We start from the raw sequence: 57671 nt of genomic DNA, 5'->3' as shown, positions 1-57671 counted from the left end.
AAGGGCTACCCCAAATCGACCGGACGTTGAGGCTGCAATAAGCAGATCTCTGGTATCCAATGCATAGACTTTACGCTCAGATACAGGTTCCACTTCCTGCGTTTCGTCAGAGTTTTCAGATTTCTTTCGGAGTAGTGTTTTTAACTTTTCCGCCTTTACCCGGGTGATGGCGTTAATTTTCGCCTCTTTAGAACTGCTCCCCGCTGTTTTTACTTCAACAGCAACTAATCCAAATAATCGCTGGACTACTCCCGCCGAAATGTCAATCACTTGAATACGATCGGAAGTAAGATAAAGTTTTTTGCGTACCAGCACTCCCTGCTCAATTCGGAGCTCACCATCACTGACGCTAAATTCAAATCTATACCATGAAATAACACCCCAAATTAACAAAAATAAAAAGGTGCCGATGATCCAATACAGTGTAAAATTAGCTTCCCTTCCACCACTTCCCACAAAAATTAAGATCAGAATGGTAACAAAGTTTGCCCTAACAATATCAAAAGCATTAGCAAGAGCAGCAGCAGGATGTTGTCGTTGTAGTTCAGACATCTTCTTCGGCCAATCGGGCAAATTTAGAAATTTGATCACGCACCTGGTCGGCAACCTCTTCATTGAGCGCCGGAATACGGTGTGTTGTTGCTGCCGTAGAAATAGTCACATCAGCTAAACTATAAGATCTTAGAATGGGTCCCTGCCGGGTATCTACATGTTGCACTCTTTTAATAGGGACTAATGTACGCGTAATGATAAAAATACCGCTTTGGAGATCAATTTCATGCTCATCAACCTCATAAGACCAACGACGCCAGCGAATCTCAGGAATAAAAAATATGGCAAGCCCTGTAATAACTACCAGTATTACAGTAATCGCCAAAAGAGTCCAAGTGGATAAAAAGCCAGATCCCGGTGATAGCAGTTTATATCCCCAAAGAAAAAAGAGAGCAAGAACTAAAAATAAAATGAATATTGATAACGAAACGCGCCATGCCTTGATGGCATCGTGTGATAATTTATCTTTCGGTGATGAGCGCATGAGGTTTAAGCCTTCAAAATATTATAGCGAAAACAGCGTATATAAAAAAAGCCACTATACGTGGCTTTTCAAAGTATGATAAGTAAAAAAAATTATCCGTTGTTTTTGATATCCTGAATTTCAAGACGGACTTCTTGCGCAAGCTTCTTCAACCCTTGCAACCCTTTACGGGCACGGGTGCCGGCAGCTTTATTTCCTTTTTCGTAAAATTTTACCATATCATCTTCAATTCCTGTGATGATGCCTTTAATTTCGTCTAATCGACTCATTTTTCCTCTGTTAATTAATTTGTTATGGAATGGAGCTTCTCTCCATCCAGGATCTATTGCATCCTAAAAATATGAGCCTAAGTTAGCATTTTCCCGATTAAAAACATGGTTAAATTTCAAAATTAAAATGACCTACTCCTCGGGACGTGCTTCTTCGGCATCGGGCACGAAGTACAGAGTTACAAAACCGATCACAAATAAAACCACAATTACGCTCATTCCTATACGCTGACTATCAGCGATGTAAGTAAGCCATCCCACTAATAGTGGACCCGCAAACGAGGTTACCTTACCTGAAAGAGCCATTAGTCCAAACATTTGGTTTTCTAAATCCGGAGGAGATACACGGGCCATATACGTCCGGCTGGCGGCCTGAACAGGTCCTACAAATATCCCCAGCACCAACCCAAACACCCAGAACCATAAAAGCTCTGTAACAATTAAAACCCCTGTAGTTGTAACAATAAGTCCAATCAATGAGAGTAGCATTGTTGTGCGGCTACCCAGTTTATCATCCAACCAGGCAAACAGGGCCGCTCCCAGTCCGGCTGTCACGTTCAATCCAATGCCAAATATCAATACATCTCGTTCACTGAAATCAAAAGTACCCGCAGCGTAAATGCCACCAAATGCAAAAACAGTTGCCAATGCATCAATAAAAATCATTCGGGCTATGAGGAATCGAACGATATATTTGTACTTGCGTACGTTTGCTATGGATGTTTTAAGCTGTTGCCACCCCGACTTTGCCGCCTTTTTCAATGCTACCCCCGTCCGAGGTCGATCTTTGGAAAACCCAAATAATGGCAGCGAAAATAAGGCATACCACACTGCAACCATTAAGAAGGTTGCACGCACATGTTCTGCCGCAGCTTTATCCAATCCAAAAGGTGGATGTTCCACATCAACAAATACAAAAAGCGCAACTACCAGACAGGCAAGTCCACCGGCATATCCAAGTCCCCAAGCCCAACCCGACCAGCGCCCCATCCGCTCTTTCGAAGCCAAGTCGGGTAGCATGGCATTATAAAAAATTATTGCAAACTCAGACCCAACCGTCCCAATAAAAACCAACACTAATGCCAATACTATAAAATTTTGCGACGGTTCTACGAACCAGAGGCCGGCAGTAGCCAAAATGCAAAGCAGCGAAAACCAGGCTATCCACGGTTTTCGGCGCCCCATCTGGTCAGCAATAGCTCCAACAAAAGGAGCAGAGACAGCAATTAAAATGCCCGCTGCCCCAATGGTATTTCCCCATAACGTACTACCAAGCGTTTCATCCTGAACCACCGACTGCATAAAATATGTGGCAAATACAAAAGTTTGGATAACTGTAAAAAAAGCGCTGTTAGCCCAATCAAAAAGTGCCCATGAAAACAGGGAACGTGTCTGATCTTTTTTTAATAGAGACATGTGAATGACTATGTTTCAAATTCTGTCATATTATGGATGGAATAGTTGGGAAATGCAATTTGTTATTGTAAACTCAAAGACAAACGAAGAAACCATATATTTATGAAGCATAAAAGGCAAGATCTGATTTATATATACGACACCGAACATCATAAAATCATTGTCATTGATGGTGAGACTGGAAACAGAGTCAAAGAAGAGGATGATCAAGTTACATTGCTGCTAAAACATCTCAATGAAAAGGAAAACCCTATCCTGCTCCGAAAATTTGCCGTATGGTGTGCCCGGCAAATTAATGATGACCTGAAGCCAATACAGAAAAAGATACTCGATCTTGCTGAAAAAGCCATACAGGAAGAAGCTGACGACAAAGAGCTAAAAGAGCTATACGAAGAAACTGAAGGCACTGCTATCGCTACTGATACTACGGGAATGATGCAGGGCAATAAAAATGCCCCCGCCTATCTTGCTGCTCGCGAATGCATAAATCCCGATCCTCTGGACGGGGCTATACAAGCCGCCCGTTTTCATCGACTTTGGGCCGAAATGAAGGACAATGAGGATGATCTTAATGATGTAGCTCTAAAAGAAGTGAAAGCAGAAGCAACGAAATCCAGTATTCAAAAAGTAGAACAGCAACAAACCGATTACTTGCTTGATCTCATGAACGAATAGTCATCTATTTATCCCTAACTCGCTTCAAATCCTTTAATAAGTATTAAATTCAAAGAATTGGGAAAATAAACCCCTTTACCTATATTAGCTGATACGTGTACATTTATTTTACGTAAACTATATGTATCAAAATAACGGTAACATATTATTTATTTCTCATAACCAGCAGGTGTTAAACCGGTTTCGGCAGGCCTATGTTGAAGATTATAATGTGTTTACAGCATCCTCAATTACGGAAGCCCATCACACCCTAACCGATTATGATATCCACGTAGTTATAGTGGAACAGATGATGCCGGAAATGAGTGGTTTACAATTCTGCGAAAGTATCTCTCAAAAGTTCTCAGAATTAACCAATATAATCCTAAGCAGATCTCCGGATACAAACTCCCTGGAACGTGCCTACAAAACAGGGCTTATCTTCAGGTTTATTTCTGAACCCTTTACAAACGTAGATCTCCAAATGGCCATTGATAATGCCTTGCAAATACATAAGGCTCATTTTGAGAATAAAAAACTTTCAGAAAAACTATCTTCCTACGAAGAAAAACAGGAAGATATCTTGGATTTATTTAAGAAGTATGTGCCCGGCGAAGTTGTTTCTCAGGCTTTAAACACTAAAAAAGAGGACATGATAAAACCCGGAGAATCCCGGGTGGTTTCAGTCTTATTTGCAGATATGAGGGACTTTACCAAAATGACCAGCAAGCTCCCTCCTTCCGAGGTCGTTCAATTTTTGAATGACTATTGGGACGTGCTTTCTATTGCCATTAAAGAGAACAAGGGATCGATCAATAAATATATTGGTGATGGATTGTTAGCTGTTTTTGGTGCCCCGGTATCCCACTTGAATAATCATAAAAATGCTGTTTCTGCTGCCTTGGACATGGTTGGTCTGCTGGACCGAATCAACATCAAGTACAGTGAAAAAATGGGTACTGAAATAAGTATCGGGATCGGTATTAATAGTGGAGAGGTGATTGTAGGAAATGTTGGCACCGACGAGTTTATGGAATACACTGTGATCGGGAATACTGTTAATACGGCATCCAGACTGGAAAAGATCAGCAAGGATAAACCAAACTCCATCATTATAAGTGAGCGTACTTATGAACTCATAAAAGACTCTTTCCGAACATCAGAGTTTAAAAATGTTACCCTTCCTAAAAAGAATGAGGTTATTAAATATTGCGAAGTACTGGGTCCCAACCCGGGCAATGTTTTTCCCATGAACACGAAAAGCAATATTCAGTAAAGCCTTTGCCTCTTTCTTTTCCTATTAATTGTTGGGAAATGTAAACTTAAACCTGGATCCCTCTTCTGTATTTTTGATATCTATTTCTGCGTTTAGTTGTTTCGCAAATGTATCAATAAGCAATGAGCCCAAATTATTCTCGCTCCCAAGATCAAAGCCTTCGGGTAGGCCCGGGCCATTATCAACGATACTTAGTTTAATATTCCCATTCTCTTTGAGAAGCCCGACTTCTAATATTCCTTTCTTATCTTTTTGAAATGCATGCTTAAACGCATTTACGACCAGCTCATTAATTAAAAGTCCACAAGGTATGACCCGGTCGACATCCATTTCAACCTCATCCAGGTCAAACTTCAAATCAACCGCTTTGTTATATTCTGTAAAGGTACTGTGAATTGCTTCAACCAACTCTTTTACATACGTGTTCAAGGTAATATCCGAAAGCGATTTGTTCTGATATAATTTTTCATGAATCAAAGCCATAGACCGAATTCGGCTTTGACTATCCTGAAGCACCCTTTTTGCCTCATTACTATCCGTGCTATCCAACTGCAACTCAATGAGACCTGAAACAATAGCCAGACTATTTTTTACACGGTGATGTATCTCTTGCAGTAATATCTCTTTTTCTTTAAGCGACTGCTGAATTTTGCTGGTCTTACTATCCACCTGATTACGCAACACCACAACCCAACCTATGACTAGTGCTGTTACCAGAACCAATCCGCCTATAATCAGCAACATATAATACTTGGGAAAGTCCGCATACTCCAGATCCTCGGGAGTTCGCAGAAAAAGTTTATAGGTTCGATCTTCCGGAAATTCGGGATTATACTCAGAAATAATACCTTTTACTGATATCTTATCTCCGCTACTCAGTACATCAAAACTGAATTGATCATACAATTTATGAAAGTTGGACACATAGACCATAATAGTACCACTTGCCAACTCTCCAGATGATATCCTTAAATATTTTCCATTGTAGGTACTCCCTTTTTCTATAATATTGCCATCCCCTTCAACCAACATGCCCAAATATTCAGATGGATTAGCTACGGCCTTTTTCAAGGGTTTGGTAGCCGATACCCGCGAAGCCTTGCTAAATACTTGATAAGAATCGGCACTAACTTCTGCCAAGCCGTTGTAACGTTGAATTTTGCCGTGTACTACTAAACTATCACCGGACTGAAAAGGGGGATCAATCTGCTTTGCAAAAATGGACATTCCGGCAGAATCATTTTGAACAAAAGCTTGCAAATAATGTTCATGGAGCAACCCGGTACCAATATTAGCAATGCCTGTTATTGTTACTTCTTCCCCGAGATAATCGAGTTCATTATCAGAATTCGCGTCTGTTCGTATCTTTGAAAATGACCAAAGAGAATCGTCTCTTACTTGTCCAAAACTGTATTCAACTGGTATCAAGAACTGAAATAAAAACACTAACGCACATAGTACTATACCAGGCAAATTGTTTTTGCAAACCTGTTTTTTCATAGCCGAATGTTGATAAAAAATTCCTAAAGCTGATAATAAATTGCATTCTACAAAAGTTGATCATCTAATAAAAATTGAACTATAATAATATTTTTGTTCCTTTGGACTTTTTTCATCCTTCCTGCTGTTACATTCTTCAACATTAACTAAATAATAGATTCCCTTGGAAAAACCTTTACGCTGCCTCGTTACTGGTGTCACCGGTTATATCGGTGGACGTCTTGTTCCGGAACTCCTCAAAAGAGGATATCGCGTTCGCGTACTCTCTCGAGACACCGATCGCCTGCAAGGGCGTCCTTGGATCAATGATGTAGAGGTTGTTGAAGCAGATGTATTACAACCCGAAACATTACCAGCTGCCTTAAAAGATATTGATGTAGCTTATTACCTCATTCACAGTATGAGCGGAAAAGGCAGCTCTGAATTTCATAATCGAGATATAGAAGCGGCAAATAATTTCGGAACAATTGCCAACCAGCAAAATGTAAATCGAATAATATACTTGGGAGGGCTTGGTGATCCTGAGGACCAATTATCTGAACATCTGGCTTCTCGACAAAAAACGGGCTCTATTTTAAGGGAATCGGGAGTTTCGGTCACTGAATTTCGAGCAGCAATTGTAGTCGGATCGGGTAGTAAATCATTTGAAATGATCCGTTATCTTACAGAACGGGTTCCAATAATGATTTGTCCATCTTGGGTTTACAGCAACGTCCAACCCATAGCTATCCGTAATGTATTGCAGTATTTGGTTTCTGCAATCAAAAATCCTGCAACACGAGATGAAATCATTGAAATCGGGGGCAGTAGTGTTATCACCTATGCCGATATGATGAAAATTTATGCCGAAGTTAATGGATTAAAACGCATTTTAATTCCAGTTCCGGTACTATCACCTACCCTTTCATCACACTGGGTGCACTGGATGACACCCGTTCCGGCCTCTTTGGCACGGCCTCTCATCGAAGGGCTCAAAAACGACGTAATTGTAAAAGATAATAAAGCCGAAAAACTGTTTCCTGAAATATCAACTCTCTCCTATAAGCGGGCCGTCGAACTTGCCATGGCGCGTATTGATACTGATGATGTTGAGACAACCTGGAATGATGCGTTAATTAGCAGTAAAGGTGATGAAGAACCCGTAATACTTAAAACTAAGGAAGGGCTTAACATCGAACGAAGAATACGAACAGTAAACGCTTCACCACAACAAGTTTTCGAAACCTTTTCGAGCCTGGGGGGAGAAAAAGGATGGCCGGTATTTCAATGGGCTTGGAAATCACGCGGGATTATGGATCGATTAGTCGGAGGAGTTGGATTTCGACGAGGCCGGCGCCATCCAAAAGAATTGCGTGTCGGTGATGCACTCGACTTTTGGCGCGTAGAGGCTATAAAACCGGATGAATTGCTACGACTTCGTGCCGAAATGAAGCTACCAGGAAAAGCATGGCTTGAGTTTCAGGCTATCAAGCAGGAGGCACAAATGACGAAGTTGGTACAAACAGCTTATTTCGCACCCAAAGGGTTATTTGGTCTACTCTACTGGTATGGTCTATATCCATTCCATTCGCTTATATTTTCTCGCATGATAGAAAAACTGGTTCGACAAGCAGAAAACAACAAATCCTTATAACGTCGTTAACTAACCTCTATACTTACCCATTTGAAACCTGATCAGCTCTTTGTAGCTTTAAGTTCATTCAAGTAGCAACTATGCTTTATTACAAGACATTTTTTAAAAACGAAGACACAGACTGGGTCGTGTTTGTCCATGGGGCAGGTGGAAGCTCTTCGATCTGGTTCAAACAGCTGCGTGCCTACAAAAAAGAGTTTAACGTGTTGATGGTGGATCTCCGTGGTCATGGAAAGTCAAAAGGGATGCTCCAGAAATATTACGAAGAAGAATATTCTTTTAAGATGGCCAGCCAAGATATTATCAATGTGTTGGACGAAATCGGTATCCAAAAAGCACACTTCGTAGGGGTTTCGCTCGGCACCATTATTATCCGAACAATTGGTGAAATGCAGCCCGAACGCGTACAGTCGCTCGTAATGTGTGGAGCTATCATGCGGCTTAATATCAGATCACGGTTTTTAGTAGGGCTGGGGCATATGTTTAAGAAAGTAATCCCTTTTATGTGGCTGTATAAACTTTTTGCCTGGATTATTTTGCCCAAAAAACGACATTCCGAATCTCGAAATCTATTTATAAGAGAGGCAAAAAAACTTTACAAAAAAGAGTTCATCAAGTGGTTTAACATGACTCACGAAGTAAACCCATTACTTAAATATTTTCGGGAGAAAGAACTAAAAATTCGCACTTTGTACATTATGGGAAGTGAGGATTACCTGTTCCTTCCTCCCGTCAAAAATGTTGTTAAAGAACATGCAAAGTCCATTCTCGAGGTAGTTGAAAAATGCGGTCACGTGGTTAATGTGGAAAAGCCCGAGGTGTTTAACAGAATCACGCTCGACTTTCTCAAGTCCAAAAATATTAGGGCAAACACCTCCTAACTGCTACGAAATCTATTCGTAGCAGAAACAGATTATTTGAGCAGATAACCTAATACAGCATCCCAATCCGAAAAAGGTTTTTCACCAAAATGGATGTGTTTACCCGGAAAATCTCCGGCCCCATTAGCCGTACGATCATCAATAAGATAATCCCCTCGGTTGAGATGCTTATTGTGACTTAAAATAAGGCGCTTATGTGCAACTTCAGGCAGATGTTTTTTAACCCAGAGTAATTTGTCAATCCACGCAGAGGGATTGTTCCAGGGAGCTGTTGACAATATATAGACGTCGTACTGTTCAGTCAGTTTGTGAAATGCATCAATAGCTCCCTCAATAGGCGGAAGATCCCGGAAGAATCCGGGCACTTCATCAAGATCATCTTCGTATTCCTGATACATTTCCTCAGAAAGCTGGTCAATCCCACTTTCAAAATCGACCAGCACACTATCCATATCTACATACACTATTTGCATATCCGATAATTTTATTGTTAAGGCGTTAAAACAACTTTCCCGATATTTTTTCGCTCTTCGATATAACGATGTGCTTCAGCCACTTCTTTGAAGCCAAATGTTGCATCCACACGAGGATTAACCCATCCCTCATCTATTCCTTGTAGTATCTTATGCATCCAAATTCTTGCCTTTTCCGGCTCATGCCATAAGTGTCCCAAATTAACACCAAATACCCCTCGATTCTTGCCAAGCAGCGGCAACGGATGATAGATAGGCATCTGTAAAACCGTTTTGACCATGCTCCACAGGGCACCAATTCCTCCGCTCGTCCCTTCACTTGCAGAAGAAATACCGAACATACCCAGCCGTCCTGTTGCCCGCAACGCTTTATAACTTCGCTTCCACTCTTTTCCTCCCAAGGGATCGGTAATGAGCTCAACACCTTTTCCATCAGTCAAATCCATTAGTTCTTCGAACCAATCCTTATTACGATAATCGATGGCGTAATCTAATCCGCGTTCGGTTAAAAATTCGTGCTTTCGTTTGCTGGCCGTGCCGTAGGTCGTTGCTCCAATGTGCTGGGCAATGTCTAAAGCAGCAATTCCGACGCCACCGCCTACATTATGAATCAAAATTGATTCATAGGGCTGCAAAGATCCCATTACGGTAATCAAAATATAAGCTGTTAAATAATTGACCGGCAGTGCAGCGGCCTCCTCAAATGATAATCGATTTGGTTTTTCAAATAATTGCGATTCCCTGACGGCTACTTGCTCGGCCTGCCCCTTAAAACGAGTAAAAGTAATGACCTCTTTTCCCAGCCATTTCTCACCAACAGCATTACCAGCAGAATCTACCACACCCGAAACTTCATATCCCATCACGCAGGGTTTCGACGGACCATCAGGATACTGGCCTTTCCGTGCTAAAATATCTGCAAAGTTTAAACCTGCGGCTTTAACGTTGATAATGACTTCATTTTGTTCTGGCTCGAGATCAGGAACCTCCTGAACTTGGAGCACTTCATATCCGCCATTTGATGTGTTTACTATTTGTCTCATAGAGATCCAATATTTTTAAAGCTATTCACTTTGGGTTAGACAGTACAACTTTTATAACCATTTAACTGCAGCTATCAGAAATGATATTGCTCATGAATACTGATTGCAGTTTTGTATCTTTGGCTCGCCTTATTATAACGATATAAATTTTAGAATTCTGAACTTTACAGATGGCTGCATCTTCCCCATTTGAACAAAATTCACGTCTTAAAAATATTTTACTTGTCTCGGGTATCGTCCTAATTGCCCTAAACTTGCGTCCTGCATTGGCAGGTGTTGGTCCTTTAGTGAGTACCATTCGAGAAGCTACCGGTCTTTCCAACGCTATGCTCGGATTACTCACTACTCTGCCCTTGCTAGCCTTTGGTATACTCTCAACATTGACACCACTGTTCACAAAACGCATGGGAATAGAAGGTACCCTTGCTTTGGCAATGGCCTTGCTTTCCGGGGGCATTCTACTGCGAGTTGTTCCTGCAAACTGGGCGCTTTTTGCAGGAACCTTATTGCTGGGTATTGCAATCGCTTTTGGCAATGTACTTTTGCCCAGCTTAGTTAAACGAGACTTTCCCAACCATACCGGAATTATGACGAGCGTATATTCCAGCATGCTGGGCCTTGGTGCAACATTAGCAGCCGGAGTTAGCGTACCATTAGCCCACGATTTAGGCTGGGGCTGGCGATGGTCACTGGGGTCATGGGCAGCACTTTCTATTCTTGCTTTTATTGTTTGGCTTCCCCAGTTAGTGGATCTAACAGTTCCAAAGCAGGAACGTAACTTTTTGACATCCATGAAAGAACTGGGAGGTTCCCTTGTAGCCTGGCAGGTAGCATTATTTATGGGACTTCAATCTCTTGCATTTTATGTGATATTGGCCTGGCTTCCGGAAATTCTTCAGGACCGGGGGCTTTCTCCCGGTAACGCCGGATGGATGCTTTCTTTATCCCAAGCAATGGGGGTGGTCGGTACCATTTTTATCCCGGTCTGGGCAGAAAAAATTAACGATCAGAGAAAATTGGTTTGGGCACTCATGATTGCTGAAGCCATAAGTCTAATCGGATTGATGTTTCCCGATCCGTTTTTGGTTGCCCTTTGGGCATCAGTAATTGGGCTTACCTTGGGCGGCAGCTTTGGACTGGCACTCTTGTTTATTGTACTTCGATCAACAAACAGTGAAACAGCTACCGAACTCTCCGGAATGGCACAATCGATTGGATATCTCCTGGCCGCCATAGGACCTACGTTGTTCGGAGCTATGCACGATTTTACCGGAGCATGGTTTATCCCACTCCTATTCCTGTTGATTATTGTAGGAGCTAAACTTTTTTTTGGTTTGGGAGCTGCTCGTCCGAAGGAAGTAAAATAGCATCCATAAAAAAAGTGGATACCCATCGCCGGATATCCACTTTAATAACTTTGCAAAATATATGGTTGCTAGGCTACTTTAACGTGCACCTTCTTGCCTTTCACCCGGTTTTTATTCATCCCGTTTAGTACCTGGTTTACGTATTGACCGGGTACATCAACAAAAGAATGCTTGGGGAAAATATCGATATTTCCGATCACTTTTCCGGGGATTCCAGATTCACCTGCAATCGCTCCTACTAAATCACCGGGATACACATTGCTCTTTTTACCCACGTTGAAATGAATTTTAATCATTGCCGAATCATCATACTGACCGACCTGAGATCCATCCTCAGAAGATTCCTCAACTGAAGTATTCATTTTAAGCAAAGCAGCTGCAATTTCGATCGTCGTAAACCGATCATCAGTAAAACCTTCAAGCTGTTCTATGTAGGGTCGTAAATCTCCTTTTTCAAGCACTTCTACGACTTCTTCCATACGTCCGGCCATTTGTGATATTCGAACATCAGCCGTGGATGGCATCTCAAGGGGATTCAACTGATTTTTGATCTGCTTCTCAATGGTATGCAGTTCTTTTCTTTTGCGACGTGTTGTAAACGTAATCGCCATTCCTGATCGCCCGGCACGACCTGTCCGGCCAATACGGTGCACATAATACTCCGGATCTTGGGGGATATCATAATTGAAAACCACTTCAATATCCTCGACATCCAATCCGCGAGCGGCAACATCTGTTCCGACCAAAATATCAATTGCACCGGATCTGAATTTTGCCATTACGCGATCACGCTGATTCTGATTCAAATCACCGTTAATAAAATCCGAAGAATACCCCCTTGACTTGAGCTCTCGCGTTACCTGCTCGGTTTTGCGTTTGGTATTACAGAAAACAAGCGCCAGCTTAAAATCATTAATATCCATAAATCGGCAAATTGCTTCGGTACGAACAGAATCACGAACCTCAACCACATACTGCTCAATATTAGGCGCTGTTACTTTCTTGCGTTCAATCGTAATCGTCTGCGGATTGTTCATATAACGATTCATAATCTTGCGAATCCCTTTCGACATCGTCGCAGAAAACATAATCGTCTGTACCGGTTGATCGGCATAAGATAAAATCTGCTCCATATCATCACGGAAGCCCATATTTAACATCTCATCCGCCTCGTCAAAAACAACACGCTGCAGATTGTCCAGCTTCATCGTACCCCGACGAAGGTGGTCAATAGTTCTGCCAGGCGTTCCGACAACAATATGTGCACCACGCTTCAACGCTTTTATCTGTCGTGATATGGATTGTCCTCCATAAATGGGAATAACATTCAACCCATTAAGGTGTTTCCCTATCTTAATAAGTTCTCCCGTCACCTGTATTGCCAGTTCACGAGTGGGACACATAATGATAGTCTGTACATTTGCGATATCAAGATCGGTTTTTTGTACCACCGGAATTCCGAATGCGGCCGTCTTTCCTGTCCCTGTTTGAGCTTGACCAACAACATCTTTCTCATCCAAAAGTGGTGGAATACATTGTACCTGTACAGGCGTTGGTTTTTCGAACCCCATCTGTTCAATGCCCTTGAGAATAGGATCGGAAATATTAAGTTCGTTAAAATCTAAATCTGTCATAAATAAAATATAATTGAGTATTAGTGAATACCTGACGCCACAAAAACATACTTATAGTACCGGTTTGCTAAACCGCTATCCAAAAACCGTATATATTAGAGGCGCCGACAGACCAAAGAAAGGATTGTAAGAACCTGTTTAAACGAGTAGGTGGGATATTAAGTAACACCAGCTGTGGCGAATATACGCAATTTTCTGCAGAACAACACGCAATTTATTCAAGAGAACTCATCTTATTGCGCAATAAGTGATTTCTGAATCTTTAAAGTTCTTTAATTTTTTAAAAAGGCAGTGCTAATATGTGCTCAAAATGCCAAAAAGGCACTTTTGGAATGTATTAAGATATACTAACCAAGTTTATCAAAAGAGAAATTCTTCCTTATTTGAAAGAAATATTTCAAACAGATGAGTTATGGGACAACAACAACTGCTTTTAGTCATATTAGTATCTATTCTCGTGGGCGTGGCAGCCGTCGTTGCTATTGATACGATGCAGGAAGCCAGAGACAACTCGAATGAATCGGCAGTTCGTCAAGATATACTGATGGTAATTAATGATGCCCAGATCTATTATAAGAAGCCGGACATGTTGGGCGGGGGCGGCAGTTCATTTGATGGTATTTCTGAGGAAAATATTCTGTCCATCGATCCTGAAAACGAAAACGGCAGTTACGAAGTTTCCGGATCGGGAAATACCCTAACCGTTACGGGAACAGGCACCAACGAAGATGTTGAAGTTACCGCAACAGCTATTATGACTTCTGATGGGATGGAAGTCTCATGGTCTACCCCATAGATCGTGATTGGATTACAAATCTATACTCTCAGGAATACGCTCGTAACATAAAGAAGATCACCACTCCTGTTACCGAAACATACAGCCACACCGGTAACGTAACTTTAGACACTTTCCGATGTAATTTCAGCTTCCCGGAAAATGCCAGATAAAAGCTGGTAAGTATCATAGGCATAACAAGTGCAGATAAAATGATATGTGATACAAGAATAAAAAAGTAAATGGGTCGAATTATCCCTTCCCCTGTAAATGGCGTGCTGCCATGAAAGTTATGATAGATTACATAACTGATTAGAAAAAAAGTAGAGGTAACAAAAGCAGTGAGATTAAATTTCATATGCCGACTAAAATCTCGCTTTCGTATAGCCTGATACCCAAACATCAACAATACAGCACTCGCACTATTTAATAATGCATTCAATGCAGGTAGGCTCGTAATCAAATTCGAGCTGTAATCACTTCCCCCTTTGTAATATATCAACCAGATTAAGAAGCCAAATGCCACACTACTTATTAATAGTATTACACCAATGGCTTTGGAGAGGCTAATGTTTTTTAAAAGATCAATCGTAATCGGTTTCTCAGAATCCATAGACTGCTTTTAACGCACAAATTTTTCAGTAGGCTGAAGATACATAATATTCAATTTTCTACAGAATCGTTTTTTGGTTCAATGTCTGTCAAGTTTACAGATATAATTCTCGGGATTTCCTAAATTCAATTAGGCATTTTTGATAAATAGATTATATTTTAGCCCACTTAATTCTTGGGCATGAATAGGTAACTCCATTCTATTTAGATTCGATTTAAATATGAGGGAGCTCATTTTTATAGGTTCTAAAAGAGTTGGATTTTCCATACTTTCATGCCGAAACTTTTAGAGTACAATTACTTAAAAGTAACGACAAATTTTACTTAACCCATGGCTCAGATTTTTCCCCGATGGGCAAATGAAGTACCTCAACGTATTTTGCTCGGGCTCATTATTTTCGCGACAGCAACAGTAGCAGGAGTTTGGTATTACTTTTCTCCGGAATATACCGATGTAGGCTATGCTCCCGAGCAGCCCATCGAATACAGCCATCAGCTACATGCCGGCCAACTTGATATTGATTGTCAATATTGTCACACCAATGTCTTTGATTCTAAGTTCGCGAATGTACCGGCGACCCAAACATGCATGAATTGTCACAATCAGATTGATGGACGAAACAAGCCTGAAGAAGTACAAAAAATTCGTGACAGTTGGGAATCCGGAGAGTCTATTGAATGGACGCGCGTGCATAACCTCCCTGACTATGCTTACTTTAATCACGCAGCACACGTAAACGTAGGAGTGGGATGCGAAACATGCCACGGACGTATTGATCGAATGGAGGTTGTCTTTCAAAAAGAGCCTTTAAGTATGAGTTGGTGCCTTGACTGTCACCGAAATCCGGAACAAAATGTTCGTCCGGTTGAAGAAGTCACTACAATGGGATATGAACCGGAAAAAGATCAGATTGAGATGGGTCGTGAGCTTGTGGCAAAACACAATATTGCTCCCCCTACCTATTGTCAAAGTTGCCACTATTAATAAGAAGGAATATTTAACCGAACGAATCTGAATTAACGCAATCGTAACGGAATGAGCGAAGAAGTAAAAAATCCCAATTATTGGAAAAGCCTTGGCGAACTTGCTCGTAATGAAGAGTATGAAAAGTTTGTCGAGCGCGAATTCCCTGAAAATGCCACAGAACTTAATGATAAAGTATCACGACGCAGCTTTTTGCGTGTGATGGGAGCTTCCATTGCGCTTGCGGGATTTGCTGCCTGCCGGCGACCGGTGCAAAAAATTGTACCCTTTAGCAAGCAACCAGAAGATTTGGTAGAAGGCGTACCTCAATATTACGCTTCAGCATCTCCATTTCAGGATGCTCTGAGTGGCATCGTCGTTGAAAATAATTCAGGGCGACCAACAAAAATAGAAGGAAATAAGATGCATCCTGCCAGCCAGGGGAATACCAGTATTTTTGGTCAGGCTGAGATCTTGAACATGTTTGATCCTGACCGTTCACGTTATGTTCGGAAAGATGGGGAACGCTCTTCGGTTAGTGCTTTTGCAGAATTTTGCAGCAATCATTTTTCCAACACTGATCAGAATATTGCCTTTGTTTCTGAAGCCAACTCCTCTCCTACTTATAACAGGCTGAAGGATCAAGCTCTGAATAAATTTTTAAATGCAGAGTGGATCACCTATGAACCATTTGGAGAAGATAATGCGCTTGAAGGTACAAATATTGCGTTAGGTGAGCGATTACGTACATATAATAAGTATGATGAAGCCGATACGATTGTAAGTTTTGATGATGATTTCCTGAATCCGGCCGCTGACAAAAACAGCGTTGAAAACACGAAGCGTTTTACTGATCGGCGTCGTGTAATGTCTGAAAATGACGACATGTCCAGGTTTTATGCTGTTGAAAGCACATTTAGCATTACCGGTTCTAACGCCGACAATCGCCTGCGCATAAAATCAGGCGAAATTGAACTCTTTATATATGCATTGGCTGCTGAGCTTTCTAACTCTGTTAGCGGATTGTCCGCATTCAGTGGTTATACTAATGAGTTTTCTGATCACGAATGGATCTCTGTTTTGGCTAAAGAACTGCTCGACAACAGAGGTAATTCTATACTTACAGTCGGACGTGATCATAAGCCGAAACTACATGCTACCGTTGCAGCGATCAATGTTGCGCTTGGCAATGATGGCGAAACTGTTGAGTATCTTGAAGTACCGCATGTTGATGAGCAAAACAATCGTGAAGCTTTTTCCGGATTAGTTGAAGAATTAAATAACGGAAATATAGATACCGTTGTACTTGTAGGAACGAATCCTACATTCACGGCACCGGCTGATCTGAATTTTGATGATGCCCTTGCCAACGCAGGACAGGTTATTCATCTCTCTAACTATTATGATGAAACTTCAAAGCTGGCCAACTGGCATATAAACCGAGCTCATTTTCTCGAGGCTTGGGGCGACGGATATTCTTATTCCGGAACACGTTCTATCATTCAACCGCAAATTGAGCCGCTATATTCCGGGATCAGCGAAATTGAATTTCTGAATATTATTCTGTCCGGAGATCAACAGAAAGGTTATGATCTCGTTCAGAACACCTGGAAAGATTATTACTCGAACAACTTTAAGAGTCAGTGGAATAAAGCACTTCACGATGGAATAGCGGGTGATGACACATTTTCTGCTGCTTCTGTAAGTATTTCAAGTGCATTTAATTCACAAGCCAGCGACTTCGTTAGTAATGCTGAGCCTTCTGAGGGTATGGAGCTGGTCATTCGTCCAGACTCTACGGTTTTTGATGGACGCTTCGCCAACAATGGCTGGCTGCAAGAACTTCCCAAGCCCATGACGAAGATTACTTGGGACAACGTTGCGCTGATGAGCAAGAAAACAGCCGACGAGCTGGGTGTAAAAGAAGCGGGTCTCGGAAAATCAGAAGTGGAAGTTGTTTCTATTACTGTTGACGGTACTACTATAAGGATGCCGGCTTGGGTTCAACCCGGTCATGCCGACGACAGCATCACGATAACTGTAGGATACGGTCGTGAAGGTGTCGGACGCGTTGCGAATAAAACAGGTGTCAATACCTATCCGCTTCGCACGACAGCTAACATGCATTTTGCCAGTAATATATCAGTAGAAAAAACTGGTGAAACGTACGAAATTGCTTGTACGCAAGACCATAACACGATGGAAGGGCGATCGCTATTGCGACACGCCACCCTTCAAGAATATAAAGAGAACCCCAACTTCTCGACCTATGAATCTTCTTATGATGCCGAGATGCCGGGTCTTGCTTATGCTGATGAGCATGGAGAGGATGAACCTCTATCCATTTTTAACTCGATTGATGAACAGGAATATCCCGAGGACGAACCGCAATGGGGTATGTCTATCGACTTGAATACCTGCACCGGCTGTGGAGTCTGTACGATAGCATGTACGGCTGAAAATAACATTCCGGTTGTGGGTAAGCGCGAGGTAAGTCGGGGCCGTGAAATGCACTGGATCAGAAACGACCGTTATTTTGATGGCGACGTCAACGATCCGAATGCTCTACACCAGCCCGTGCCCTGTATGCACTGTGAGCTGGCTCCTTGTGAGCAAGTTTGTCCGGTAGCGGCTACCACCCACAGCGATGACGGCATGAATCAGATGACCTATAACCGCTGTATTGGAACCCGTTATTGCGCAAATAACTGTCCTTATAAGGTTCGTCGCTTTAATTTCTTCAATTACTCAGAAGAATTTTTAACAGGTGGAGATGATCCGGAAATCATTCAAATGGCAATGAATCCGGAAGTAACCGTTCGTTTCCGCGGTGTGATGGAGAAATGCACCTATTGTGTACAACGTGTTAATCGCGCCAAGATTAACCGCAGCATTGAAACAAATGGCGAAACCAAGAAACCTGAAGATGGAGCTGTAGAGACAGCTTGTCAGCAAGCTTGTCCCGCAGATGCCATCTATTTTGGTGATCTCACCGATCCCGAAAGCGAAGTAGTAAAAACGAAGAAGAACAACCGCAACTACTTACTTCTCGAAGAGCTTAATACGCGACCAAGAACGTCGTATCTTGCTAAAGTTCGTAATCCCAATCCCAAATTGGCTTAATTTTCAACATATTTTACGATGAGCACAGATTATCAATACGTACCAGAGCCAGCACTCGTAAAAGGAGACCATTCCTTTGGGAGCATAACTGATCTTATTGCCAAAACTCCGCTATCTCCCACTCCTAAATTATGGTATTTAGCGTTTGGCCTTGCCAATATTCTTCTTATTACCCTTTTAGGAGCTATCGGTTATCTCGTCTGGGATGGTACCGGAATTTGGGGACTTAACAACCCAGCCGGATGGGGTTGGGCTATTATCAACTTTGTATGGTGGGTTGGTATCGGTCACGCCGGAACGCTTATCTCTGCTATTCTTTTTCTCTTTAGACAGGGTTGGAGAACGGCTATTAACCGTTTTGCTGAGGCGATGACTATTTTTGCCGTGATGTGTGCTGGTATTTTTCCAGCAATACACGTGGGACGTATTTGGGTTATTTACTGGGTATTCCCAATTCCCAACCAGATGGCGGCTTGGCCGAACTTCTCGAGTCCGTTGTTGTGGGATGTTTTTGCCGTAAGTACGTACTTTACTGTTTCACTGCTGTTCTGGTATGTTGGATTGATTCCCGACTTTGCCACACTGCGTGATAAGGCAAAGAGCAAGATTGCCAAAATCTCGTATGGAATTGCCTCTCTCGGCTGGACCGGCAGTTTTCGCAACTGGTGGAACTACGAAAAAGCCTATATGATACTGGCCGGCCTTGCCACTCCGCTGGTACTTTCGGTCCACACTATTGTATCTTTTGACTTTGCTGTTTCGGTTATTCCCGGCTGGCACAGTACCATTTTCCCGCCCTACTTTGTTGCCGGTGCTATTTATTCCGGTTTTGCCATGGTATTAACATTGATGTTGATCGCTCGAAAAATCTACGGTCTTGAAGACATTATGAATATTGATATCATGGAAAAGATGAACCTTGTAATGATGATTACAGGTAACCTGGTTGCTTTTGCGTACCTGATGGAAGGATTTATCGCTTGGTATAGTGGTTATATTTATGAACAAGGAATTTTTTGGCTCTATGTCGTGGGTCCTTATGCCTGGGGCTTCTGGATACTGATGTTCTGCAACGTGGTAACTCCGCAGTTCCTCTGGTTCAAGAAAATACGACGTAATGTAGCTGTTACATTTGTTATATCGATTATTGTGAACATCGGAATGTGGTTTGAACGCTTTATGATTTCCGTCGCTTCACTTTCAACAGACTTCATGCCCTCTGCGTGGGATTATTATTCACCCACCTTCTGGGATATCATAACTTATGTTGGAACATTTGGACTTTTCTTTACTTTCTTCTTGCTGTTTTTGCGCTTCTTGCCAATGGTTGCCATTGCAGAAGTAAAAGGCGTTATGCCACAGGCAGATCCGCATAATTATGATGAAGAAACCAACGAATTTGATATAGAGAAAACCAAACCTGTTGTTGTTCAACAAGAGCAAACTGTTTAGTAACTGATATTTATGGACGCAGAAAACAAACAAATTTACGGGGTATTGGCCGAGTTCAGGAATCCAAAAGAACTCGTCGATGCCGCTTCTTCGGTTAAAAAATCCGGATACCAGGATTTCGACACCTATGCTCCCTTTCCTATTCACGGGATGGAAAAAGCCATGGGATTAAAAAAATCCCCTCTTGGCTGGATTGTATTAGGTGGAGCCTTAACCGGTATGATCGGGGCACTGGCATTAATGATATGGGTTATGGGTTACGAATACCCGATGAATATTAGCGGTAAGCCATATATTAACTTCCCGATTTATATACCCATAACATTTGAGTTAACTGTTCTGCTTGCAGCTTTTGCCACTACCTTTGGTATGCTGGCACTTAACAAGTTACCGCGTCTCCATAACCCGTTGTTTAACGTAGAACGCTTCTCAAAAGCGTCGGACGATGGCTTTTTTGTTCATATTGAAGCTTCTGATGATCTCTTTTCGGAAGAGAAAGTAAAAAAGCTGTTTCAGGATAACGGAGCAACACACATTGAAACCGTATACGATTCGGAATAATTGACCACAAAAATCTTTAGTTCGCATAACGATCCGATGAAAGTTACCAAGTACTTATTACTAGCTGTTATTGTTCTTCCATTGGCTTTAGCTGGATGCAGGGGTGAGAAGTTTCAATCTCAGCCTGTTCATCCTAATATGAACATGGATCAACAGAAACGTTTTGAAGCCCAGGAAAAGAACAGATTCTTTGCTGATAACCGAGCTATGCGAAAGCCGGTTGATGGAACAATAGCACGTGGAAATCTTAAAGAAGACAAAGCTTTGTACCAAGGAATTAATGAAGACAGTAGTTTCGTAGAAGACATACCCGTTGATGTAACGAAATCTTTCATCTATCGTGGTAAAGACCGATACGAAGTATTTTGTACCCCGTGTCATGGAATAGCCGGTGACGGAAACGGCATTGTAATGGCCAACAACTATGGATATGTACCCGCTCCAAGCTTCCATATTGATCGTTTGAGAAATCAAAGCGATGGGTACCTTTATTCTGCTATTGCCAATGGAATTCGAAATATGCCCTCATATGCTACCCAAATTCCTGTAAAAGACCGATGGGCCATTGTCGCCTATGTGCGAGCGCTGCAGAAAAGTCAAAATATTTCTGAAGATGAAATCCAGGAATACGACGTAAATCTTACGGCCCTTCAAGAAGACTATCAGGAACAATTAGCGGCAGAACAAGCCAAAAAAGAAGCCCAAGCTGAGAGTGGGGGTGGAGAAGTTTCTGTTGAACGAGGGAAAACAATTGCACAAAACAATGGATGCAATACTTGTCACTCTACCGACGGTACTAAATTGGTTGGACCCACATGGCAAAATCTATATGGATCAGAACGTACATTCGACGATGGATCCAGCGCTACCGCTGATGAGGAATATTTAAAAGAATCTATTATAGAACCATCTGCTAACGTCGTAGAAGGTTATCCTCCTTCTATGGTTTCTTATGATTTTTTAAGTGATAGCGAAATAAACTCTCTTGTTGAGTATATAAAATCATTGAGTGAAAACGCTGAATAACATTATAAAACGTATTTAACGTATTAAACGATTGGTTTAATCTATGAGCAAGCCCAAAATAACTGATACACTTGATTTTCCTTCAGACCTGAATGTAACCAAATCATTATTTGGAGTTGGAATTGTAGGCCTGTTGGCTACCGGTGTAGGATACTTTCTGGATCATGACCAGTTTTTCTTCTCTTATCTTGTAAGTTTTTCCTTCTTCTCAAGTATTGCCCTCGGAAGTTTGTTTTTTGTGATGGTTCAGCATTTAACCCGATCAGAATGGAGCGCTGTCCTGCGAAGAATTCCCGAAACCTTCTCATCATATTTTTGGATCTGGGGATTGTTTATTATTCCTATCTTATTTGGAATGCACTCTCTTTATCACTGGACCCACGCCGATGCTGTTGCTGCTGATCCGGTTTTACAGGGAAAAGAACCCTATTTGAATACCACATTCTTCATCATCCGCCAAGTTATCTACTTTGCTCTCTGGAGCTTCCTCGGGTATCGACTGTACCAAAAATCAGTTGCAATGGATGAGACCGGCGACTGGGGCTTGCAGACTCTACTTCGAAGAACCAGCGGCCCGGGATTATTTTTCTTTGCTATTACTCTTGCTTTTGCTTCTTTTGATTGGATCATGTCGCTTGATCCCCACTGGTATTCTACCATATTTGGCGTTTATTATTTTGCCATGAGTTTTCAGGGATTATTTGCCGCTCTGATACTTATCATATTTTTCTTGTGGCAAAACAACTTACTTACCAACACCATCCAGAAAGGACATATATATGACCTGGGCGTGCAGATGTTCGGCTTTACCGTATTTTATGCTTATATCGCATTTAGTCAATTCTTGCTCATTTATTATGCCAACATCCCCGAAGAAACCGTTTGGTACTTAGAAAGGCTCAGTGGCGGTTACGAATATTTAGCTTGGTTTTATCTGTTTGGTCGTTTTGTAATACCATTTGTAGTTTTACTTCCCAAAGGTCCAAAATCGAATTACAAAATCGTTGGCAGTATTGCCGGATTGATTTTAGTATCACACTTGGTTGAACTCTATTGGCTTGTTATGCCGGTATTAAATCATCACGGGTTCCATCTTAACTGGATGACGATTACAAGCTTTATTGGACTTGGAGGCATCTTTTTGGGATTATTCTTCTATAAGTTCAAGCAAAATAAAATGGTGCCTATTAATGATCCAAAATTGGGAGATTCTCTAAACAAACATTAAACCTGTAGCTAACAATTAACGCAGTAGATTTATACCGCTAACAAAGCTTTTATTTTCATGGCTAACGAGAAGCACAATTATTCTGCCGATTTTAAAAAAGAAGTTGCACAAAAGGCATTGGACCAGTCCAAGAAGAACCTAGACAAACTTTCAAACAAGTATGATGTGCCCGTTTCAGTTATCCTAATGTGGGCAACGGAGTTGGAAAAAGGTGATGAAGATGTTTTTGAAACGAAAAAAGATGAGAACGCATCTTCTGAAGAACCCATTGAAAGTGTTGATGTTGAAGTAACTGACCAAGAGTTAGCCGACTCTGTTGAACATGGAGTTATGCAAGATAAACTTAACTATAAACGCCTTATTTTTTGGAGCGTTTTTGGGACAATTTTAGTTATAGTATTTGTACGCGGTCTATATGAAATGTATCAATACAACACGCAAGTGACACAAGAACGTGTATCGTCTGAAAGTGAATACTATCAGGTTAATCAGATGAAAAAAGAAGCTAGACAACAACTCGATAGTTTTGGTGTTGTTGATCTTGAAAACGGTACTTACAGAATTCCTATCGACAGTGCTATTAATAAGGTGGCTGCCGATGAAGAATAGCCCAAAATTTATGAGAAATTTTGGGCTTGCAATAGCATTATTAAGCCTGTTTATGCTACCCTACTCTTCAGATGCACAACTGAACAAAAACAAACCAAGCCAACTAGAAGATGTAGGAGTTGAAGAGCGGTTAGGTGAGCAGATTCCGCTTGATTTAAGATTCGCCAATGCAGAAGGCGATTCTTTAGAACTTAAAGAGTTATTTACTGACGACAAACCGGTACTGTTAAATCCGGTTTATTATGAGTGCCCGCAGTTATGCTCCATGATAAAAGAGGCCATTTTTAATGGGGTTAAAGATTTAAAATGGTCGCCAGGCACAGAATACAATATTGTCACATTCAGTTTTGATCCTCGTGAAAAAACAGCATTAGCTGCTGAGAATAAGAACCGGTTTTTAAATAAGCTGAATCGGAAAGGTGCCGATGAAGGATGGCACTTTTTGACTGGAAATAAAGAAAATATCAGAAAACTTACTCAAGCTATTGGATTCAACATGAAGCGCCTGCAAGACGGACAGTATGCTCACGGCGCTGCTATCATGTTTCTCAGTCCCGATGGTGTGATAACACGCTACCTTTACGGGCTCAAATTTGATGAATTTAACTTACGGAATGCGCTATACGATGCAGCTGATGGCAACATAGGAAGTGCTGCAGAACAAGTGTTACTTTATTGTTACCAATACGATGCGGATTCCAATACATATGTGCCGGTAGCCTGGAAAATCATGCAGGTTGGCGGCTTTGCTACCATGTTAATTCTGGGTATATTCCTCGGTTTTATGTGGTTGCGGCACCGATATTCTAATAATGAAAAGCAAATAAAAGAAACGAATGGACGCGATTAAAGACTTCTTTTTACCCCCGGCAAAATCGACGCTGGCTGAACAAACCGATGCTCTTTTCTGGTTTGTTCATGGCAGCAGCCTTATTTTGACGATTGGACTCATTGCAGTCATTGTTTATTTCGTCTATAAATATCGTCGCAAGTCTGAAGATGAAGTGACACCCCTAATTACGCACAACAATGCCCTAGAGGTTACGTGGTCTGTTATCCCACTGGTAATGGTTCTTATCGTTTTTGGATGGGGATACCAAGTATTTATGAATCAAACGGTAGTACCTGATGATGCATACGAAGTAAACGTAACAGCTCAAAAATGGATTTGGCAGTTTAAATATGAAAACGGTGCCCAATCAACAGGGAAACTGCATGTACCTGCCGACCGTCCGGTAAAACTTATCATGAGTTCAAATGACGTTATTCACTCCTTTTTTGTTCCCGACTATCGTCTAAAACAAGATGTAGTGCCCGGCCGATATACCGAAATGTGGTTTAATGCCCCAGAACCCGGCAAATCCATCATCTTTTGTACCGAGTATTGTGGTGATGGTCACTCGGATATGTTAGGTGAAGTAGTTGTACATAAAGAAGAAGAATTTAAAAACTGGCTTGCAGAAAATGCCGGTGGTGGTTCAAAACCAGAAGATCTTGCTCCGGAAGAATGGGGAGAACAGTTGGCTCAGGAATGGGCTTGTACAACATGCCACTCTTCGGATGGAAGCCAAATGACCGGCCCCACCTGGCAAGGAAAATTTGGAAGTGAACAAGCTTTTGAAGACGGCTCAACGATAACAGTAGATGAAAACTACATTCGCGAATCAATTCTGGAGCCTAATGCAAAAATCGTTGAAGGATACCCTGCTGTTATGAATACCTATCAGGGACAACTTAACGATGAGCAGATTAATGCGATTATCGAATACATCAAAACATTGAAGTAATATGGATACAGCAGAATCAAGTTCTACATCTAAAAAAATACAGGTTCAGCGGTATAAACCCGATGATAACCCAAAAAAGCACTATTTAAATGAGGAAACAGGGCTGTGGTCTTGGTTAACAACCGTCGATCACAAGAAAATCGGCATCATGTTCCTCGGAGCCATTACCTTCTTCTTTTTCGTTGGCGGTATAATGGCCCTTTTGGTACGTTCCGAGCTCTGGACTCCTGCCAAGACCTTTATTGAAGCCAACACTTACAACCAGTTATTTACGCTTCACGGGGCAATAATGATATTTTTATTCCTTGTGCCCTCAGTACCTGCTGCACTTGGTAACTTTATTTTACCACTCCAACTTGGAGCTAAAGATGTCGCTTTTCCCAGGCTCAACTTGTTAAGTTTCTACCTGTATTTAACTGGAGCAGGTATTGCTATCTTTTCCATTCTTAATGGCGGAATTGATACCGGATGGACTTTTTATACTCCTTACTCCTCCTCTACCGGCGGTGCGGTAACAACTATGGTGTTTGGGGTCTTCGTAATCGGATTTTCCTCTATCCTTACCGGGGTAAACTTTATTACCACCATCCACAAAATGCGTGCGCCGGGCCTAACCTGGGATAAACTACCCCTTTTCTGCTGGGGACTTTATGCTACTAGTATTATCCAAATTTTAGCTACGCCCGTACTTGCGATAACCCTTGCTCTTGTCGGGATGGAACGTATTTTGGGAATTGGGATTTTTGATCCCGCAATGGGAGGCGATCCGGTACTGTTTCAACACTTTTTCTGGTTCTACAGCCATCCCGCGGTATACATTATGATTGTACCCGGCTTTGGTGTCGTTTCAGAAATTATTACTACATTCTCCCGCAAACACATTTTCGGGTACTGGGCTATTGCATTATCATCACTGGCCATTGCCTTTATTGGATTTCTCGTTTGGGGACACCACATGTTCGTATCCGGTCAGGCATCATTAGCTTCTATGGTCTTTTCATTCCTGACCTTCCTCGTTGGTATACCCACCGGCATTAAAATGTTTAACTGGACTGCAACCCTTTATAAAGGTTCGATCAATTTAAAATCACCGTTACTTTATATATTCGGGTTTTTCTTTCTCTTCTTGGTAGGCGGACTTACAGGTATCGTACTTGGATCAATTGCCCTCGACGTTCACCTGCACGATACCTACTACGTAGTAGCACACTTTCACTTTGTAATGGTAGGTGGTATGGTGATGGCGTTCTTAGCCGGCCTGCACTACTGGTGGCCTAAAATTACCGGACGAATGTACAATGAAACAATGGCAAAAATTGCCTGTGCCATTATATTCGTAGGCTTTAATGTTACATTTCTTCCCCAGTTTGTGATGGGATCTCAAGGAATGCCTCGACGTTATTTCAACTACATCGAACAGTTTCAACCCTTCCACCAAGTTTCAACTATAGGATCATTTATCTTAGGTCTTGGATTCCTGATGGTCTTCTACTATCTCGTGAAATCACTCTTTGGCGGCCAAAAAGCTACTGCAAACCCTTGGGGAAGTCGTGCACTCGAATGGCAAATAAATACACGTCCGCCCCTTCATAATTTCCATCATACTCCCGTTATTATCAACGGACCGTATGACTACCACAAGCCAATGGAAGAATTCCAGTTGGGGCTCGCAGCATCAGGCAATGGCCACGGCCAAGACCATGACATTGAGGTAGCAAGCGATGGAAAAGAAATTAACGCTGAGTAACAACGTATTAACCTGAAAATCATTAATAACTGATTATGGCAGATCATTCATCTTCCACAACACATTCGCGATTTATGCAGCATCATTTTGTGGATGCCGACCAGCAGTTTGAAGCTGCTAAAATGGGAATGTGGATATTTTTAGTAACAGAAATACTGATGTTCGGCGGACTTTTTGCCGCTTACATTGTTTTCCGATTATGGTATCCCGATCTGTTTACCCAAGCATCTACAGAGCTTAATACTTTATGGGGCGGTGTCAACACAGTAGTACTTATTGGCAGCAGTTTAACAGTAGCTATGGCTATCAAGTCAGCTCAGCTGAATCAGAAAAAAAATATTGCCATTAACCTGGGAATTACCCTAGCTCTTGCTGCAGTGTTTATGGTTATTAAATATTTTGAGTGGTCTCATAAGTTTGAGCTCGGTATTTTTCCCGGTCAATTCTATGATTTTGGAGGTATTGCACACGAAAAGGCAAATGTATTTTTTAGCCTGTATTACTTAATGACTGGCCTACACGGCATTCACGTGTTAATTGGAATGGGATTAATGGGTTGGTTGCTCTGGAGATCCTTAAATAACCATTTTGACAGCGAGTATTACACCCCCATTGAAATTACGGGGTTATATTGGCACCTCGTTGATATCATCTGGATTTTCCTTTTCCCTCTATTCTATCTAATTGAATAATAAAACTTAAAATATTATACAGCTCATGAGCGGACATCATATATCCACAGATAAAACTTTACTTGGCGTTGCAGCTGCATTGCTGCTACTAACGATAATTACCGTTGGAGTAAATTATATTCATATACCCGCCCCATGGAACATAATTACAGCAATGGGAATTGCTGTCGTAAAAGCAGGATTAGTTGCCCTATTCTTTATGAATCTCTATTGGGACGAACGATTTAATTCCATACTACTGGTGGCCGGATTAGCCTTTTTTGGACTTTTAGTTGGACTCACGCTTTTGGATACCCTATTCCGTGCCAATGTTATGCCAGCTTTCTAATACTAAATGATTTATACCTTATTAAATACTAAAAGCCGATCCTAATCGATCGGCTTTTTTATTATGCTTCATTTTCGTTTTGTAAGCAGGAATCATTTTATATACCCCAGGCTGATGCCCATCTGAATCCAAAACTTTATGAAAGAGTATGAGTACTCCTGCTGCAAGAAATATGACCAAATAATTTGTCCAGGAAAAAATTTACACTCACAGAGGGGTAACAATTTTCATTATAAATCAGTACATTTGCATCTGACAAAAATACGGATTCGGTAATGAAGTCAACCACAGAATATACCCTTTTAGAGTTTTTTGATACCCAGCAATTAGCAGCTTACTATGAGCTTACCAAACCGGGTATTACCCTCACGGTTTTAGCAAGCATGCTCATAGGGTTTGTCCTTGGCTCAGCAGGACAAATTGATTACATAACCCTCATCCATGCCACTCTAGGAACCTGGCTAATTGCATCCGGTACTGCGGCGCATAACCAATTTTTGGAATGGCGTTATGATGGACAAATGAAGCGGACCCAGAAACGTCCTGTTCCTGCAAGCAAAATATCGCCAAAGAAAAGCGTCCTATTCTCCCTAACTTTAATTACCTCAGGATTACTTTATTTAATACTTGCCGTTAATGCCGTTGCCGGTTTAGTATCACTATTAACCACCCTCATCTACCTGGGGATTTATACGCCTATGAAGCGTATTTCGGTCGCTAACGTATTTGTTGGCGCAATTCCGGGAGCACTACCTCCTGTAGGTGGTTGGGCCGCTGCAACAGGCCATCTGGGAAGTACAGGTATGTGGCTACTATTTGGTATTGTATTTCTATGGCAAATTCCCCACGTAATGGCTATTGCCTGGGTCTGCAAAGATGATTATACCAACGCAGGATTTCAGATGCTTCCTAAAAATGATCCCAAGGGAATTAAGGCAACAATATTGATAGTAGGATGTTTAATTGCCTTGCTGCCAGTTTCATACGGCCTGTATCATATTGAGATGAATAGTTGGATATACTTAGTTGGCGGACTTTTGAGTAGCATTGTATTTCTATACTACGGACTTGTCTTTGCCAAAAATCGTGATAAACCTTCTGCCAAAAAACTAATGTTTGCCTCATTCGGATACCTGCCTGTGATCTGGGCATTTGTGATTGTTGATATTCTGATCCTGTAATTTTTTGCCAGTTCTTTTCCTAATCTTAAAAGAAGGTTTAGCGAAAATCCTGAGAACTAATTACCTTTATTCTCATGAGATATTCAATAGTACTTCTTTTTATTACAGGATTTTTAGTGAGCGCATGCGGATGGAACTTGAATGCCCCGGATGATGGTAATGGAGGGACAGATCCCGGAAATGAAACCTCCTTTTTCGAAAACGTAAGCTCCACCAACCTGCCCGGTGAATCGAATCTTCAGACAAACGCCGCTAAAGCCGTTGATATTAACAATGATAACAGCTTCGACCTTGTCTTGGCTATTGGTCTTCAACGAAACAAAATTCTCATTAACAACGGCAACGGCCTGTTTAATGATGAAACCTCCGATCGTCTGACAACCCAAAATTTAAATTCACAAGACATTGCCATCGCTGATTTTAATACGGATGGGAATATCGATCTTTTCTTCCCAAGTGAACAAAATCAATCGAGTGAGCTTGTAATTAATGATGGCATGGGAGTCTTTTCGGATTTGTCGAACCGAATTCCTGTAGCCGGTAATTTCACATCTGCAGCATCGCTCGATTTTGATAATGATGGATCGATGGATTTATTTATCGGAAATCGCGGACAAAATATATTGCTCCAAAACAGCGGGAATGCGTTCTTCAATAATCAAACATCCCAGCGTATCCCACAAATTCTAGATGCGACCTTTGACATCGCAGTTGGGGATATCACCGGGAATAACTTACCTGATCTTTTAGCCGCCAATGAAGGACCAAACATCACACTTATCAATTCGGGGTCCGGGTTTTTCTCGAATCAATCCGGGAGTCGCATTCCCTATATTAATGCAATTGAAGAAAGCCAAGATGTATCACTTGCTGATATTGACAGCGATGGTGACCTGGATATCTATTATGGAAATACCCGCTTTCAGCAAAATACAAATCCTCAAGACCGCCTGTTAATCAATGACGGTCAGGGATTTTTCTCCGATCAGACATCCAATCGATTACCGGCAATCACAACCAATACATATGATGCTGAATTCAAAGATTTGGATAATGACGGCGATCTCGACCTGATTGTTGGAAACTATAACGGAGGCTTACAAATACAGATCAACAATGGAAATGGATACTTTTCAGATCAATCAGCTGATTGGCTTCCTGACAATTTATCTCCTCTTGTTATGGATCTTGAAGTGGCTGACTTCAACGGAGATGGACTACTCGATATCTATATTGCCACCAGAAATGGACAAGACAGGCTTCTTTTGCAAAAAAATATTGACTAACTTATACTTCCTATTTTAACATTTATTCGTATATAGGTGGATATTCTTCAGGATTGGCCTCACTTATAAGAGCATAAACCGCCTCAAATATGTCTTCTTCGTTGGGTTTGCTAAAGTAATCTCCATCTGATCCATATGCAGCACGGTGCTCTTTAGCAGTCAGGCACTGTGGTTCTGAATCCAGGTAATAATACCCTTTCTGATCCTGAATGACCTTGTTCATCATAAAGGCTGAAGCACCGCCGGGGACATCCTCATCAACAAATAAGATGCGATTAGTTTTCTTGAGGGATTCCACAATATCTTTGTTGCGATCAAATGGCAACAATGTTCGAACATCAATAAGTTCAGCAGATATTCCCACTTCTTCTAATTCCGGCAGCACATCCTCACAAATATTACAGGTCGACCCATACGAAACAATCGTGATATCAGTACCTTCCGAAATAACCGTTGGAATACCAAGCGGAACCGTAAATTCTCCAAGGTTTTCAGGTAGATCTTCTTTCAATCGATACGCATTAAGTGGTTCAATTATTAGTGCCGGATCATCCCCTTGAAGCAATGTGTTATACATTCCCGCGGCATCTGTCAGGTTCCGTGGAACACATACATGTACCCCTCTGATCCCGTTAATAATCATTCCCATGGGTGATCCGGTATGCCATATTCCCTCCAGACGATGTCCCCGTGTACGGACAATAAGTGGAGCTTTTTGTCCGCCCATACTCCGATAGCGAACAGTGGCAAGATCGTCACTCAAACCCTGAAAACAATAGAGCAGATAATCTAAATATTGGATTTCGGCGATGGGTCGCAACCCACGCATCGCCATGCCAATACCCTGACCAAGAATAGTAGCTTCGCGAATACCGGTATCACTTACACGTAATTCACCATATTTATCCTGCATATTCTCAAGCCCCTTGTTTACATCGCCCAGCTTTCCGGTATCTTCACCAAAGACCAGCGTTTCAGGGTATTTGTCAAACAGTTTGTCAAAATTATCGCGCAATACAACGCGTCCGTCTACCCTCTTGGGATCATCGCTATATACAGGCGGTTTTTCCTCTACATTCAGCGGAGATTGCTCGCCTTCGCTATACAAATGGCTGTCATAACGATAGTGATTAGCCTCTTTACTTTCTTCCAGCCAGTGCATCAATTTTTGACGCGATGAAGTATTTTCATTCCGTGTTAATCGCAATGCTTTGCGAACGCCCGAAACGATATATTTACGCAAGGGTACGATAGGAGCACTCATATCCTTGATGATTCTCTTAAGCTCCTCTGATTTACTGCTGTCAGAAGCCATGTTTTCAATCAGCGCTGTTGCTGTTTCAAGCTCTTCTTTTAACTCTGATTTAAATGAATTCCAAGCTGCTTTTTGTGCTTCTTTGACTTCCTTCTCAGCTTCGTTTTCAACAGCTTCAATCTCTTCTTCCGAAGCGATATCCTCTTCGATCATCCAGCTCCGGGTTTTGTTGAGGCAGCAATACTCTTCCTCCCACTCCAATCGTTCATCAGACTTATAACGCTCATGAGAGCCAGACGTAGAATGTCCCTGCGGTTGCGTAACCTCAGTAACATGAACCAATACCGGAACGTGTTCTTCACGAGCTATCTGTGCAGCTTTTTCATAAGTTTCCATAAGCGCAGGATAATCCCAGGCATTTACTTTAAGGATCTCAATACCCTCCTGCTCTTCTGTACGCTGAAATCCCTTTAAAACTTCAGAAATACTTTCTTTTGTTGTCTGATATTTACGCGGCACCGAAATACCGTAACCGTCATCCCAGACCGACATCACCATAGGCACCTGTAAAACACCGGCAGCATTGATGGTTTCCCAAAAAATTCCTTCGGAGGTACTGGCATCACCAATAGTACCCCATGCAACTTCATTCCCTCCATCAGAAAATTTTTGAAATTCTTCCCGCTCTAAAAGGGATTCATGATTTCGATACACCTTTGAGGCTTCAGCCAAGCCCAGCAACCGTGACATCTGTCCCGCAGTGGGAGAAATGTCAGGAGACGTGTTTTTCATCTCGGTGAGATTTTTCCAGCTGCCATCATCATTGAGGCTTCGCGTACTAAAATGCGCATTCATCTGGCGCCCCCCGGAATGAGGTTCTTCCTCGACATTTGCATGAGCATACAGCTGGGCAAAAAACTGCTGCACCGTAACTTGGTCGATTGCCATCATAAAAGTTTGATCACGATAGTAGCCGGCACGGAAATCCCCCTCCTTAAAATATTTAGCCATCGCAATCTGCGGCATCTCTTTACCGTCACCGAAAATACCGAACTTGGCTTTGCCGGTGAGTGTCTCCTTTCGTCCCAAGTAAGAAGCCTCTCGACTTTTGAAAGCTAGTTTATAATCACTTAAGATCTCTTGCTTCTGCTCCTGAGAATAAGAAATATCTGACGATTTCTTCCCCTTCTTTGTCTTTGTAGGTGCCATAATATCCGTTTTCAGTTAAAACTTTTGCAGCAGTATAATTTTTTCAGATAGCAATAATTGTTTAAAGCTTACTCCATAAAACCGCCCTTCGTCATTTTAATAGGATCTAATGCTTGATCCAACTCTTCATCACTCAAATCTGTCATTTCACGTGCCACTTCTTTGACTGGTCGACCATCAGCAAATGCCTTTTTCGCAATTTTTGCCGCTTTGTCGTATCCAATTAGCGGATTTAGAGCAGTTACCAACACGGGATTTCGCCCCACCATATCGGCAACTCGCTCTTCATTCACGCTCAGTCGAGAAACAGATCGGTCGGCCAGATTGCGCACGGCATTTCCCAAAATATTGATTGACTCCAATAAATTATGAGCAACAACCGGCAGCATAACATTCAGTTCAAAGTTCCCTGATTGACCAGCTATCGTAATTGCCGAATCATTACCGATAACCTGTGCACAAACCATAGTAATAGACTCTTCGATCACCGGATTAATTTTACCCGGCATAATTGATGAACCAGGCTGAAGCGCTTCAAGATGAATCTCCCCGATTCCACTGTTAGGACCGGAATTCATCCAACGAAGGTCATTGCCAATTTTCATCAATCCTGTTGCAATCGTTTTTAACTGACTACTTAATTCCACAGGCGCATCAACCGTAGCCTGTGCTTCAAAATGGTTTTGAGCTTCGCTTAAATCAGTATCTACTTCTCCGGATAGTGCTTTGGCCATTTCTTCGCCAAACTTGGGATTCGTATTTAATCCCGTTCCCACTGCTGTTCCTCCCTGTGGGAGTTCGCTTACTCGTTCCAAAGTTGATTGTAATCGTTCGACACCAAGTTCCAGCTGACGGGCATATCCATCAAACTCCTGCTTTATAGTGACCGGCATAGCATCCATAAGATGCGTGCGTCCTGTTTTAACAACATCGGCAAACTCTTTGCCCTTCTCCTTAAATGCTTTCTGTAAGTGCTCAAGAGCAGGCACCAAATTATTCTCAACCGCTAGTATTGCTGCAATACGAATCGAGGTTGGAATAACATCGTTAGAACTCTGTCCGTAATTTACATGGTCGTTGGGATGAATCTTGGTATCTACATCAGTTTCCTTAAGCTCATTGGCCCGTTTAGCAATAATTTCATTAGCGTTCATATTGGTAGATGTCCCCGATCCCGTCTGGAATATATCTATGGGAAAATCATCATCAAATTTACCTTCTGCTACTTCCGTTGCTGCTTTTTGGATAGCCTTAGCAACACCTTCATCAAGTTCATCCAAATCCGCATTTACTTTGGCAGCATTTTTCTTAACCAAACCAAGCGCCTCAATAAATCCCCGGCTGAATCTTATACCGCTTACAGGAAAATTATCCACAGCACGCTGTGTTTGGGCACCATAATAAGCATCTTTAGGCACTTTAACCTCACCCATTGAATCAGTTTCAATACGGTAATCACTCATAACACTCGATTTTTTAGTCAGAAATTCTTTTTAAATACTGCAGAAAAATCACTCTGCTAAAGCATTCAAATGTAGGAAATTTTTCGGAGATTTCGGAGTGTCGGAAGGCAGTAAATATTACTTCGCTTGGGATCTTAATGACAAATGCTACGCAGAAGCTAAAGCACCTTTGCGTACATGCGATAGGTCTTCTCGATGCTGGCTCCAATCTTTTCGGCAACGCGAATCATATTTTTGTTCGATTCCAGAACCCAACTCAGCTCAGACGAATTATAACCAACTTCTCTGCCGTTAATTATTGCCTCTTTATGAAGCAGCGCATCAATGCCTTTCCCCTGATATTTTGGGATAACTCCCATCAAAGCTGTGCGAATTTGATTAATATTTCGACGGTGCCAAAGCAGTTTAAAAAATCCGGTTGGAAACAACGTTCCATCGGTGTGTTTCAAGGCCTGATTTAAATCCGGAAGAGCAATCGAAAAAGCTACGGGCTCACCGTCAACTTCAGCAATATGCGCCACCTTAGGATCCAATATTAGTTTAAGATCTTTGGCCAGAGCTTCTAACTCTTCTTTTGAAAGCGGAATAAAACCCCAATTTTGTGACCAGGCTTGATTAAAGATGTTTCGTACAATTTCCACTTCATCATCAAGATTCTTGGTATCAATTTCACGGATCTTGAGTTTCGGCAAACGACGGCGGACAATCTCTTCAGCTCGATAAATCCGATCAAGAGTTACGCTGGCCTGCGTCACCCGAAAGGCATACATATCCATTTCTTTTTCAAGTCCCGCATTGCTAATCAAATCACCATAGTAAGGCTTGTGATACGGCATCATGAAGCTGGGCTCATATTCAAAGCCATCAACTAAAATACCAATCTCATCCATCATGCTCGGGTTTGCCGGCCCCAAGACATCGGTATGTCCGCGTTGTTTTAGCCAATCGCCTGCAACTTTAAATAGAAGGTTAGCTACCGACTGATCATTGATACACTCAAAAAAACCAAAAAAACCGGTTTTATTATTGTGATGCTCGTTATAACGGCGATCCTGTATAGCTGCTATTCTTCCACAAAGTTCGCCATCCTGTTCGGCCAAAAATAGCGCAATGTCGCCATTGTTATAAAAAGGATTACTCTCCGTATCGATGAGTTTTTTCTGCTCCATCTTTAATGGAGGAATCCAGTTCTCATCTTCGGAATAATGCTGATAAGGGAAATCTATAAATTGTTTACGCTCTTTTTTGGTAGTGGCAAGCGTAATACCATTTATTCGATGAGTGGTTTTCACAACTTAATCCATTTCGAGAAGTGAGTGTCCGTTCTGATCAATAATACCTTGCTCAATACCCACTTTACGGAAGGCTTCGAGAATTCGATCAAGATGCTCATCAGTATGTGTAGCCATATAACTGGTACGAACCAAGGACTGTCCACGCGGTACTCCGGGAGGAACAACCGCATTTACATAAACACCAGCTTCGAAAAGACCTTTCCAAAACTTAAAGCAGTCCATCATTTCGCCGATTACCACAGGAATAATGGGCGTTTGACTACTCCAAACATTAAAGCCCATATCACGAAGTGATTCTCGCATATAATTAGAGATCTCTTCCAGCCGATCCAGGCGCCAAGTTTCATCCTGTAAAATTTCAAGTGCTTTAAGGACCGTTGCTACATTGGCGGGAGGCATAGATGCACTGAAAATATGTGCGGGCGAATTGTGTCGGATATACTCAATAACTTCATGGTCACCAACCAAAAATCCGCCGAGCGAGGCAAATGATTTTGAAAACGTACCGCTAACCAAGTCGACTTCATCCAACAAATCAAACGTTGATGCCGAACCACGTCCGCCCTCACCGATCACTCCAATAGCGTGAGCATCATCAAGATACAAACGGGCATCAAATTTTTCCTTCAATCGTACAAGCTCCGGTACATTTGCAATAGTTCCAGACATTGAAAATACACCATCACTGACAATAATTTTACCGGCATCTTTGTCTGCCCTTTCCATCAGCATCTCCAACTGGTCCATATCATTATGTTGAAAACGCATCGTCTTGGCATTCGAAACAAGGGTCCCGGTTACAATACAAGCATGATTGTCTTTATCGGAAAAGATCACATCTTTACGGCCTGCAATAGTCTGTATTGCCCCTTCATTGGTTTGATAGCCCGTGCTAAACAACACACAGGAATCCTTGCGCATAAATTCTGCTAATTTCTCTTCAAGCTCGATGTGCAAATCAAGCGTACCATTCAAATATCGGGAACCTGTACAACCAGTTCCGTAAACTTTTAAAACTTCAGTAGCGGCCTCAATTACACGGGGATCATTCGTCAAACCTAAATAGTTATTAGATCCGGCCATAATAACTTCGCGACCGTCAATCTGAACCGTTGTACCGTCGGTAGCTTGGAGAGGTTTAAAGTAGGGATAAAGACCCTCAGATTTTATTTCCTCAGCTTTGGTGAAATCGTAAGCCTTGGCAAAAATATCGTTTGATTTTACATCTGATTTAGAATCAGCCATTCGTTCCATTTTTCGGCTTTTAAAAAGTGCTTATCGTTGCAAATATACTTCCATATTAACCATCAATCAAATTATCAATAAGATAATATTAATTGGGGGTCCCTAAAGTATATCTGTTGATTATAGTTTGAAAAAAGTCAATATATTGTTCTGCTACATGCTTCCAGCTGAATTGCTCTTGCACATAACTACGCGTTTGCTTCGAAAATTGTTCCAAATTATTAGAAAGAATATTATTTACCGTTTCTGCAAACTGGGCAGCATCACGGGTTGGTACCCGATAGCCATTCTCACCCTGAGTAATTACATCTTTGATACCTTCGAGATCTGCAGCTACTGCGGGGGTTCGTGCCATATTGGCTTCGAGTAAAACGATGCCAAACCCTTCCATATCTCCCTCTACCGGTATGTTAGGCATCACAAAAAGATCGGCAGCTGCGTAAGCCTGATTTAACACTTCATCTGGTTGTCGACCCAGTAAAAAAATACGATTTTCACATTTTGATTGTTCAACTGCTTCATCAATGTTTTCAAATTCAGGACCATCTCCCACCGTGACGTACACGACATTATCATCCAGCCTGGGCATTACTTCGCGTATAAACCATTCGTGTCCCTTGCGTTTAACTTTCCGCCCCACCGTAAGGAGCATGAATTTATTTTCAAGCGGAATGCGAAAGTTCTGTTGCAGTCGATTTCGTGATTCGTTTTTATCTGGAAAATTGTTCAGCTTTTTGAAATCAAATCCGTTCGGCAGTGCCACTCCTTTTTCAGGGTTCATTCCCCGCTTGATACACTCTTCGCGCGTTGCCCGCGAAACAGAAATCACCCCATTCAGGCTATGAAAAATTTTGGGTACAAACCACTGATAAATTTTAACCGGGAGGGTCACATCACGGCCATGATTAATCGTAATCATCGGTACCGAAACTTTTTGCCGAATAAAATAAGCCAGACCTGCCGTAACCATGGAAGAAAATACTACTAAATCAACTTTTTGTTCGCGAACTTTATGAGGTAGTTCAAATAAATTTCTAAAAAGAAAGGCTGCCGTTTGCAAAGCTATTTTTCCATCTTCAGACACATTAATTGTCTCTGTAATAACTTCGACCTCATCTTTTCGCCTGAGTTCATTGATCAATTGTTGACTTACTCGCTGCATCCCGCCGACATTATCAAGAATTTCTCCTTCCGGCGGATGTGTATGAGAGACATATAAAATTCGCACGTTAAAAAAGTTAGACTAAAATTTTAGAGCGGGACGAGGTTCATTCAGTGCTTCTCGGTAATTTTCCAATAACTTATTGTTTACATTTTCCCACGAATATGCCAACGCTTTTTGACGCGCTGCCTTACTCATTCGATCCCAAAGCTCTTTATCGTTTGTAATATTAGCTACACGCTGCGCAAATCCCTGCGTATCACGGGGAGCAGCCAAAAATCCATTGACCCCCGATTCAACCAGTGACCGGCTTCCGGTAGCATCAGCAACCACACACGGCAACCCGCTCGACATCGCTTCGAGCGTTACATTTCCAAAGGTTTCCGTTTCAGAAGGAAACAGGAAGACGTCACTGCTGGCATAAGCTCTACTTAACTCATCGCCGGTTATAAATCCGGTAAAATGAGCTTCGGGCAACATATGTTCGAGTTCTTTCTTTGCCGGTCCATCTCCCACGATCATCGCTCTGATTTTGGAATGATCTTGCTGCAGACGTTTTAGAGTATCAACAAAAGTTTGGAGATTTTTTTCCCACACCAGTCGTGACACAAACGTTACAATTTTATCCTCATCGTCAAATCCGATCGACCGGCGCCATTCCATATCCCTAAAGTCGGGATTAAATTGATCAGTATTTACGCCTCGGGCCCAAATCCTGATACCATCATCAATTCCTTCCTCATTAAGTTCATCAGCCATCGAGGGCGAGGGAACGTAGATATGTTTGCACTGACTATAGAACCAGCCGATATATTTCCAGCCCAGCACTTCCAGCATATCCAGGTTATAATACTTTAAATAACTGGTGAAGTGTGTATGGTATGAGGCTACAAGCTGGATATCATTGGCCTGTGCCCACCGCATGGCACGAAACCCCAACACATCAGGCGTGGCCAAATGAATTAGCGTAGGCTCAAATTCCCTAAGTCTCCGCTGAGCTTTCTCAGGAAACCCAACCGTAATACGATATTCTGACCGTCCGGGAACAGGAACCGAGGGAACGGAAACAAACTCTCCTTCATGATCAATAGCCGGTTCATCAACAGTAGGACCGAAAACAATTACCGGGATACCTTTTTCCTCTAAAAACCCAACCAGCCTATTCAGAGTCAATGAAACTCCATCCTGAATATGGTTGTAATTCCCGGTAAAGATGGCAACTCTAAGTTCTTTCATAAATTTTCCAATACATCTTTGATATTTGTATCTTAATAACTGTCTTAAACTTGAGATGTTTTAACAATCATAGTTTAATTTAGGCCCCAAATATACAAAATTTGATGAAAGCCTTCGTAACCGGCGGCACAGGTTTTATTGGAAGTCATCTGGCCGATACGTTAATTAGTTCTGACGACTATTCTGAGGTTCGATGCCTCATTCGCAACAATGAGAAATGGCTTAAGGACAAGGATTTTGCTCGTGTTCATGGCGATCTCGATGATCTACCTGTGCTTAAAAAAGCACTCAAAAATGTAGATGTTGTCTTTCATATTGCCGGTCGCGTTAAAGCCCCCACATATGAAGAACTAAGGCATGCGAATGTGGACGCGACTGAAAACCTTCTCCGTATTGCCCAAAAGGAAGGCGTTCCTAAAATAGTGGTACTATCGTCGCTGGCCGCGGCCGGCCCCAGTCAAAACGGACCCACTACTGAAGACAAGCCGATGAATCCCATCAGTAACTATGGGAAATCAAAAAAAGAGATGGAGAAAGTTATCCACGAGGTATCAAATCGGAATACCTCAATTACTATTTTGCGTCCACCCGCGGTTTATGGCCCGCGCGAAGATCAAATTTACAGCTTCTTTAAGATGGTTAATAAACGGATATGTCCCATTATTGGCGATGGGGAACATCCCAAAATTTCGATGATTTACGTGGGCGATGTAATTAATGGAATCTTGAAAGCGGTTGATCAAACTGCCAAAGGAGTTCATACGTATTTCATATCCGGACCTGAAATCTATACCTGGAATCAAATACGCGGAACTACTTCTAAAGTATTAGGTAAAAAAGCGTTACCCATTTACGTTAAGCCCAAACTGGTAAAAACAATCGCAGGTACGGTTGAAAAAGCTGCATCATTTTTTGGAATGTATCCCGTTCTTAACAGGGAAAAAGCAAAGGAATTAATTTTAGAATGGACGTGCTCTAATGAAAAAGCACACCGAGAACTCGGCTATACCCCCCAATATTCGCTGGGTGAAGGAATTGCGCGTACCATCCACTGGTATAAAAAACATCACTGGCTATAAATTTATGAAAAACAAATTGTTCACTTTTTTTGTTGGCTTACTCATATGTGTCACTATTAATGTTCAGGCACAACCTACGCTGCAAAAAGATTTCTCTTACGTATTAGAAATCCCGTCAACGATAACAGTAGGCAGTTCTGCTGCTCATGTTTATGTTTTATCGGACAGTGAAGGAATGGCTGTATTTCGCACACAGCAGGATACCCTACAGTGGCTCTATTCGTCCACCGGAATGGAACAACGAGGGCATACTATGACGGCTGATATCCGATTTGCTTACCTATGGGGCGATAGTCGGCGGCTCACTGTGCTCGAACCCACTTCGGTATTGGGTGTCTACTCCTCAACCCTGCTGCCTGCCAATCCTCGGGATGCTAAACGGATCGACAACAATCTATATGTGGCTCTGGGTGATAAGGGACTCGGAAAACTTTCGCTCCGATCACCTGCCGCAGTCGATTCCACCATGGATTATGTAGAACGTTCTCGTTTGAGTCGAGAAAATATTGTTGATCTCGAAGCCTCCAACGATCAGCTTTTTGCTCTTTCATCCAGCAAAAAACTCTATCAGTTTGATTATCAGGATGATCAACTAACGCTGGGTAAAGAGCTGGAGCTCTCCGAAGATATCAGTAAAATATTTTTGATTGATAACACTGTTTACGGCTCAGACCCTGATGGTAATATTTATGAGTTCAACAGCTCAGGTAACACATCACAACTTGGAAGTATCGATGAACCCGTAGTCAAGATAGAAACCTGGAAGAATTGGCTCATTATTCAGGGAAGCTCTAACAGGGTTTGGACCTCATATCAAAATAGAAGCCCCGACTTGTGGAAAGAGGATAAAGATGCCGGGAACTACTTTACAGTGACAGACGGTGATCTATGGATTTCGGAATACAATAAGCTTAGCCGAATAATAACGTCAGTACCCGGTGGTAGTTCTAACGATGATATAACTACAAAATCAAGTGAAGCGTACTCCGGTGAAATTGCTCTAAAAGATATTCCCAACCAACTAGTGCCACATACCAAAGCACTCTTATTCCCAATCAGGTTTGAGCAGGATATTCCTGCTAATGCAGTACAAATTTCATATCAGTCTGGTAATGTAGCACACGCTGAAATACGGGGACAGAGTTTTTACTGGCAACCGACGGCTGATGATGTTGGCAATCATCGCATTAAAATTATCGCATCAACCAATAGCGGTGAAACGGATAGTACCAGTATTGATGTTGAAGTTACATCCTTTAACTCGCCGCCACGGTTTGCACCTATAAGAACAATAAGCATCCCAATTAATGAAGAATTTTCGTTACCTATTAAAGCAACGGATCCTGACGGAAGCGACCGAGAGTTAATTCGATATCTGGGGGTAGACTTACCGGAAGGTGCGTCAATTGATGAAAAAACGGGAGAATTTACGTGGTCCCCTACTCCACGCCATATAGGTGAGAATGAATTCCGTGTCATTGCAACAGACCAGTACGGGGCTGCAAAATCGATTGACGTTACTATTAATGTTGTCGAAAATACTCGCAGCGAATAGATCGACAATTAACGCAGATCATTTTAACTTTTAGGAAATAATAAACATTGGATAAGGGTACATTTCAAAATCTCTTGTTGGACTGGTACGATCAAAACAAGCGTGAGATGCCTTGGCGCGACTGTGATAATCCCTATAAAATATGGGTCTCTGAAATTATGTTACAGCAGACCCGCGTGGATCAAGCCACTCCCTATTTCAATCGTTTCATGGAACGCTTTCCCACGGTTTACGATCTGGCTGAAGCCGACCAGCAAGAAGTTCTTAAGGTCTGGGAAGGACTTGGATACTACAGCCGTGCTCGTCACCTGCATGCCGCAGCAAAGCTCGTTGTCGATAAGTTCGAAGGCAACGTCCCCGATAAGTGGGATGACATCACAGAACTCAAAGGAGTGGGTCCCTACACCGCTTCGGCAGTGTTGAGTATTGCATTTCAGAAAAAGTACGCTGTGGTCGACGGCAATGTGATCCGCGTGCTCAGCCGTTACCTGGGTATTGAAGATGATGTTCGAAGTACGTCCACAAAAAATGCCATACAAGATGCTGCAGACGAACTTATTTCTAAAGAACGTCCGGGTGATTTTAATCAGGCCGTAATGGAATTGGGGGCAACCCTTTGTACACCTTCCAATCCCAATTGTGGGGAATGTCCTATTCAAGCCAATTGTGTGGCTTACAAAACAGCAAAAACTCAAGACATTCCTTATAAATCATCCGCAAAAAAACGTCCGCATCATAACATTGGCGTGGGCATTGTCTTAAATGAGGCAGAAGAAGTTCTCATTGCACTGCGTCCTGACGATGCCATGCTGGGCGGCATGTGGGAGTTTCCCGGGGGCAAACAGGAAGAAAATGAGAATATGGAAGACACGATAAAGCGCGAGCTTAATGAAGAATTGGATATCGACATTTCAATCACAAAACCATTCATGAAGCTCGATCATGCGTATTCACATTTTAAAATTACACTGCATGCTTATTTATGTGAATTGGCGAATGGAATACCCAAACCGAAATCGAGCCAGGAAATCCGCTGGATTGCTATTGATGAATTGAGCGACTACCCCTTTCCGAAAGCCAACCGAAAGCTTACCGAAAAGCTGATGAATTTATATAAAGGGCAACAGGAACTGGAGATTTAACTCTTTGTCATGCTGAATTCAACCTACGTAGCCTACTACTTCGGCGAAGTTGGTCTCGTTTCAGGTTGAAATATCTTAATACATTGAGATCATTCAATCTCCTTAAATCCCTCTTCTTCAAGAAGGGCCTCAAGCTAACAGTTAAATTTAAGATTTAGGTTATATAATTTGAGTTCCTCCTTGGCGATGAAGGTCAGGAGGATTCGTAACAAAATTTAGCAAAGTAGAAACAATGCCCCCAAAACTTCAAAAACGGACCCCAAAACAGATCAAAGAGCTTAAGCCTTTCTTGGATGAGTGGGTTGCCAAAATTGAGGACCCGGACTATATCAATGATGATCCCGTGCTGTTTATGCACGCCTTCAATCAGAAAGAGGATCAGCTGTTGGCGGGATTTTTTGCCGCCACTATGGCGTGGGGACGTCGTGATGTGGTTATCCGCAAAGTACGTGACTTTCTCGATCGGATGGACAATCGTCCCACTGAGTTTATAACCCATTTTGAAGAACGTGATGCCGGGCGTTTTCAGGGATTCAAGCACCGTACTTTTAAACCCATCGACATGAAATGGCTCGTAAAAATATTGCAGTCCATACTATTAAGCTGCGGTTCTTTTGAGGATTTCTGGGCATCTTGCTATGAAAAAGCTTCCGAAAACGAGCGACCGCTGATGTCCGTTTTCCACGAACAGTTCTTTGCCCAGCATCCCGAAGCACCGCAACGCACGCGCAAACACGTATCCAATGCCGACAAGAAAAGCTCCTGCAAGCGGCTCTATCTTTTTTTGCGATGGGCTGTACGCAAGCAAAGCCCCGTTGATTTGGGGTTGATGAACTTTATGCCGCAATCCGAGCTTATGATCCCCCTTGATGTACACGTGGCACGACAAGCCCGGGCACTCGGTCTTCTTTCCCGAACGTATAACGACTGGTGGGCCGTGCAAGAGCTTACGCAAGCACTGAGGCTGCTCGATCCCGAAGATCCCGCCAAGTACGATTACGCACTTTTTGGGTTGGGAGTTAATCAAGATGAGATTCCCACAAAGTTTATCAAAAATCCGGTAATGCTGGATTAAATTTTTGCCACCCCCTATTTTTATTATAATATTGATTAATTAATCATCAGACGCTACTTCTTAAAATCATATTATGCGAACAAAAAATGTTCTTTTCTTTATATCTATCTTAGCCACAATTTTTCTAACCACTTCTGTTTCTCATGCTCAAACCACCTATGAAAGTGATCGAGGATTCTTTACCCCAGTCGTAGAATCGTTGTATCTGCAAGGGGGCATTTTGGAAGATACCCAACTTATCGGTCCGGCCGTGGGATACCGATTCAACGACCGTTACGATCTAAGCCTGCACGCCGAGTTTTTAAACAGTGAAACAGGAGGGCTGACAGGAGATCGCAGAATACAACTTTCTATTCTAAATATTGGAATCACCGCAGGACAAACCTACCATTGGGATAATAATTTGCTACTTCGAAATGAATTGTCTGCATATCACAGCTTTAATCTAAATCTCCAAAATTATAATGAATTGTCTGCATATCGCAGTTTTAATCTAAATCTCCAAAATTATCAGGGATTTACGACTCCCTCATTAACCTCCATTCTTGGGGTTTCATCTATTTATAAATCGCTCTCCGTTTCTGAGAATATTACATTTATGCCCAATATCGGTGCTGTAGCGGGAGTGGGCGATTATCAACCGCCCGTTTCATCCGGCAATTTACGACAGGGGTTTGACGGTTTCGTGGCCGGCCCTCAGTTGGGGCTGGATACGAAATTTAATATTAGCGAATCATTTTCTATTACGACCAAGCCACAGTATCGGCTTCGATATAATTTCACCCACGAACAATCAACGGGTACCCTTACTTTCAACATCTTGTTTAACTTTTAGGGATGATACGATACTGCCTTCCAATATTATTCTTGTTTGCTGCCTGGACAAGTTCGGTTTCAGCCCAATCCGTTTCGGCTCAGGATGATAAAGTCCCAAATTTATGGGTAGGATTACAAGCAAATGCCATGACTGCTTTCCAGGTAAATAGCATGGAACGCGGGGGTTCTCAGTCGCAGGGAATCATTCTCTCAATTTATGATTTTGAGCAATATCGTTTTGGTATCAACCTTCATCTTTTCAGAGGGTTCGATTCTGCAGTTGACTTTTTATATGGCGGGGGTGTTTTCTATGCGCTTATAAATAAAGAGAGATTTAGATTAAAAAGTGGCATCAACATAAGTCGATTTGCAGTAAATGATTACAGAAGAGAAGGTGATGTTGTTGGCGGAAAAATTGAGGATCAATTCCCGGAAACCTTTAAACCCTATCTCGAAATTGAATGGCCTTTATCAAAATCAATTGTACTTACGGCACAAGGCGGATACCGGATTTCGCGAAGTGATATCACCACAATAGAAGAAATTCTTGAAAGATATCCTGATGGAAGTCCCTTTCGAGTACATGCTAATGACAGTCAAAAATGGTACGGATCGGGCTTTGAATTTGGAGTAGGATTTAGCTTAAAACTTTTCTGATATACTCAAACCAAGCTTTATCTCTATCCTGAACTTCTTCGATACCCAAAAAGTAACAGTATCATCAGAAATGATACGCTATTTTTCTTTGTTATTAGTATGCACATTTACAAAAGAATCCTTATATTTCGCGTCCGAGAATTGAAAGTAAAACAATTTACATTTTATGGTTGGAGTTAAAGTAAAAGACAACGAAAGCATTGATCGAGCCGTTAACCGGTTCAAAAAACTGGTAGCCCGTTCGCGAATTCTCAATGAATACAAAGAGAATCAACAGTATACCAAGCCTTCGAAAGAACGTCGTGAGGCACTGAAGAAAAGCATTCGCGAACAACGCCGACGAGAGCGTAACAAGTATTAAGAAATATTTTTGTGATTTTTGAAAAGCTCTTTAGTTCATGCTAAAGGGCTTTTTTTATCGCTGCTGAAATATTTGTCACGCCCAGCGATTTAAGATCTATCTCCTGATCAAGAGTATTGGATTTAGGAATAACTGCCTTCTTAAATCCGAGTTTACTTATTTCTGAAAGGCGATGATCAATTTTATTCACCGTACGAACTTCTCCTCCCAACCCCACTTCTCCCAAAAATGCCATTTTGTTCGAAATTGGTTTATCCAAGAAGCTGGATACCAAAGCCATCGTTACCCCTAAATCAGCAGCCGGATCATTTACTTTTAATCCTCCCGCAATATTCAAATATACATCCTGTCCGGAAAACTGATACCCTCCACGTTTTTCCAACACCGCAAGCAACAGCGACAAACGCCGGTGATCAAAGCCTGTAGCCGTGCGTTGCGGGGTTCCATAGTTGCTGGGCGTTACCAATGCCTGCACCTCAACCAAGAGCGGACGCGAGCCTTCAATCGAACAAATAACTGCATTACCGCTTACCTTGCTGTCATATTCTGAAAGAAACAACTGCGATGGATTTAATACATCTTCCAAGCCCGATTCTTTCATCTCAAAAACACCTACTTCCTGCGCCGGACCAAATCGATTTTTTATGCTTCGCAACATCCGGTAGTTATAATTGCTGTCTCCTTCGAACTGCAACACCGTATCTACCATATGTTCCAGCACACGCGGACCGGCAATAGTACCCTCCTTTGTTACATGACCAATCACTAACGTAGTGATATCCTGTTTTTTAGCCAGTTGTTGCAGCAACGCAGCACACTCCTTGACCTGTTGTATGCTACCTGCCATGCTTGTCAATTCTGTACGATACACCGTCTGAATAGAATCAACTATCAACAAATCCGGATCTAATTTTTGTGCTTCTTTAAGCACTTTATTGATATCGGTTTCGGTGTAGATATAAAAGTTATCTGAACTAACACCCAACCTTTTTGCACGTTGCTTAATTTGTCCCGCTGACTCTTCTCCGGCACAATAGAGTATCTCCAGATCCGGATTCGACTTCCCAATCTGTAGGGTGAGCGTACTTTTGCCAATCCCGGGATCACCGCCAATCAACACAAAAGAACCGGAGACAAATCCTCCGCCCAGCACGCGATCAAATTCCTGAATCTTACTCAAAAAGCGTTCTTGAGAATCCTTATCAATATCGTCAAGCTTTTGTGGCGGTTGGGAATCTTCAAGTCCATCCACTTTACCTTTATGTTCTTTCTCGGATTTCGTCTTGCGCTCAACCTTAAACTCCTTAAACGTATGCCAGGCACCACAATTGGGACAGTTTCCCAACCACTTGGTAGAGGTGTGTCCACAATCCCCACAAACATACTGTATCCGATCTTTAGGCATATGTATTAGTTTATTTTAGGATGGTAAATCGCTATCAATCTTTTCTTTGGCAGCTTCATCACTTAATGTATCTATCATAGAACGGTTGATATACCAAGTTGTGGCCATCATTCCCAGTCCGATGCTTATGTAATAACTTATCACCCGCCAGGCAAAGACAGCTAAGCCTATAAAAGCCTTTCGATCAATAAGCGGTCCCTGGAAAATCGCAAATAAGCCTTCTACTCCTCCACTTCCTCCGGGAGTCGGCATAATTAGAAAAGCCAGATTCATTGCCAGACTTCGCAACACCGATAGGATTACATCAGCAGGAAGTAAACTCAGTACTACAATAGTCGGCAGAGCAATTCTACATAACCATGACATCGTAGAGAGAAAAAATGCTTTGAACAGAAAGCTTTTGGGTTTTCTACGCAACTCGTGAGCATATTCAACCAAGTTATCAACTTCGCCGGCAACCGTATCTCTCCATTTTCGCAGGAAGGGAAGCTTAAACAACCAGTTTACCACTTTTCGAATCGCATTGGGATTTTTCAATACCCCGTAAGCCATCAAGCCTGCATAGCTTAGTAATCCGACATAAAGCAACATCATTGAAGCATGCCCTATAAACCCAGTATTATTGGGCACTACCTCAAAGAAAATTCCTGAAATCAGCAATATAGGAACAGCCATTGCAAACCATAGCTGATCGAGGAGCAAGCTGTAAAGCATGATGGCCGTAGATTGTCCAAAATTAAAACCTTCTTTGGTCAATGCATATGTAGCCATGGGGGCTCCACCTACTACCGAGGGCGTTATGGAAGAGGTAAAATCCCAGCTTAGCATCACCCTAAATGATGCCATCCAGTCGAGTGCTTTTTCGGACAGATACCTGATCTTAGCAGCTGAAAATCCCAGTCGCATAAATGATACCACAATTGCAATAATGATACCGGGAAGCCGCTTTGCCTTAAGATGCGTCAACACCCCGGGTGTATAGGTTAGCCAAATGACAAATGCCATTGTCGCTACGCTCAACCCAATAGAAATAAAGAGATATTTTTTGGAAAAATACCGCTTTGGATCCTCTTGTATTTGCTCTTTTTTATCAGACAAGAAAAGTAGTTCTACAGTAGAATTAAGTATCTATTTTCATCTCCGAAAGATAAAATATTAGTCGAAAAATAAGAGAGCAATACCACAAAACGAATTCAAACTGTTTTGCTTCATAAAAAAGGCCTTATGGAAAACTCCATAAGGCCTAAAAACAGGTTGATTTGTTATGCCACCGTAATATCGTCATCAAGATAAACATCCTGAATAAAGTTCAATAACTGGATGCCCTCTTTCATCGGACGCTGAAATGCCTTACGACCACTGATTAAACCCATACCACCGGCTCTTTTATTGATGACTGCAGTACGGACTGCCTGGGCAAAATCGTTCTTCCCGGAAGAACCACCAGAGTTAATCAGTCCGGCGCGTCCCATGTAATCATTCGCTACCTGATAGCGTGTTAAATCGATGGGATGATCACTGGAGAGCTTATCATAAATATCTTCATCCAACTTACCATAAGAAGAATCGCCCATATTAAGTGCCTTGTATCCCCCGTTCGTAGTTGGCTGTTTTTGCTTTATGATATCTGCCTGAATGGTTACACCTAAGTGGTTCGCCTGACCGGTAAGATCAGCCGCAGCATGATAATCTTTGCCATCCACTTTAAACGCTGAATTTCTCGTATAGCACCATAGTATAGTAGCCATTCCCAACTCATGTGCCCGCTCAAAGGCCTTGGCCACTTCCTGAATTTGACGGCTTGATTCTTTAGATCCGAAGTAAATAGTTGCTCCAACAGCAACAGCTCCCATATCAAAAGCACGCTCTACAGATCCGAACATAATCTGATCATACTCATTGGGATAAGTCATCAGCTCATTGTGATTAATCTTAACGATAAAAGGAATCTTGTGAGCATATTTACGTGCTACAGATCCTAAAACTCCAAAGGTAGATGCTACGCCATTGCAGCCGCCTTCAATAGCAAGTTGAACAATTTTTTCCGGATCAAAGTAATCAGGATTAGGGGCGAATGAAGCTCCACCAGAATGCTCAACACCTTGATCAACAGGTAAAATAGACAAGTATCCTGTTCCTCCTAAACGACCATTATCCAACAATGTTTGCAAACTCCGCATTACACGAGGATTTCGATCAGACCCTCCCAACATATCGTCAACATATGTAGGACTGGGTAAATGCAATTTCTCTTTCGAAATCGTTTCGCACTTATGTGTTAGCAGGTCTTCTGCTTCATCACCAAGTAATTCTTCAATACTTTTCTTTGCTAAAGCCATAGCGTAGCTCCCGGATTTTAACTAAAATTATTTTGATTTAAATGGTAATTAATATAAGTGATTCAATAGGAAATGACTAGTCAACATTGCAAGCAATATGTTCCAAAACCCAGAACCTTTGAAGTATCGATGTTCGATAAAAAATTCAATATCTTTGAGAGTTATCTAAAGGAATTAAATAAGCAATTTTTATGGAAATAGGTGATATTAATCTCGGTAAAAAACCCATCCTGCTCGCTCCTATGGAGGATGTGACGGACTCCCCATTTCGCACAATCTGTCGTTGCAAGGGGGCTTCTGTCGTATATACTGAATTTATCAGTTCCGAGGCCATTGTACGTGATAACGACCAGGCACTACATAAAATGGATTTCACCGAAGAACAGCGTCCCTTCGGTGTGCAGATTTTTGGCGGACGCGAAGAAGCAATGGAAGATGCTGCAAAAACAGCTGAAGAAGAAAATCCCGATATCATTGACATCAATTTTGGATGCCCGGTTTATAAAATCGCCAAAAAGGGGGCCGGGGCCGGATGCCTTCGTGATCTCGATATGATGGAGCGAATGGCCGCCAGTGTTGTTGATGCTGTTGATAATATTCCGGTAACAGCCAAGACTCGTCTCGGCTGGGATGATGAAACCATTAAAATCCGTGAAGTTGCTTTACGCTTACAATCTGTCGGTATTAAAGCCCTTGCTATACATGCCCGAACCCGCTCCCAAAAATACAAAGGCGATGCCCGCTGGGATTATCTGAAATACGTTAAAGAAACACCCGGCCTGGAGATTCCTATCATCGGCAATGGGGATGTTACTTCTCCTCAAGACGCCAAGCAAATGTTCGATGAAACCGGCGTTGACGGCGTAATGATTGGCCGCGGAGCTATTGGTAATCCATGGATTTTTGAACGGACACGCCACTATATCAATACAGGTGAACTATTGCCTGAACCAACAATCGAAGATCGTATTAACCTCTGCGCTGAGCAGTTGCAAAGATCGGTTAATCATCACGGAGAACGGTACGGAGTTATCATCATGAAAAAACACTACGGGCAATATTTAAAAGGCATCCGCAATAGTCGTCAATTACGCGCTGAGATTATGAAAGAATCTGAAATGGGACCGATCATCGACCTGCTTGTCAAGTTCAAAGAGCAGGAGATGTTCGCAGTAGCCTCGTAGCTAATCCGCAAGGTATAAAATGGCAAAATCAGTCGAGTAACTTTTCCATCATTTGAGCACTTTCTACAGCATTCCCGCCCGGATTGTTAAAATAGATCTGCGCATCACGACCTTCATCCAGGTGGTTTTGTACAATGTCTGCCCACGGCTCTAAATCCGATTTTTTATAAGAATACCGGTATCCCGTAAGTCCGTGAAACCTTATATAGATAAAATCTGCAGTAGGTGTACAGGCATCGGGAAATTCTCCTGAACTTTGCCAGACAATAGCAGCATTCTTGTCGCTCAGCAAATCATATACTTCCTGGTCGAGCCATGAAATATGCCTGAACTCGAAAGAAAAATGCTGGTCATCGGGGAGCTTTCTCAAAAATCTATCGAGCCGTTCCGCGTTCTTTTTGAAATTCGGAGGAAACTGCCAAAAAACGGTTTTGAGTGTATCTCCCAACGACCGCATCCGACTTAAAAATTGATTCAGTGGCTCATCAATATCTTTCATCTTGTTATAATGCGTAATCCGACGGTGTCCTTTTACTGAAAAGCGAAAACCATCAACAGCCGTTTCCCGCCATTTCTTTACCGTTTCTTCTGATGGGAGATTGTAATAAGTGGCATTTACCTCTACAGAATTAAACTGCCCGGTATAATATTCAAGGTAATCTTTTTTGGAAACACCCTCCGGATAAAAGTCACTCCAATTTTTATATGACCAACCGCTGGTTCCAATCAATAAGTCGGGCATCCTTCTCTACTATATTAAAGTTCTATTGAATCAATATTCTTCGAAAATCGTAAAGACCAAGGTAAGAATCCTAAAAAATAGGTACTACCATGTTTAGCAGAATCCTTCGACTGCTCTCTACGAGTATTAGTGCATACAGCTTTTATTCCAATCCGCTACGATTTTTTGTAAGCATACTCTGCATCCTTTTAATCCCCTACCTTACTTACATATTCTGGGGATCGATCATAATTGTAGCGTTAGCAATAGCAGGTCTGTATTTTATTTACAAAGCTATTCGAAGTACTGTCGAGAACAAGTCTTCGTACTACTGATCGTTATTTGACGGGGTTGACTCTGTTTTTTGTATCAACTCAATAGGTAACGGCTTAGATGCTTCTCCTGTATAAAAGGAAACATGTGGAAATGGGATCTCAATTCCCTCTTCGTCAAATCGTTTTTTGATCTCTTCCTGAATGGTATTTTTTAGGAAAATCCACTCGTCAACGGGGGCCCAGATTCTGAAATCAAGGTCAATAGATGAAGTGCCGAAAGCCTCAAAAATTATTTGGGGCTCAGGCTCACTTAGCGAATATTGATTTTTTTCAGCCACCTCCATCAAAATTTCTCGCACTGTCTCGATATCCTCTTTGTAGGCCACTGAGACTTTTGCGTTAAAACGACGAATAGGGAATCTTGTCAAATTAATGACTTGTGTTTTAATAATAGTCTCGTTCGGAATACGAACAAACATGTTATCAAATGTCCGCAGCTTTACAGACAGCACATCAATTGACATGACAATTCCAATAGTCCCACTCACATTAATAATGTCATCCACTTTAAACGGTTGTTCAGCAATCAGAAATAAACCACTGATAATATTTGACACACTCGTCTGCGAAGCAAAACCAAGAGCTACACCCACAATACCCGCACCGGCAAGCAGCGGAGCCAGGCTGATGCCCAACTGTCCCATTACGGTAATGATCATCAAAATAATACCCGTATAAAAAACCACCTTCCCCGCCAGCATACCGTAGTGAGAGGCGTATTTTTTGGTAAAAAAGCGACGAGCCCATCCACGTAATAACAGCAAAACGGGAATACTTATCACGATAATCAACAGTACCCTTATGATCTGATGCACTGTTTCTTCCGATAAATAACTGTAGATATTCAGTAGATCCATTGTAATAAAATAATTTAGCGATCAGTCAGAACCGTATCTTTAAAAAAACGTTTGAATGTTCGGGTAGCTAAACTCTTGTGCACTTTTTTACGCGGTTTTGTAAGCAACTGTTTTTTCGTGATTCCCTCTGGAAGTTTACCAGTCATAACCACTTCACTGTGTAGATCTTCGCCCTGATAAATAATTTCCGTTTCATCAGCCCATAGCTCCTTTTCATGCAAGTACATGCTTAAGCGTTCTACCCGAAAACAAAAATTGGTAAAGGTAAGCTCTTCATCAGATTTGTTAACAATTTCTATTGGGCAACTTACCAAATATGGTTTCTTGTCTACGTGAGATAAATCTCTACGAGCCTTAGTTATAGCATGATAACAAAGTTCTCCCTCAGTAAATGTGCCAAACCAGGTTCGCGAAAGCTTAACTGCAGGTAATTCGATCAATTGATAATCATTCTTAGCCAACGATACACGAATCCAAATAGGAATACGCGTAAATATTTGTATCCGAGTCTCAGGACTCACTTTTAGACTAAACTCTGAATGTACCACCAGTGGCTTATCGGGATAAACCGGAGAAACAGTAACTTCGGCCGAACTATTTTTATGCGCCCATCGCACCCATTCTACCTGTTTGGGAGGCCGATCGGAAACAGGTTTTCGCTTAACCTCATCCTTATACAAATGGGCAATCCATACCTCTTCATTTCGATATTTTATCCACAAGTGCAGATCTCCGATGGTCACATACTCTAACTGCCCTTCTGTGAGTGATCGACTTCCCCAAATATCGTGCTCCATAGCGTCCTCTTTATTGGATAGTTAGATTTACGGTATTATAACATCAGTACCCATGAACGGCTGTAACACTTCTGGAATTTCGATGCTGCCATCTTTCTGCTGGTAGATCTCCAAAATCGCTGCGACAACGCGAGGTAATGCCAGCCCGGATCCATTGAGCGTATGCACAATTTCGGTATCTCCATTTTCTTTACGGCGACGGATCATCATACGACGTGCCTGGAAACTCCCGAAATTTGAACAGGAGCTTACCTCCAGCCATTGCTGCTGACCTGGGCTCCAAACCTCAAGATCATACTTCTTGGCTTGAGTAAACCCCATGTCTCCGGTACACATTAACAGGGTACGATAAGGGATATCTAGTTCTTCTAGCAGTGATTCAGCGTGTTCACGAAGGCTTTCAAGCTCATCATACGCTCTTTCCGGATGCACAATTTTTACCAGCTCAACTTTGTCGAACTGATGCAGGCGATTTAATCCCCGTACATCTTTTCCATACGAGCCGGCCTCACGTCGCCAGCAAGGAGTATAAGAGGTATAATAAAGTGGAAGATTATCATCCTCTAAAATCTCATCGCGATGGAAATTTGTTACCGGAACCTCGGCCGTTGGTATCGCAAAAAACTCATCCCGCGGAATTTCATACATCATGTCTTCTTTGTCCGGGATTTGTCCCGTTCCGCGTGCTGAGTCTTCATTTACAAAATAAGGAACTTGTAACTCCGTATATCCAGCCTCAGCAGCCCTGTTCAAAAAGTAATTAATCAAGGCACGCTGTAACCTAGCCAATGGACCTACATAAAACGGGAAACCCGCACCCGTTACTTTGGCACCGCGATCAAAATCAATCCAGCCTTGTTCCTCAACCAGCTCCCAATGGGGTTTACGCCAATTCTCTTTGACGGTATTTCCCCACGTTTTAAAAACCTCATTATCCGCTTCTGTTTGCCCTACCGGTACCGACTCGTGAGGCACATTCGGAATTTTAAGAAGCAGATCTTTTCGAGCTGTTTTCAATGAACGAAGCTTGTCTTCTTTTTCTTGAATTTGCTCCTTCAGCTCAGTGGTATAAGAAATTATTTCCTGGGCTTCCTCTTTTTGACCCTGCCCCATCAACTCACCAATTTTTTTGGCCTTTGTGTTGCTCTCATTTCGCAGGTTATCCGTCTCTTCCACCAGCGAGCGCCACTGTTCATCGATACTGATAACCTCATCAACAATTTGGGGATTTTCCTCTCCCTTATTTTTCATCGCTTGCTTAACTAAATCGGGATTATTTCGGATAAAAGTGACGTCTAACATCGAATGATTTATTTGAGATTTCGTTGATAGTTTTGCTAAAGATAAGAGAGTTTAATGAAAGGTTTGAATTCAAAATATCTGTAAGAGGTTCTTTCTAAAACCATCAAAATTTTTCAATCAAACTCACTTCAAATGCTTGAACTCCTAATTATTTAAGGTTATTTTAGAAAAATAATAGAAAATTAAGGACATTTTACAGGTTATGGCTCAAGGATTAGACGAAATTGATATCAAGATATTAAATCATCTTCAAAAAGATGGCCGGTCACAGCGCAATAAGTTGGCTGAAATTGTTCACCTTTCGGTCCCCTCTGTTTCAGAAAGAATGCGTAAACTGGAAGAGAAAGATTTAATTAAGGGTTATACAGCACTTCTTGATTCCAAAAAGTTTAAGTTTGATATTACCGCTTTCGTCTTTGTTGAAGTAGACGGCTCGGATAACTACCCTATCTTTATTGAGAATGCAGTGGCGGAACCGGAAATTCTGGAATGCCATTCTATAACCGGCGACGGATCACATATTCTCAAAATTCGGACCGAAAATACCTCTTCGTTCGAACAACTGCTCTCGAAAATTCAATCCTGGGATGGCGTTAGCAAAAGCCGATCAAATGTAGTACTCAGCAGTTTTAAGGAAACCACTGAACTGCCTATTGAAAAGACGATCGATCCCAAATAAACCTCTTGCTTCCATACATTGACGAACTTTCGATTACCTTATCTTTTCGTTGCCTTTTTACTGCTTGCGGTTTCACAAACTGAGCTATATGGTCAGTCTACGCTGGGTGTAGTATGGGATATTCCCAGTGATATCGACTCTGCCAACACACAACTGCAGCAATTTCACGAGGTTGGCATCTCAATTCTGGAAATTGATACTTCCCCAAGATCAGCAGTATGGAATCAAATAGACAGTTTAGGATTTACGGTATATGGGAACCTCAATATTGATTTTCCTACTACCAACACCTTCGCTCAACCTGACTCAAGTCTGCTTAGTCACATAGAAAGCAACGCCAAAAGTTACCTTTCACAATCATCCGTATCGGCCATAGGCTTATTTAATTACGGCAATGTTTACAATCCCGTCTTCTGGCAAGCGGCTGCATCATTCGCCGAGAAAATAAAGCAGGCAAAAGAAATTGATTTGTATCATAAAAGCACGACTCTTCTCCCAACAGACAGTGCAGTGGTTTCTTTTTCGATTGTTAATGTCCCCGTAACGGCCAAGAACTTCGATTCTTTACCCGTTTTACCCACAAAGCCACACAGCCATTTCTTTTATGCCCCTTCGGATGAAATGAAACCTTTTTTAAGGCCATTCAAAAACTTTGTTACAGCGGTTAATCAATCTAAAAATAAAACAATTTTTGTTGAATCGGGATGGCTTCTTATGATGCTCACAGAGCATCCGCAATTTACAGAAATCTTACAAAGTCTTTCATCACAGTCAGAAACAGTTTTCCCTCTCCCAAACGAAGATATTCCTACATCGGATAATACAGCTCTTCCTATGATCCTACTTTTGTTCGTCTGGGGAACTGTTGCCTTGCACTATAATACCAGCCCGCTATACCGCAAGTCATTATTCCGATACTTTACAGCGCACAAATTCTTTATTGATGATATTTTCAAGCGTCTCATCCGTTCACCAATACCCGCTTTCATCATCATTTTGCAAAATGCACTACTCTTATCAATATCTACATATGCAGTATTTTTAATGTTACTAACCCCGACAGGACAAGAAGCTTTTTTTCATCATTTCCCCGAACTTTCAATTGTTGGAAATACTCCGATTTCTATTTTTATATGGGCTTTTTTACTGATTTTTCTGCTGTCTCATTTAAGTATAATCTGGCTCTATTTTAGCCACAAGAAAATAAAATCAATCACCCAGATAGCAACTGTTTTCGCATGGCCGCTGCAGCTTAATTTTGTCTTTTGTACAGCAGCAGTTACCTTCTTTTCAGCATCACGATCTGGAAGTGCCACACTCTTTACAATGCTTGCCCTACTTTTATTTTCCCTAAGTTATATCTTAACAGCACTGGACATCAGTCGGTTTGTAAGATCTAAACCCAAATACCTGTTTAAGACCATTATACCTTATACCATAATAATTGGAGGGCTTTTAGTGTGGCTTTTTACTACAGATCAGTGGATGGACGCCTTGTCACTTGCGCTGAATCTCACATAATCTGTTTTCGAAGTCGGGCAACAGGAATATTCAACTTCTTGCGGTATTTACTGACCGTTCGGCGAGCTACTTTATATCCCCGATCTTTTAGTTTTTTTACGATTGCCTGATCGCTGAGAGGCTTTTGTTTATCCTCATTATCAACAATCTCCTGCACGGCATTTTTCACCTCTGTACTTGAAACCTCCTCCCCATCTTCGGTTTCAATACCTTCACTGAAAAAGTACTTCAACTCAAAGACGCCGAAATGAGTCTGAACATATTTCCCATTTACAACTCTCGAGATGGTAGAAATATCCAGATTTACTCGCTCCGCAATGTCTTTCAGGATCATCGGCTTGAGCCCCTCACCGTGCTTGAAAAAATCTTCCTGAAGAGCCACAATGGTTTTCATCGTATTCATTAAGGTATTTTGTCGCTGACGTATT

Annotated in this window: 53 protein-coding genes (2 of these 53 cut by a window edge); 30 read left to right on the top strand and 23 right to left on the bottom strand. The window is 41.9% G+C overall.

The window, feature by feature from the left end:
* The 4 genes from ACT3IB_RS13770 to ACT3IB_RS13755 form a co-directional block, all read right to left on the bottom strand.
* A protein-coding gene (locus ACT3IB_RS13770; RefSeq protein ID WP_491539602.1) for a PH domain-containing protein crosses the window boundary here: on the bottom strand, positions 1-552 show its 5' end (the start). 954 nt of this gene lie to the left of the window's left edge; the window shows 552 of its 1506 coding nt (coding positions 1-552); the start codon lies at positions 550-552; its stop codon lies beyond the left edge, outside the window.
* Positions 545-1036 (bottom strand): PH domain-containing protein, encoded by a 492-nt coding sequence (locus tag ACT3IB_RS13765; protein ID WP_491539601.1) that lies wholly within the window; start codon positions 1034-1036, stop codon positions 545-547. Before ACT3IB_RS13765 ends, ACT3IB_RS13770 begins: the two co-directional genes overlap by 8 nt.
* 92 nt (positions 1037-1128) lie before the next feature.
* Positions 1129-1305 carry a histone H1 gene (locus ACT3IB_RS13760; protein WP_322574418.1) on the bottom strand — a complete coding sequence of 59 codons (177 nt, stop codon included), beginning with the start codon at positions 1303-1305 and terminating at the stop codon, positions 1129-1131.
* Between the two features lie 132 nt (positions 1306-1437).
* Positions 1438-2721, bottom strand: a complete 1284-nt coding sequence (locus ACT3IB_RS13755) for an MFS transporter (RefSeq protein WP_491539600.1) — start codon at positions 2719-2721, stop codon at positions 1438-1440.
* A gap of 102 nt (positions 2722-2823) precedes the next feature.
* Here ACT3IB_RS13755 and ACT3IB_RS13750 point away from each other — a divergent pair, with 102 nt between their 5' ends.
* Together ACT3IB_RS13750 and ACT3IB_RS13745 are read left to right on the top strand one after the other, a co-directional pair.
* Complete coding sequence (locus ACT3IB_RS13750; RefSeq protein ID WP_491539599.1) at positions 2824-3396, top strand: hypothetical protein; 573 nt, start codon at positions 2824-2826, stop codon at positions 3394-3396.
* 121 nt (positions 3397-3517) lie between these two features.
* Positions 3518-4651 (top strand): adenylate/guanylate cyclase domain-containing protein, encoded by a 1134-nt coding sequence (locus ACT3IB_RS13745; protein ID WP_491539598.1) that lies wholly within the window; start codon positions 3518-3520, stop codon positions 4649-4651.
* Positions 4652-4675: 24 nt separating this feature from the next.
* Here ACT3IB_RS13745 and ACT3IB_RS13740 read toward each other — a convergent pair whose 3' ends face one another.
* Entirely contained in the window at positions 4676-6151 is a 1476-nt protein-coding gene (locus tag ACT3IB_RS13740; protein ID WP_491539597.1) for a sensor histidine kinase, read from the bottom strand.
* Between the two features lie 163 nt (positions 6152-6314).
* Here ACT3IB_RS13740 and ACT3IB_RS13735 point away from each other — a divergent pair, with 163 nt between their 5' ends.
* Both ACT3IB_RS13735 and ACT3IB_RS13730 read left to right on the top strand, forming a co-directional pair.
* Positions 6315-7784, top strand: coding sequence for an SDR family oxidoreductase (locus ACT3IB_RS13735; RefSeq protein WP_491539596.1), 1470 nt, complete (start codon positions 6315-6317; stop codon positions 7782-7784).
* A gap of 80 nt (positions 7785-7864) precedes the next feature.
* The gene (locus ACT3IB_RS13730) at positions 7865-8665 is read left to right on the top strand and encodes an alpha/beta fold hydrolase (RefSeq protein WP_491539595.1); all 801 of its coding nucleotides are present in this window, start codon (positions 7865-7867) and stop codon (positions 8663-8665) included.
* A 32-nt stretch (positions 8666-8697) separates the two neighbouring features.
* Here the strand turns inward: ACT3IB_RS13730 and ACT3IB_RS13725 are convergent, their stop codons facing one another.
* Both ACT3IB_RS13725 and ACT3IB_RS13720 read right to left on the bottom strand, forming a co-directional pair.
* A complete protein-coding gene (locus ACT3IB_RS13725) occupies positions 8698-9138 on the bottom strand; it encodes a 5' nucleotidase, NT5C type (protein WP_491539594.1) in 441 nt (146 codons plus the stop codon).
* A gap of 17 nt (positions 9139-9155) precedes the next feature.
* Positions 9156-10181, bottom strand: coding sequence for a zinc-binding dehydrogenase (locus ACT3IB_RS13720; protein ID WP_491539593.1), 1026 nt, complete (start codon positions 10179-10181; stop codon positions 9156-9158).
* A gap of 170 nt (positions 10182-10351) precedes the next feature.
* Here ACT3IB_RS13720 and ACT3IB_RS13715 point away from each other — a divergent pair, with 170 nt between their 5' ends.
* Positions 10352-11548, top strand: coding sequence for a CynX/NimT family MFS transporter (locus tag ACT3IB_RS13715; RefSeq protein ID WP_491539592.1), 1197 nt, complete (start codon positions 10352-10354; stop codon positions 11546-11548).
* A gap of 68 nt (positions 11549-11616) precedes the next feature.
* Here ACT3IB_RS13715 and ACT3IB_RS13710 read toward each other — a convergent pair whose 3' ends face one another.
* Positions 11617-13182, bottom strand: coding sequence for a DEAD/DEAH box helicase (locus ACT3IB_RS13710; RefSeq protein ID WP_491539591.1), 1566 nt, complete (start codon positions 13180-13182; stop codon positions 11617-11619).
* Between the two features lie 412 nt (positions 13183-13594).
* Here ACT3IB_RS13710 and ACT3IB_RS13705 point away from each other — a divergent pair, with 412 nt between their 5' ends.
* On the top strand, positions 13595-13978 hold the full coding sequence (locus ACT3IB_RS13705; RefSeq protein WP_491539590.1) for a hypothetical protein: 384 nt from the start codon (positions 13595-13597) through the stop codon (positions 13976-13978).
* 28 nt (positions 13979-14006) lie between these two features.
* Here the strand turns inward: ACT3IB_RS13705 and ACT3IB_RS13700 are convergent, their stop codons facing one another.
* The gene (locus ACT3IB_RS13700) at positions 14007-14570 is read right to left on the bottom strand and encodes a DUF420 domain-containing protein (RefSeq protein ID WP_491539589.1); all 564 of its coding nucleotides are present in this window, start codon (positions 14568-14570) and stop codon (positions 14007-14009) included.
* A gap of 330 nt (positions 14571-14900) precedes the next feature.
* Here ACT3IB_RS13700 and ACT3IB_RS13695 point away from each other — a divergent pair, with 330 nt between their 5' ends.
* The 14 genes from ACT3IB_RS13695 to ACT3IB_RS13630 all read left to right on the top strand — a co-directional run bounded on the left by ACT3IB_RS13695 (position 14901) and on the right by ACT3IB_RS13630 (position 30553).
* The gene (locus ACT3IB_RS13695) at positions 14901-15554 is read left to right on the top strand and encodes a cytochrome c3 family protein (RefSeq protein WP_491539588.1); all 654 of its coding nucleotides are present in this window, start codon (positions 14901-14903) and stop codon (positions 15552-15554) included.
* Between the two features lie 51 nt (positions 15555-15605).
* Positions 15606-18656, top strand: coding sequence for a TAT-variant-translocated molybdopterin oxidoreductase (locus ACT3IB_RS13690; RefSeq protein ID WP_491539587.1), 3051 nt, complete (start codon positions 15606-15608; stop codon positions 18654-18656).
* Between the two features lie 18 nt (positions 18657-18674).
* Positions 18675-20108: an NrfD/PsrC family molybdoenzyme membrane anchor subunit gene (nrfD, locus tag ACT3IB_RS13685; protein WP_491539586.1), complete on the top strand. Its 1434-nt coding sequence runs from the start codon at positions 18675-18677 to the stop codon at positions 20106-20108.
* Positions 20109-20120: 12 nt separating this feature from the next.
* Positions 20121-20669 (top strand): DUF3341 domain-containing protein, encoded by a 549-nt coding sequence (locus ACT3IB_RS13680; protein WP_491539585.1) that lies wholly within the window; start codon positions 20121-20123, stop codon positions 20667-20669.
* A gap of 144 nt (positions 20670-20813) precedes the next feature.
* Positions 20814-21695 carry a c-type cytochrome gene (locus ACT3IB_RS13675; protein WP_491539584.1) on the top strand — a complete coding sequence of 294 codons (882 nt, stop codon included), beginning with the start codon at positions 20814-20816 and terminating at the stop codon, positions 21693-21695.
* Between the two features lie 43 nt (positions 21696-21738).
* Positions 21739-22923 carry a hypothetical protein gene (locus ACT3IB_RS13670; RefSeq protein WP_491539583.1) on the top strand — a complete coding sequence of 395 codons (1185 nt, stop codon included), beginning with the start codon at positions 21739-21741 and terminating at the stop codon, positions 22921-22923.
* 57 nt (positions 22924-22980) lie between these two features.
* Entirely contained in the window at positions 22981-23532 is a 552-nt protein-coding gene (locus ACT3IB_RS13665; RefSeq protein ID WP_491539582.1) for a transposase, read from the top strand.
* Entirely contained in the window at positions 23522-24382 is an 861-nt protein-coding gene (locus ACT3IB_RS13660) for an SCO family protein (protein ID WP_491539581.1), read from the top strand. The genes ACT3IB_RS13665 and ACT3IB_RS13660 overlap by 11 nt, the downstream gene beginning before the upstream one ends.
* Positions 24369-25319 (top strand): cytochrome c oxidase subunit II, encoded by a 951-nt coding sequence (gene coxB, locus ACT3IB_RS13655; RefSeq protein WP_491539580.1) that lies wholly within the window; start codon positions 24369-24371, stop codon positions 25317-25319. The genes ACT3IB_RS13660 and coxB overlap by 14 nt, the downstream gene beginning before the upstream one ends.
* Before the next feature lies 1 nt (position 25320).
* On the top strand, positions 25321-27066 hold the full coding sequence (gene ctaD, locus ACT3IB_RS13650; protein WP_491539579.1) for a cytochrome c oxidase subunit I: 1746 nt from the start codon (positions 25321-25323) through the stop codon (positions 27064-27066).
* Positions 27067-27101: 35 nt separating this feature from the next.
* A complete protein-coding gene (locus ACT3IB_RS13645) occupies positions 27102-27758 on the top strand; it encodes a cytochrome c oxidase subunit 3 family protein (RefSeq protein ID WP_491539578.1) in 657 nt (218 codons plus the stop codon).
* Positions 27759-27783: 25 nt separating this feature from the next.
* The gene (locus ACT3IB_RS13640) at positions 27784-28086 is read left to right on the top strand and encodes a cytochrome C oxidase subunit IV family protein (protein WP_491539577.1); all 303 of its coding nucleotides are present in this window, start codon (positions 27784-27786) and stop codon (positions 28084-28086) included.
* Positions 28087-28361: 275 nt separating this feature from the next.
* Positions 28362-29267, top strand: coding sequence for a heme o synthase (gene cyoE, locus ACT3IB_RS13635; protein ID WP_491539576.1), 906 nt, complete (start codon positions 28362-28364; stop codon positions 29265-29267).
* Between the two features lie 74 nt (positions 29268-29341).
* Entirely contained in the window at positions 29342-30553 is a 1212-nt protein-coding gene (locus tag ACT3IB_RS13630; protein ID WP_491539575.1) for an FG-GAP repeat domain-containing protein, read from the top strand.
* A 22-nt stretch (positions 30554-30575) separates the two neighbouring features.
* On the opposite strand, the gene ACT3IB_RS13625 is transcribed toward ACT3IB_RS13630, so the two are convergent.
* The 6 genes from ACT3IB_RS13625 to ACT3IB_RS13600 all read right to left on the bottom strand — a co-directional run bounded on the left by ACT3IB_RS13625 (position 30576) and on the right by ACT3IB_RS13600 (position 39418).
* Positions 30576-33017: an alpha-ketoacid dehydrogenase subunit alpha/beta gene (locus ACT3IB_RS13625; RefSeq protein WP_491539574.1), complete on the bottom strand. Its 2442-nt coding sequence runs from the start codon at positions 33015-33017 to the stop codon at positions 30576-30578.
* 68 nt (positions 33018-33085) lie between these two features.
* The gene (locus ACT3IB_RS13620) at positions 33086-34480 is read right to left on the bottom strand and encodes a class II fumarate hydratase (protein ID WP_491539573.1); all 1395 of its coding nucleotides are present in this window, start codon (positions 34478-34480) and stop codon (positions 33086-33088) included.
* A 158-nt stretch (positions 34481-34638) separates the two neighbouring features.
* Positions 34639-35772 carry a GNAT family N-acetyltransferase gene (locus ACT3IB_RS13615; RefSeq protein WP_491539572.1) on the bottom strand — a complete coding sequence of 378 codons (1134 nt, stop codon included), beginning with the start codon at positions 35770-35772 and terminating at the stop codon, positions 34639-34641.
* A gap of 3 nt (positions 35773-35775) precedes the next feature.
* Positions 35776-37020, bottom strand: coding sequence for an aminotransferase class I/II-fold pyridoxal phosphate-dependent enzyme (locus tag ACT3IB_RS13610; protein WP_491539571.1), 1245 nt, complete (start codon positions 37018-37020; stop codon positions 35776-35778).
* Positions 37021-37108: 88 nt separating this feature from the next.
* Positions 37109-38248, bottom strand: coding sequence for a glycosyltransferase family 4 protein (locus tag ACT3IB_RS13605; protein WP_491539570.1), 1140 nt, complete (start codon positions 38246-38248; stop codon positions 37109-37111).
* A gap of 15 nt (positions 38249-38263) precedes the next feature.
* Positions 38264-39418, bottom strand: a complete 1155-nt coding sequence (locus ACT3IB_RS13600) for a glycosyltransferase family 4 protein (RefSeq protein WP_491539569.1) — start codon at positions 39416-39418, stop codon at positions 38264-38266.
* Positions 39419-39522: 104 nt separating this feature from the next.
* On the opposite strand from ACT3IB_RS13600, the gene ACT3IB_RS13595 reads away from it, so the two are divergent.
* The 7 genes from ACT3IB_RS13595 (at position 39523) to rpsU (ending at position 46103) form a co-directional block, all read left to right on the top strand.
* The gene (locus tag ACT3IB_RS13595; protein WP_491539568.1) at positions 39523-40497 is read left to right on the top strand and encodes an NAD-dependent epimerase/dehydratase family protein; all 975 of its coding nucleotides are present in this window, start codon (positions 39523-39525) and stop codon (positions 40495-40497) included.
* A 4-nt stretch (positions 40498-40501) separates the two neighbouring features.
* Positions 40502-42052, top strand: coding sequence for an Ig domain-containing protein (locus ACT3IB_RS13590; RefSeq protein ID WP_491539567.1), 1551 nt, complete (start codon positions 40502-40504; stop codon positions 42050-42052).
* Positions 42053-42099: 47 nt separating this feature from the next.
* Positions 42100-43194 carry an A/G-specific adenine glycosylase gene (gene mutY, locus ACT3IB_RS13585; RefSeq protein WP_491539566.1) on the top strand — a complete coding sequence of 365 codons (1095 nt, stop codon included), beginning with the start codon at positions 42100-42102 and terminating at the stop codon, positions 43192-43194.
* 232 nt (positions 43195-43426) lie between these two features.
* Positions 43427-44269, top strand: coding sequence for a TIGR02757 family protein (locus tag ACT3IB_RS13580; RefSeq protein ID WP_491539565.1), 843 nt, complete (start codon positions 43427-43429; stop codon positions 44267-44269).
* A gap of 73 nt (positions 44270-44342) precedes the next feature.
* On the top strand, positions 44343-45104 hold the full coding sequence (locus tag ACT3IB_RS13575) for a hypothetical protein (RefSeq protein ID WP_491539564.1): 762 nt from the start codon (positions 44343-44345) through the stop codon (positions 45102-45104).
* 2 nt (positions 45105-45106) lie between these two features.
* On the top strand, positions 45107-45742 hold the full coding sequence (locus ACT3IB_RS13570; RefSeq protein ID WP_491539563.1) for a hypothetical protein: 636 nt from the start codon (positions 45107-45109) through the stop codon (positions 45740-45742).
* 166 nt (positions 45743-45908) lie between these two features.
* A complete protein-coding gene (gene rpsU / locus ACT3IB_RS13565) occupies positions 45909-46103 on the top strand; it encodes a 30S ribosomal protein S21 (RefSeq protein WP_491539562.1) in 195 nt (64 codons plus the stop codon).
* A gap of 40 nt (positions 46104-46143) precedes the next feature.
* Here rpsU and radA read toward each other — a convergent pair whose 3' ends face one another.
* The 3 genes from radA to ACT3IB_RS13550 all read right to left on the bottom strand — a co-directional run bounded on the left by radA (position 46144) and on the right by ACT3IB_RS13550 (position 49847).
* Positions 46144-47508 carry a DNA repair protein RadA gene (gene radA / locus ACT3IB_RS13560; RefSeq protein WP_491539561.1) on the bottom strand — a complete coding sequence of 455 codons (1365 nt, stop codon included), beginning with the start codon at positions 47506-47508 and terminating at the stop codon, positions 46144-46146.
* Between the two features lie 15 nt (positions 47509-47523).
* Entirely contained in the window at positions 47524-48606 is a 1083-nt protein-coding gene (locus ACT3IB_RS13555; RefSeq protein ID WP_491539560.1) for a lysylphosphatidylglycerol synthase transmembrane domain-containing protein, read from the bottom strand.
* Between the two features lie 164 nt (positions 48607-48770).
* On the bottom strand, positions 48771-49847 hold the full coding sequence (locus ACT3IB_RS13550; RefSeq protein ID WP_491539559.1) for a class I fructose-bisphosphate aldolase: 1077 nt from the start codon (positions 49845-49847) through the stop codon (positions 48771-48773).
* Between the two features lie 191 nt (positions 49848-50038).
* Between ACT3IB_RS13550 and dusB the strand changes: the two genes are divergently transcribed.
* Positions 50039-51031 carry a tRNA dihydrouridine synthase DusB gene (gene dusB / locus ACT3IB_RS13545; RefSeq protein WP_491539558.1) on the top strand — a complete coding sequence of 331 codons (993 nt, stop codon included), beginning with the start codon at positions 50039-50041 and terminating at the stop codon, positions 51029-51031.
* Between the two features lie 28 nt (positions 51032-51059).
* Here dusB and ACT3IB_RS13540 read toward each other — a convergent pair whose 3' ends face one another.
* From ACT3IB_RS13540 to serS, 4 genes are all read right to left on the bottom strand, one after another.
* A complete protein-coding gene (locus tag ACT3IB_RS13540) occupies positions 51060-51773 on the bottom strand; it encodes a DUF72 domain-containing protein (protein WP_491539557.1) in 714 nt (237 codons plus the stop codon).
* A 307-nt stretch (positions 51774-52080) separates the two neighbouring features.
* Positions 52081-52944, bottom strand: coding sequence for a mechanosensitive ion channel family protein (locus ACT3IB_RS13535; RefSeq protein ID WP_491539556.1), 864 nt, complete (start codon positions 52942-52944; stop codon positions 52081-52083).
* Between the two features lie 14 nt (positions 52945-52958).
* Positions 52959-53741 (bottom strand): DUF432 domain-containing protein, encoded by a 783-nt coding sequence (locus tag ACT3IB_RS13530; RefSeq protein ID WP_491539555.1) that lies wholly within the window; start codon positions 53739-53741, stop codon positions 52959-52961.
* A 27-nt stretch (positions 53742-53768) separates the two neighbouring features.
* Entirely contained in the window at positions 53769-55043 is a 1275-nt protein-coding gene (gene serS / locus ACT3IB_RS13525) for a serine--tRNA ligase (protein ID WP_491539554.1), read from the bottom strand.
* A 202-nt stretch (positions 55044-55245) separates the two neighbouring features.
* On the opposite strand from serS, the gene ACT3IB_RS13520 reads away from it, so the two are divergent.
* On the top strand, positions 55246-55722 hold the full coding sequence (locus tag ACT3IB_RS13520; RefSeq protein WP_491539553.1) for an Lrp/AsnC family transcriptional regulator: 477 nt from the start codon (positions 55246-55248) through the stop codon (positions 55720-55722).
* An 18-nt stretch (positions 55723-55740) separates the two neighbouring features.
* Positions 55741-57243, top strand: coding sequence for a hypothetical protein (locus tag ACT3IB_RS13515; protein ID WP_491539552.1), 1503 nt, complete (start codon positions 55741-55743; stop codon positions 57241-57243).
* On the opposite strand, the gene rpoN is transcribed toward ACT3IB_RS13515, so the two are convergent.
* Positions 57236-57671, bottom strand: the 3' end of a protein-coding gene (rpoN, locus tag ACT3IB_RS13510; RefSeq protein ID WP_491539551.1) for an RNA polymerase factor sigma-54. The gene runs 1058 nt beyond the window's last position; only the last 436 of its 1494 coding nucleotides appear in the window; the start codon falls outside the window, past its right edge; the stop codon is at positions 57236-57238. The genes ACT3IB_RS13515 and rpoN overlap by 8 nt on opposite strands.

Source organism: Fodinibius sp. GM21 (genome assembly GCF_058386955.1).
Note: the sequence above shows the minus strand (reverse complement) of the source record. Positions and strands in the feature narration are given on the sequence as shown.

What these genes read in the sequence shown, in the direction of transcription:
- ACT3IB_RS13645 (WP_491539578.1), top strand. Translation starts at nt 27,102, where the DNA reads ATGGCAGATCATTCATCTTCCACAACACATTCGCGATTTATGCAGCAT.
- cyoE (WP_491539576.1), top strand. Translation starts at nt 28,362, where the DNA reads ATGAAGTCAACCACAGAATATACCCTTTTAGAGTTTTTTGATACCCAG.
- ACT3IB_RS13520 (WP_491539553.1), top strand. Translation starts at nt 55,246, where the DNA reads ATGGCTCAAGGATTAGACGAAATTGATATCAAGATATTAAATCATCTT.
- ACT3IB_RS13705 (WP_491539590.1), top strand. Translation starts at nt 13,595, where the DNA reads ATGGGACAACAACAACTGCTTTTAGTCATATTAGTATCTATTCTCGTG.
- ACT3IB_RS13720 (WP_491539593.1), bottom strand. Translation starts at nt 10,181, where the DNA reads ATGAGACAAATAGTAAACACATCAAATGGCGGATATGAAGTGCTCCAA.
- ACT3IB_RS13570 (WP_491539563.1), top strand. Translation starts at nt 45,107, where the DNA reads ATGATACGATACTGCCTTCCAATATTATTCTTGTTTGCTGCCTGGACA.
- ACT3IB_RS13745 (WP_491539598.1), top strand. Translation starts at nt 3,518, where the DNA reads ATGTATCAAAATAACGGTAACATATTATTTATTTCTCATAACCAGCAG.
- ACT3IB_RS13590 (WP_491539567.1), top strand. Translation starts at nt 40,502, where the DNA reads ATGAAAAACAAATTGTTCACTTTTTTTGTTGGCTTACTCATATGTGTC.
- ACT3IB_RS13675 (WP_491539584.1), top strand. Translation starts at nt 20,814, where the DNA reads ATGGATCAACAGAAACGTTTTGAAGCCCAGGAAAAGAACAGATTCTTT.
- ACT3IB_RS13700 (WP_491539589.1), bottom strand. Translation starts at nt 14,570, where the DNA reads ATGGATTCTGAGAAACCGATTACGATTGATCTTTTAAAAAACATTAGC.
- ACT3IB_RS13670 (WP_491539583.1), top strand. Translation starts at nt 21,739, where the DNA reads ATGAGCAAGCCCAAAATAACTGATACACTTGATTTTCCTTCAGACCTG.
- radA (WP_491539561.1), bottom strand. Translation starts at nt 47,508, where the DNA reads ATGCCTAAAGATCGGATACAGTATGTTTGTGGGGATTGTGGACACACC.
- ACT3IB_RS13740 (WP_491539597.1), bottom strand. Translation starts at nt 6,151, where the DNA reads ATGAAAAAACAGGTTTGCAAAAACAATTTGCCTGGTATAGTACTATGT.
- nrfD (WP_491539586.1), top strand. Translation starts at nt 18,675, where the DNA reads ATGAGCACAGATTATCAATACGTACCAGAGCCAGCACTCGTAAAAGGA.
- ACT3IB_RS13765 (WP_491539601.1), bottom strand. Translation starts at nt 1,036, where the DNA reads ATGCGCTCATCACCGAAAGATAAATTATCACACGATGCCATCAAGGCA.
- ACT3IB_RS13730 (WP_491539595.1), top strand. Translation starts at nt 7,865, where the DNA reads ATGCTTTATTACAAGACATTTTTTAAAAACGAAGACACAGACTGGGTC.
- ACT3IB_RS13535 (WP_491539556.1), bottom strand. Translation starts at nt 52,944, where the DNA reads ATGGATCTACTGAATATCTACAGTTATTTATCGGAAGAAACAGTGCAT.
- ACT3IB_RS13640 (WP_491539577.1), top strand. Translation starts at nt 27,784, where the DNA reads ATGAGCGGACATCATATATCCACAGATAAAACTTTACTTGGCGTTGCA.
- ACT3IB_RS13715 (WP_491539592.1), top strand. Translation starts at nt 10,352, where the DNA reads ATGGCTGCATCTTCCCCATTTGAACAAAATTCACGTCTTAAAAATATT.
- ACT3IB_RS13690 (WP_491539587.1), top strand. Translation starts at nt 15,606, where the DNA reads ATGAGCGAAGAAGTAAAAAATCCCAATTATTGGAAAAGCCTTGGCGAA.
- ACT3IB_RS13760 (WP_322574418.1), bottom strand. Translation starts at nt 1,305, where the DNA reads ATGAGTCGATTAGACGAAATTAAAGGCATCATCACAGGAATTGAAGAT.
- ACT3IB_RS13610 (WP_491539571.1), bottom strand. Translation starts at nt 37,020, where the DNA reads ATGGCTGATTCTAAATCAGATGTAAAATCAAACGATATTTTTGCCAAG.
- ACT3IB_RS13750 (WP_491539599.1), top strand. Translation starts at nt 2,824, where the DNA reads ATGAAGCATAAAAGGCAAGATCTGATTTATATATACGACACCGAACAT.
- ACT3IB_RS13680 (WP_491539585.1), top strand. Translation starts at nt 20,121, where the DNA reads ATGGACGCAGAAAACAAACAAATTTACGGGGTATTGGCCGAGTTCAGG.
- coxB (WP_491539580.1), top strand. Translation starts at nt 24,369, where the DNA reads ATGGACGCGATTAAAGACTTCTTTTTACCCCCGGCAAAATCGACGCTG.
- ACT3IB_RS13530 (WP_491539555.1), bottom strand. Translation starts at nt 53,741, where the DNA reads ATGGAGCACGATATTTGGGGAAGTCGATCACTCACAGAAGGGCAGTTA.
- ACT3IB_RS13575 (WP_491539564.1), top strand. Translation starts at nt 44,343, where the DNA reads ATGCGAACAAAAAATGTTCTTTTCTTTATATCTATCTTAGCCACAATT.
- ACT3IB_RS13665 (WP_491539582.1), top strand. Translation starts at nt 22,981, where the DNA reads ATGGCTAACGAGAAGCACAATTATTCTGCCGATTTTAAAAAAGAAGTT.
- ACT3IB_RS13755 (WP_491539600.1), bottom strand. Translation starts at nt 2,721, where the DNA reads ATGTCTCTATTAAAAAAAGATCAGACACGTTCCCTGTTTTCATGGGCA.
- ACT3IB_RS13710 (WP_491539591.1), bottom strand. Translation starts at nt 13,182, where the DNA reads ATGACAGATTTAGATTTTAACGAACTTAATATTTCCGATCCTATTCTC.
- ACT3IB_RS13725 (WP_491539594.1), bottom strand. Translation starts at nt 9,138, where the DNA reads ATGCAAATAGTGTATGTAGATATGGATAGTGTGCTGGTCGATTTTGAA.
- dusB (WP_491539558.1), top strand. Translation starts at nt 50,039, where the DNA reads ATGGAAATAGGTGATATTAATCTCGGTAAAAAACCCATCCTGCTCGCT.
- ACT3IB_RS13695 (WP_491539588.1), top strand. Translation starts at nt 14,901, where the DNA reads ATGGCTCAGATTTTTCCCCGATGGGCAAATGAAGTACCTCAACGTATT.
- ACT3IB_RS13595 (WP_491539568.1), top strand. Translation starts at nt 39,523, where the DNA reads ATGAAAGCCTTCGTAACCGGCGGCACAGGTTTTATTGGAAGTCATCTG.
- ACT3IB_RS13660 (WP_491539581.1), top strand. Translation starts at nt 23,522, where the DNA reads ATGAAGAATAGCCCAAAATTTATGAGAAATTTTGGGCTTGCAATAGCA.
- ACT3IB_RS13540 (WP_491539557.1), bottom strand. Translation starts at nt 51,773, where the DNA reads ATGCCCGACTTATTGATTGGAACCAGCGGTTGGTCATATAAAAATTGG.
- ACT3IB_RS13550 (WP_491539559.1), bottom strand. Translation starts at nt 49,847, where the DNA reads ATGGCTTTAGCAAAGAAAAGTATTGAAGAATTACTTGGTGATGAAGCA.
- ctaD (WP_491539579.1), top strand. Translation starts at nt 25,321, where the DNA reads ATGGATACAGCAGAATCAAGTTCTACATCTAAAAAAATACAGGTTCAG.
- ACT3IB_RS13580 (WP_491539565.1), top strand. Translation starts at nt 43,427, where the DNA reads ATGCCCCCAAAACTTCAAAAACGGACCCCAAAACAGATCAAAGAGCTT.
- ACT3IB_RS13625 (WP_491539574.1), bottom strand. Translation starts at nt 33,017, where the DNA reads ATGGCACCTACAAAGACAAAGAAGGGGAAGAAATCGTCAGATATTTCT.
- rpsU (WP_491539562.1), top strand. Translation starts at nt 45,909, where the DNA reads ATGGTTGGAGTTAAAGTAAAAGACAACGAAAGCATTGATCGAGCCGTT.
- ACT3IB_RS13600 (WP_491539569.1), bottom strand. Translation starts at nt 39,418, where the DNA reads ATGAAAGAACTTAGAGTTGCCATCTTTACCGGGAATTACAACCATATT.
- ACT3IB_RS13620 (WP_491539573.1), bottom strand. Translation starts at nt 34,480, where the DNA reads ATGAGTGATTACCGTATTGAAACTGATTCAATGGGTGAGGTTAAAGTG.
- ACT3IB_RS13630 (WP_491539575.1), top strand. Translation starts at nt 29,342, where the DNA reads ATGAGATATTCAATAGTACTTCTTTTTATTACAGGATTTTTAGTGAGC.
- serS (WP_491539554.1), bottom strand. Translation starts at nt 55,043, where the DNA reads ATGTTAGACGTCACTTTTATCCGAAATAATCCCGATTTAGTTAAGCAA.